Origin of the sequence: Jiangella anatolica (assembly GCF_003236295.1) — a bacterium.
GTDB classification, from domain to species: Bacteria; Actinomycetota; Actinomycetes; order Jiangellales; family Jiangellaceae; genus Jiangella; species Jiangella anatolica.
The window spans coordinates 1-40,374 of record NZ_POTW01000059.1; the positions used below are offsets into that span (position 1 = coordinate 1).

The 40,374-nt window shown below is 71.4% G+C and carries 42 protein-coding genes; 27 read left to right on the plus strand and 15 right to left on the minus strand.

Features of this window, described 5'->3' with window-relative positions; all coding sequences use genetic code 11:
* Positions 1 to 87: 87 nt before the first annotated feature.
* The gene (locus tag C1I92_RS21245; protein ID WP_111256655.1) at positions 88 to 1,074 is read right to left on the minus strand and encodes a TIGR03557 family F420-dependent LLM class oxidoreductase; all 987 of its coding nucleotides are present in this window, start codon (positions 1,072 to 1,074) and stop codon (positions 88 to 90) included.
* A gap of 91 nt (positions 1,075 to 1,165) precedes the next feature.
* Here C1I92_RS21245 and ilvA point away from each other — a divergent pair, with 91 nt between their 5' ends.
* The 5 genes from ilvA to C1I92_RS21270 all read left to right on the plus strand — a co-directional run bounded on the left by ilvA (position 1,166) and on the right by C1I92_RS21270 (position 5,670).
* Positions 1,166 to 2,380: a threonine ammonia-lyase gene (ilvA, locus tag C1I92_RS21250; protein WP_111256656.1), complete on the plus strand. Its 1,215-nt coding sequence runs from the start codon at positions 1,166 to 1,168 to the stop codon at positions 2,378 to 2,380.
* Between the two features lie 59 nt (positions 2,381 to 2,439).
* On the plus strand, positions 2,440 to 3,297 hold the full coding sequence (locus C1I92_RS21255; protein WP_111256657.1) for a hypothetical protein: 858 nt from the start codon (positions 2,440 to 2,442) through the stop codon (positions 3,295 to 3,297).
* Complete coding sequence (locus C1I92_RS21260; RefSeq protein WP_111256658.1) at positions 3,294 to 3,695, plus strand: DUF2089 domain-containing protein; 402 nt, start codon at positions 3,294 to 3,296, stop codon at positions 3,693 to 3,695. The genes C1I92_RS21255 and C1I92_RS21260 overlap by 4 nt, the downstream gene beginning before the upstream one ends.
* Before the next feature lie 137 nt (positions 3,696 to 3,832).
* The gene (locus C1I92_RS21265; RefSeq protein WP_111256659.1) at positions 3,833 to 4,822 is read left to right on the plus strand and encodes an ATP-binding cassette domain-containing protein; all 990 of its coding nucleotides are present in this window, start codon (positions 3,833 to 3,835) and stop codon (positions 4,820 to 4,822) included.
* Positions 4,819 to 5,670 carry an ABC transporter permease gene (locus C1I92_RS21270; RefSeq protein WP_233507142.1) on the plus strand — a complete coding sequence of 284 codons (852 nt, stop codon included), beginning with the start codon at positions 4,819 to 4,821 and terminating at the stop codon, positions 5,668 to 5,670. The genes C1I92_RS21265 and C1I92_RS21270 overlap by 4 nt, the downstream gene beginning before the upstream one ends.
* Before the next feature lie 75 nt (positions 5,671 to 5,745).
* Here the strand turns inward: C1I92_RS21270 and greA are convergent, their stop codons facing one another.
* Together greA and C1I92_RS21280 are read right to left on the minus strand one after the other, a co-directional pair.
* Complete coding sequence (gene greA / locus C1I92_RS21275) at positions 5,746 to 6,249, minus strand: transcription elongation factor GreA (RefSeq protein WP_111256660.1); 504 nt, start codon at positions 6,247 to 6,249, stop codon at positions 5,746 to 5,748.
* Between the two features lie 189 nt (positions 6,250 to 6,438).
* Positions 6,439 to 6,858, minus strand: a complete 420-nt coding sequence (locus C1I92_RS21280; RefSeq protein WP_111256661.1) for a DUF4307 domain-containing protein — start codon at positions 6,856 to 6,858, stop codon at positions 6,439 to 6,441.
* A 202-nt stretch (positions 6,859 to 7,060) separates the two neighbouring features.
* Here C1I92_RS21280 and mca point away from each other — a divergent pair, with 202 nt between their 5' ends.
* The 8 genes from mca to abmR all read left to right on the plus strand — a co-directional run bounded on the left by mca (position 7,061) and on the right by abmR (position 16,877).
* A complete protein-coding gene (mca, locus tag C1I92_RS21285; RefSeq protein WP_233507144.1) occupies positions 7,061 to 7,924 on the plus strand; it encodes a mycothiol conjugate amidase Mca in 864 nt (287 codons plus the stop codon).
* Between the two features lie 67 nt (positions 7,925 to 7,991).
* Entirely contained in the window at positions 7,992 to 8,216 is a 225-nt protein-coding gene (locus C1I92_RS21290; protein WP_111256663.1) for a hypothetical protein, read from the plus strand.
* Complete coding sequence (locus C1I92_RS21295; RefSeq protein ID WP_111256664.1) at positions 8,213 to 8,671, plus strand: helix-turn-helix transcriptional regulator; 459 nt, start codon at positions 8,213 to 8,215, stop codon at positions 8,669 to 8,671. Before C1I92_RS21290 ends, C1I92_RS21295 begins: the two co-directional genes overlap by 4 nt.
* Before the next feature lie 34 nt (positions 8,672 to 8,705).
* Positions 8,706 to 9,164, plus strand: a complete 459-nt coding sequence (locus C1I92_RS21300) for a VOC family protein (protein ID WP_111256665.1) — start codon at positions 8,706 to 8,708, stop codon at positions 9,162 to 9,164.
* Between the two features lie 101 nt (positions 9,165 to 9,265).
* Positions 9,266 to 10,369 carry a ScyD/ScyE family protein gene (locus C1I92_RS21305; RefSeq protein ID WP_111256666.1) on the plus strand — a complete coding sequence of 368 codons (1,104 nt, stop codon included), beginning with the start codon at positions 9,266 to 9,268 and terminating at the stop codon, positions 10,367 to 10,369.
* Between the two features lie 328 nt (positions 10,370 to 10,697).
* Entirely contained in the window at positions 10,698 to 14,192 is a 3,495-nt protein-coding gene (locus C1I92_RS21310; RefSeq protein ID WP_146605224.1) for an MSCRAMM family protein, read from the plus strand.
* Between the two features lie 47 nt (positions 14,193 to 14,239).
* On the plus strand, positions 14,240 to 16,291 hold the full coding sequence (locus tag C1I92_RS21315) for a thioredoxin domain-containing protein (protein ID WP_111256668.1): 2,052 nt from the start codon (positions 14,240 to 14,242) through the stop codon (positions 16,289 to 16,291).
* 67 nt (positions 16,292 to 16,358) lie between these two features.
* Positions 16,359 to 16,877, plus strand: a complete 519-nt coding sequence (gene abmR, locus C1I92_RS21320; protein WP_111256669.1) for an ATP-binding transcription factor AbmR — start codon at positions 16,359 to 16,361, stop codon at positions 16,875 to 16,877.
* A gap of 10 nt (positions 16,878 to 16,887) precedes the next feature.
* On the opposite strand, the gene trhA is transcribed toward abmR, so the two are convergent.
* A complete protein-coding gene (gene trhA / locus C1I92_RS21325) occupies positions 16,888 to 17,574 on the minus strand; it encodes a PAQR family membrane homeostasis protein TrhA (RefSeq protein WP_111256689.1) in 687 nt (228 codons plus the stop codon).
* Between the two features lie 108 nt (positions 17,575 to 17,682).
* On the opposite strand from trhA, the gene C1I92_RS21330 reads away from it, so the two are divergent.
* A complete protein-coding gene (locus tag C1I92_RS21330) occupies positions 17,683 to 18,444 on the plus strand; it encodes an isoprenyl transferase (protein WP_111256690.1) in 762 nt (253 codons plus the stop codon).
* 1 nt (position 18,445) lies between these two features.
* On the opposite strand, the gene C1I92_RS21335 is transcribed toward C1I92_RS21330, so the two are convergent.
* A complete protein-coding gene (locus tag C1I92_RS21335) occupies positions 18,446 to 18,781 on the minus strand; it encodes a winged helix-turn-helix transcriptional regulator (protein WP_111256670.1) in 336 nt (111 codons plus the stop codon).
* 96 nt (positions 18,782 to 18,877) lie between these two features.
* Here C1I92_RS21335 and C1I92_RS21340 point away from each other — a divergent pair, with 96 nt between their 5' ends.
* On the plus strand, positions 18,878 to 19,759 hold the full coding sequence (locus tag C1I92_RS21340; protein WP_111256691.1) for an NAD(P)-dependent oxidoreductase: 882 nt from the start codon (positions 18,878 to 18,880) through the stop codon (positions 19,757 to 19,759).
* 12 nt (positions 19,760 to 19,771) lie between these two features.
* On the opposite strand, the gene C1I92_RS21345 is transcribed toward C1I92_RS21340, so the two are convergent.
* Genes C1I92_RS21345 through C1I92_RS21355 form a run of 3 tightly spaced genes read right to left on the minus strand, consistent with a single transcriptional unit; the run spans position 19,772 to position 21,773 of the window.
* On the minus strand, positions 19,772 to 20,368 hold the full coding sequence (locus C1I92_RS21345; RefSeq protein WP_111256671.1) for a TIGR03086 family metal-binding protein: 597 nt from the start codon (positions 20,366 to 20,368) through the stop codon (positions 19,772 to 19,774).
* On the minus strand, positions 20,365 to 21,387 hold the full coding sequence (locus C1I92_RS21350; protein WP_111256672.1) for a sigma-70 family RNA polymerase sigma factor: 1,023 nt from the start codon (positions 21,385 to 21,387) through the stop codon (positions 20,365 to 20,367). The genes C1I92_RS21345 and C1I92_RS21350 overlap by 4 nt, the downstream gene beginning before the upstream one ends.
* A complete protein-coding gene (locus C1I92_RS21355) occupies positions 21,384 to 21,773 on the minus strand; it encodes a VOC family protein (protein WP_111256673.1) in 390 nt (129 codons plus the stop codon). The genes C1I92_RS21350 and C1I92_RS21355 overlap by 4 nt, the downstream gene beginning before the upstream one ends.
* A 98-nt stretch (positions 21,774 to 21,871) precedes the next feature.
* Here C1I92_RS21355 and C1I92_RS21360 point away from each other — a divergent pair, with 98 nt between their 5' ends.
* A complete protein-coding gene (locus C1I92_RS21360) occupies positions 21,872 to 22,687 on the plus strand; it encodes an NAD(P)H-binding protein (RefSeq protein ID WP_111256692.1) in 816 nt (271 codons plus the stop codon).
* 36 nt (positions 22,688 to 22,723) lie between these two features.
* Here C1I92_RS21360 and C1I92_RS21365 read toward each other — a convergent pair whose 3' ends face one another.
* From C1I92_RS21365 to C1I92_RS21380, 4 genes are read right to left on the minus strand one after another with little or no spacing between them, the layout of a single operon-like run.
* Positions 22,724 to 23,644, minus strand: coding sequence for an ABC transporter permease (locus C1I92_RS21365; protein WP_111256674.1), 921 nt, complete (start codon positions 23,642 to 23,644; stop codon positions 22,724 to 22,726).
* Positions 23,637 to 24,563, minus strand: coding sequence for an ABC transporter permease (locus C1I92_RS21370; protein WP_111256675.1), 927 nt, complete (start codon positions 24,561 to 24,563; stop codon positions 23,637 to 23,639). Before C1I92_RS21370 ends, C1I92_RS21365 begins: the two co-directional genes overlap by 8 nt.
* 9 nt (positions 24,564 to 24,572) lie before the next feature.
* On the minus strand, positions 24,573 to 25,943 hold the full coding sequence (locus tag C1I92_RS21375; protein WP_199521451.1) for a M14 family zinc carboxypeptidase: 1,371 nt from the start codon (positions 25,941 to 25,943) through the stop codon (positions 24,573 to 24,575).
* A gap of 42 nt (positions 25,944 to 25,985) precedes the next feature.
* Positions 25,986 to 27,599 (minus strand): peptide ABC transporter substrate-binding protein, encoded by a 1,614-nt coding sequence (locus C1I92_RS21380; RefSeq protein WP_111256676.1) that lies wholly within the window; start codon positions 27,597 to 27,599, stop codon positions 25,986 to 25,988.
* A 186-nt stretch (positions 27,600 to 27,785) separates the two neighbouring features.
* Between C1I92_RS21380 and C1I92_RS21385 the strand changes: the two genes are divergently transcribed.
* From C1I92_RS21385 to C1I92_RS33950, 3 genes are all read left to right on the plus strand, one after another.
* Entirely contained in the window at positions 27,786 to 28,277 is a 492-nt protein-coding gene (locus C1I92_RS21385) for a GbsR/MarR family transcriptional regulator (protein WP_111256677.1), read from the plus strand.
* 235 nt (positions 28,278 to 28,512) lie between these two features.
* Positions 28,513 to 29,853 (plus strand): RNA 5'-3' helicase PhoH2, encoded by a 1,341-nt coding sequence (gene phoH2 / locus C1I92_RS21390; RefSeq protein WP_111256678.1) that lies wholly within the window; start codon positions 28,513 to 28,515, stop codon positions 29,851 to 29,853.
* A gap of 259 nt (positions 29,854 to 30,112) precedes the next feature.
* On the plus strand, positions 30,113 to 30,790 hold the full coding sequence (locus tag C1I92_RS33950; protein WP_158564223.1) for an aggregation-promoting factor C-terminal-like domain-containing protein: 678 nt from the start codon (positions 30,113 to 30,115) through the stop codon (positions 30,788 to 30,790).
* A gap of 61 nt (positions 30,791 to 30,851) precedes the next feature.
* Here C1I92_RS33950 and C1I92_RS21405 read toward each other — a convergent pair whose 3' ends face one another.
* Positions 30,852 to 32,252, minus strand: coding sequence for a class II fumarate hydratase (locus C1I92_RS21405; protein ID WP_111256681.1), 1,401 nt, complete (start codon positions 32,250 to 32,252; stop codon positions 30,852 to 30,854).
* Positions 32,253 to 32,479: 227 nt separating this feature from the next.
* Between C1I92_RS21405 and C1I92_RS21410 the strand changes: the two genes are divergently transcribed.
* On the plus strand, positions 32,480 to 33,274 hold the full coding sequence (locus tag C1I92_RS21410; RefSeq protein WP_111256682.1) for a ferritin family protein: 795 nt from the start codon (positions 32,480 to 32,482) through the stop codon (positions 33,272 to 33,274).
* Here the strand turns inward: C1I92_RS21410 and C1I92_RS21415 are convergent, their stop codons facing one another.
* A complete protein-coding gene (locus C1I92_RS21415; protein WP_158564224.1) occupies positions 33,275 to 33,955 on the minus strand; it encodes a spermidine synthase in 681 nt (226 codons plus the stop codon). It lies immediately after the preceding gene.
* Between the two features lie 115 nt (positions 33,956 to 34,070).
* Here C1I92_RS21415 and C1I92_RS21420 point away from each other — a divergent pair, with 115 nt between their 5' ends.
* The 7 genes from C1I92_RS21420 to C1I92_RS33960 all read left to right on the plus strand — a co-directional run bounded on the left by C1I92_RS21420 (position 34,071) and on the right by C1I92_RS33960 (position 40,058).
* The gene (locus C1I92_RS21420) at positions 34,071 to 35,357 is read left to right on the plus strand and encodes an extracellular solute-binding protein (protein ID WP_111256683.1); all 1,287 of its coding nucleotides are present in this window, start codon (positions 34,071 to 34,073) and stop codon (positions 35,355 to 35,357) included.
* Entirely contained in the window at positions 35,354 to 36,292 is a 939-nt protein-coding gene (locus C1I92_RS21425; protein ID WP_111256684.1) for a carbohydrate ABC transporter permease, read from the plus strand. The genes C1I92_RS21420 and C1I92_RS21425 overlap by 4 nt, the downstream gene beginning before the upstream one ends.
* Entirely contained in the window at positions 36,292 to 37,140 is an 849-nt protein-coding gene (locus C1I92_RS21430; RefSeq protein ID WP_111256685.1) for a carbohydrate ABC transporter permease, read from the plus strand. The genes C1I92_RS21425 and C1I92_RS21430 overlap by 1 nt, the downstream gene beginning before the upstream one ends.
* A gap of 27 nt (positions 37,141 to 37,167) precedes the next feature.
* The gene (locus tag C1I92_RS21435; protein ID WP_111256686.1) at positions 37,168 to 38,430 is read left to right on the plus strand and encodes an ABC transporter ATP-binding protein; all 1,263 of its coding nucleotides are present in this window, start codon (positions 37,168 to 37,170) and stop codon (positions 38,428 to 38,430) included.
* A 73-nt stretch (positions 38,431 to 38,503) separates the two neighbouring features.
* A complete protein-coding gene (locus C1I92_RS21440; protein ID WP_199521452.1) occupies positions 38,504 to 39,133 on the plus strand; it encodes a DUF1707 SHOCT-like domain-containing protein in 630 nt (209 codons plus the stop codon).
* The gene (locus C1I92_RS33955; protein ID WP_111256687.1) at positions 39,130 to 39,849 is read left to right on the plus strand and encodes a DUF1707 SHOCT-like domain-containing protein; all 720 of its coding nucleotides are present in this window, start codon (positions 39,130 to 39,132) and stop codon (positions 39,847 to 39,849) included. The genes C1I92_RS21440 and C1I92_RS33955 overlap by 4 nt, the downstream gene beginning before the upstream one ends.
* A gap of 41 nt (positions 39,850 to 39,890) precedes the next feature.
* Positions 39,891 to 40,058 carry a hypothetical protein gene (locus C1I92_RS33960; protein WP_158564225.1) on the plus strand — a complete coding sequence of 56 codons (168 nt, stop codon included), beginning with the start codon at positions 39,891 to 39,893 and terminating at the stop codon, positions 40,056 to 40,058.
* A gap of 9 nt (positions 40,059 to 40,067) precedes the next feature.
* On the opposite strand, the gene C1I92_RS21450 is transcribed toward C1I92_RS33960, so the two are convergent.
* The coding region (locus tag C1I92_RS21450; protein ID WP_146605225.1) for an HNH endonuclease signature motif containing protein at positions 40,068 to 40,374 on the minus strand (307 nt) is incomplete at its 5' end.

Consider the following 40,374-nt stretch of genomic DNA (forward strand, 5'->3'; position numbering starts at 1 on the left):
AGCCGCAGGCTCCGCCCGCGCCGCCGCCCCCGCCGGCGCCGTGACCGGGCTCCCCGATCGCCGGGGAACCCGATCATCGAGCGGCGGTCAGGACGCGGCGGCCTCGCGCAGCGCCGGGAGCACGTCGGCGCCGATGCGGCGGATGGTGTCGGCGGGGTCGGCGCTGGCCACCTGGATGGCGACGTAGTCGGCGCCGACGTCGGTCACCAGCGGCCGGTAGGCCTCGGTGAGCTCGTCGAGGTCACGGACGATGGTGTACTTGCTCAGGATCTCCTGGCGGTCCATGGCGTCGGCGCGCTCGCGCAGCACCATGGGGTCGGCGACCTCGAGCCGGCCGGGCGCGCGCAGGCCGCGCATGGAGACCAGCGCCTCCCAGGCCTCGTCGTCGCTGCCGGCCAGCACGACCCAGCGGGTCGCCATCACCGTGGTGGCCGCGCCGCGGGCGGCGGCCGCCTCCCGGTACGGGGTGATGATCTTCTCGACGGTCTCGGCCGGGTCCTTCACGCTGGTGATGAGCCCCTCGCAGGTCTCACCGGCGAACGTCGCGGACTTCGGGCCGCCGGCGGCCATCCACACCGGCGCCCGCCCGATCGGCGGGCTGTACAGCTTCGCCGTGCGGGCGGTGTAGTACTCCCCGTCGACGTCGAGCTTCTCACCGGCCAGCAGTCCGTGCATGATCGTCAGCGCCTCACGCATGCGGGCGATCCGCTCGGCGTAGCCAGGGAACTCATACCCCAGCGGCGCCTCGTTGATCGCCTCACCGGTGCCCACGCCCAGGATGAACCGGCCGCCGGACAGCCGGTCGATCGTCGCGGCGGCCTGCGCGATCAGCGCCGGGTGATAGCGGAACAGCGGCGCGGTGACGCTGGTGGCCAGCTCGACCCGGGACGTGGCCTGCGCGACCGCGCCGAACCAGGACCACACGAAGCTGGCCGCCGAGACGTCGTCGACCCACGGGTGGAAATGGTCCGCACCGGTGACGACGTCGAAACCCACCTGTTCGGCGAGGACGGCGTGCTCCAGCAGGACCTCGGGCTGGTAGGACTCATGGCTGCACAACCAGGCTAGTTTCACGGCCTCACTCTATATCTTGTATCCGGGCACGGGTAGGTGCGCGTACAGGTCGTGAGGCGATCATAGGCAGCCGGGTGACAGGATCGTCCTCATGAGTACTGTCTCCATGGCGGACGTGGAAGCCGCGCGCGAGCTGCTGCGCGACGTCGTGCGGCCCACTCCGCTCGAGGACTCCCGCTGGCTCGCGGGCCGGGTCGGCGGCCGGGTCCATCTGAAGTGTGAGAACCTGCAGCGCGCCGGGTCGTTCAAGATCCGCGGCGCCTATGTGCGCATCGCCCGGCTGGCCGAACAGGAGCGGGCTCGCGGCGTGGTGGCGGCCAGCGCCGGCAACCACGCCCAGGGCGTCGCGCTCGCGGCCAGCATGCTGCACACGAAGGCGACGGTGTTCATGCCCGAGGGTGCGGCCATCGTCAAGGAGAAGGCCACCCGGGCCTACGGCGCCGACGTGCGCTTCGCCGGCACCAGCATCGACGACGCACTGCTCGCGGCGCGCGCGTTCGCGGCCGAGACCGGCGCCGTGCTCATCCACCCGTTCGACCATCCCGACATCGTGGCCGGGCAGGCCACCGTCGGCATGGAGATCCTGGAGCAGTGCCCCGACGTGCGCACGATCGTCGTCGGCACCGGCGGCGGCGGGCTGACGGCGGGCATCTCGCTGGCCGTGCACCACCTCAAGCCCGGCGTGCGGGTCGTCGGCGTGCAGGCCGAGGGCGCCGCGGCGTACCCGACCTCGCTGGCTGCGGGCCGGCCGGTCGCGCTGGAGCGGATGGCGACGATGGCCGACGGCATCGCGGTCGGCTGTCCCGGCGACGTGCCGTTCGGGATGATCCAGGCGTACGTCGACTCCGTCGTCACCGTGTCCGAGGAGTCGCTGTCGCGCGCGCTGGTGCTGCTCCTGGAGCGGGCCAAGCTCGTGGTCGAGCCGGCGGGTGGGGCCGCCGTCGCCGCGCTGCTCGACGACCCCGGCGCCTACGAGCCGCCGGTGGTCGCGGTCCTGTCCGGCGGCAACATCGACCCGCTGCTGCTGCTGCGCGTCATCCGGCACGGCATGGCCGCCGCCGGACGTTACCTGTCGCTGCGGGTCCGGGTACCGGACGCCCCTGGTGGGCTGGCCCGGCTGCTGTCCGAGCTGGCCGCCGTCGACGCCAACGTGCTCGACGTCGTGCACGAGCGCACCGGATCGACGCTGTCGATCGAGGAGGTCGAGATCGCGCTGCAGCTGGAGACCCGCGGACCGGAGCACTGCGAGCGGGTGCTGGCCAAACTGCGCGAATCCGGCTACGCGGTTGCCATTTCGGGAGACTGACCTACCAATCTGTTAAGCCTTCTTGACGTTTTTATAGTTCTGTCGCCATGATGGGGCGCATGAACACCCTCAGCGTGCGCGAGATCCTCGAGCAGGTGGCCGACGGGCGGCTCGATCCGACCCGGGCGGCGGTCCTGCTCGACCAGATCGAGGACGAGGCGGCCGGGGCGCCCGCCGACGCGCCCGCCGAGGAACCCGCCGCCGAGCCGGCCGACGCGACGGAGGCATCCGGGGCCGGCGCCGGCTCGGTCGCGCCGCAGCAGGTCACCCGGGTCCAGGTGCGGGCCACGTCGCGCCGGGTGATCGTCGTCGGCGACCCCAGTGTCGCCACCGTCGCGGTGAACGGCCAGCACAGCGTGCGGCGCGACGGCGCCACCCTGCACGTCACCGGCGAGTCCGAGCTGGTCCCGTCCGACGGCGCGTTCGTGTTCCTGGCCGGCGGCCGCTGGCGCGACATCGCCAGCCGGCTGCAGAACGCCGGCCAGCTGCTCGACCTGCACGTCCGCGTCAACCCCGAACTGGCCGTCGGCGCCGAGGTCATCGCCGGCTCGCTGCAGGTGGACCGCTTGCCGACGCTGGACCACCTGCGCGTGACGGCCGGGTCGCTGCGGGTGAACGGCCTGCGCAGCGCCGTCGACCTGCTGGTCCAGGCCGGCTCCGCGCAGATCGAGAGCCTGCAGGTGGCCGGCCACTCGCGCATGCGCTGCGAGTCCGGCTCGCTGCAGCTGACGCTGCTCGACGGGTCCGACGTCCGGGTCCGTCACGACGTCCAGCTGGGCCGGTTCCGCACGATTCCCGAGCGCACCGGCCGCGACCGCGACCGCGACGTCGTCCTCGGCACGGGCGCCGCGGAGATCCAGGCCGAGGTCGTCATGGGCGACATCACCGTCCGCCTGCCGGCGGGGGCGCGGCGATGATCGGCGGCTTCGCGCAGTCCGGGCACCTGCACCAGCCGCCCTCGGACTGCCCGGTCTGCGGGGTGAAGCTGCACGTCACCCGGCTCGGCTGCGAGTCGTGCGGCACCGAGCTGTCGGGCCGGTTCGCGTCCTGCCCGTACTGCTCGCTCACCGCGCAGGACCAGAAAATCCTTGGCACCTTCCTGGTCTCGCGAGGCAACATGAGGGAACTGGCGCGGGAACTGGGCGTGAGCTATCCCACGGCCCGCCAGCGCTTCGCCGAGCTGTTGGAGCGGCTCGGCCTCGAGGCGCCGCCCGAGACCAGCGGGCGCACCGCCACCGTCGACCGTGAGGAGATCCTGCGCCGGCTCGCCGCCGGAGAGCTCGACCTGGACGAGGCGACCGCGCTGCTCGGCTGACCGCTTGATAATAAAAGCAACGACTTATATAAGTAATCACTGGCACTGGTAGCCGCCGGTCGGTGTGCGTCGAGCGCGCCGACCTTGTCGGGGGCACCTGCCACGATGCCTCCACGCCAACAGGAGAGGACACCACCGTGAACGCCATCACCGCCGAGGGTCTGGTCAAGACCTTCGGCTCCGGGGAGAAGGCCGTGAAGGCCGTCGGGGGCGTCGACCTCGTCGTGCCCGAGGGCACCGTGGTCGGTCTGCTCGGGCCGAACGGCGCCGGCAAGACCACCACGGTTCGCATGCTCACCACACTGCTCGCGCCCGACGCCGGGCGCGCCGTCGTCGCCGGTCACGACGTCGCCCGGGAACCACAGGCGGTGCGGTCCAAGATCGGCCTGTCCGGCCAGTACGCCGCGGTCGACGAGAACCTCACCGGCCGCGAGAACCTCTGGCTGTTCGGCCGGCTCTACCAGCTGTCCAGCAAGGAGGCGTCCAAGCGCGCCGCCGAGCTGCTCGACCAGTTCAACCTCGCCGACGCCGCCGACCGCACGCTGAAGACCTACTCCGGCGGCATGCGGCGCCGGCTCGACCTCGCCGGCAGCCTGATCGTCCACCCGCAGGTGCTGTTCCTCGACGAGCCCACCACCGGCCTCGACCCGGGCAGCCGGCTCGACCTCTGGGACGTCATCCGCGAGCGGGTGGCCGAGGGCGCGACGATCCTGCTGACCACGCAGTACCTGGAGGAGGCCGACGCGCTGGCCGACAACATCGTGGTCATCGACCATGGCGTGATCATCGCCCAGGGCACCGCCGACCAGCTCAAGGCGCAGATCGGCGGCGAGCGCATCGAGGTCATCGTGCACGACGCCGGGTCGCTGGACCGGGCGGAACAGGTGCTCAACCTCGGCAGCGGCGGCCAGTGCGTGCGCGACGACCACGTCCGCAAGCTCACCGTGCCCACCCACACCGGCTCCAAGGGCCTCATCCAGGTCATCCGCGACCTCGACGAGGCGCAGGTGGCCATCGACGACATCGCACTGCGCCGGCCCACCCTCGACGACGTGTTCGTCAAGCTCACCGGCCGGCACGCCGAAGGGGCGACCCAGGCCGAGACGACCCAGGAGAAGGCATCGTGACCACCGAGGCCGCACCGCTCACCACCGCGCCCAACCGGGTCGGGTTCAGCCAGGCGTTCAGCGACGCCATGACGATCACCTGGCGCAACATCCGGTCCGGCTGGCGGGTCCCGGACAACCAGATCTACATGTTCATCCAGCCGATCATGTTCGTGCTGCTGTTCGCCTACGTGTTCGGCGGCGCGATCCCGGTGCCGGGCATGGAGGACGACCCCGACGCGTTCCGCAAGTACGTCATGGCCGGCATCTTCGCCCAGACCATGGCGTTCGCGGTCGCGCCGGCCAGCGTAGGGCTGGCCGACGACATCCAGAAGGGCCTGATCGACCGGTTCCGGTCGCTGCCGATGGCCCGCTCCGCGGTCATCTCCGGCCGGGTCGTCGCCGACCTGACCAACCAGGCGATCGTGCTGGCCATCATGATCGTCTGCGGCCTGCTGGTCGGCTGGCGCATCGAGGACGGCGTGCTGCGCTTCCTCGGCGGCGTCGGCCTGCTGCTGCTGTTCGCGTTCGCGATGCTGTGGGTCGGCGCGCTCATCGGCCTGTCCGTCGGCAGCCCGCAGGTGGCCGCGTCGGCGGGACTGATCTGGCTGTTCCCGGTGACGTTCCTGTCCAACGCGTTCATCCCGACCACGACGCTGCCCGGCTGGCTGCAGCCGGTGGCCGACTGGAACCCGCTCAGCGCGTTCGTGGCCGCGACCCGCGACCTGTTCGGCAACCCGAACGTCTTCGCGACCGACGGGTTCCCGGCCCAGCACCCGGTGCTGCTGTCGCTGATCTGGGTGGTCGTCATCACAGGCATCTTCGCGCCGCTGGCGGTGCGCAAGTACAAGAAGACGGCGAGCAAGTAGGCGCCGTCGACACAACGACGCCGCCCGCCCGGTCCAGCGACCGGGCGGGCGGCGTGGTGCGTTCGCGACCGTGCGTCAGGAACCGTACGGCTTGGCGCTCACGACCTCGACGGTGATGGTGCTGCCGTTGGGCGCCTGGTAGGACGCCTTGTCGCCGACCTTCTTGCCGCTGATCGCGGCGCCGAGCGGCGACTTCAGCGAGTACACGTCGATGTCGACAGAGTCGTCGAGGGAGGCCAGCTCGCGAGAGCCGAGCAGGAACCGCTCGGTGTCGTCGTCGCCCTGGAACTTGACCTCGATGATCATGCCCGGCTCGACCACGCCGTCGTCCGGCGGGTCGCCGACCTGCGCGCGCTGGAGCAGCTGCTGCAGCTGGTGGATGCGGGCCTCCTGCTTGCCCTGCTCGTCCTTGGCCGCATGGTAACCGCCGTTCTCGGAGAGGTCGCCCTCGGAGCGGGCCTCCTCGATCTGCCGCGCGATCTCGAGCCGGGCCGGCCCCATCAGGTGCTCCAGCTCCTGCTTGAGGCGGTCGTACGCCTCCTGGGTGAGCCAAGCAACGTTGTCGCTGGTAGCGGTCACGGCAACTGCTCCTCGGGTGTCTATCGGTCGCGTCGCACGCCGCGTGGGTGTGCTTCGCCGCCGGGCGGTTCGCCCGGTCCAAGTGCTGACGGGGAAAGAACAAGAATACAAGCAATGCGCCGGGTCGACGATTGTCGCAGGTCAGCGACGTGATCGACGGATCAGGCCCACGGAACCCGGCCCCCGGGACTATTCGGAGGCGGGCTCGCAGCCGCGCAGCTCCGGGACGATGCCGTCGCCCTCCAGCGGGATGTCGGCGGGGACGATCAGGTGCTCGTCCGGACCGGCCGGCACCTCCAGGTCCAGCTGGCCGACGATGATGCGCCGCAGGTCGACGGCGACCAGGTCACACGTCACCGCCAGGTCGGCGTCGCGGCGGATCTCGACCCGGGCGGTGATGACGCCGTCGCGCGGCTCGTCCCAGGAGTGCAGCTCGGCGTCGACGTTGGGGCCGCTGAGCGAGCCCGCGATCATCCAGCCGACGACGCCGACGACCAGCACCATGGCGGCGATCACCGCGATCACGACGCCGCGACGACCGGGCTCGACCGGCCGGCGACCGTACCGCTCGGCGAGCAGGTCGCGCTGTGCGGTGTCGTGGTCGCTCATACCGGCGGTCCCCAGGGGCTCAGAAGAGACTGTGTTGTCCGTTGTCGTTCATGCGGGCCGTCCCAGGGGCTGCAGACGTTGTCAGTGCTGTGCGGCACCATTATCTCCGGAGGCGGCAACCACGGGCGCGCCGCCCCGCCCGGACGGGCCGCGGGAGCGCCGTCCGGGGCGAACAGTTTCCGTACGACCGATGGGATTTCCGGTGTCCGAGCCGCTGCGGCTGATGCACGTTCATGCTCATCCCGACGACGAGTCCAGCAAAGGGGCGGCGTCGACGGCCCGGTACGTCGCGGAAGGCGTCGAGGTCCTCGTCGTCACCTGTACCGGCGGCGAGCGCGGGTCGATCCTCAACCCGAAGATGGACCGTCCCGAGGTGCTGGCCAACATCTCCGAGATCCGCCGTAAGGAGATGGACACCGCACGCGAGATCCTCGGCATCGAGCAGGAGTGGCTGGGTTTCGTCGACTCCGGGCTGCCCGAGGGCGAGCCGCTGCCGCCGCTGCCGGAGGGCTGCTTCGGCCTGATGTCGGTGGAGGAGGCGGCCGGGCCGCTGGTCGAGATCATCCGCCGGTTCCGTCCGCACGTCGTCACCACCTACGACGAGAACGGCGGCTACCCGCACCCGGACCACATCATGTGCCACAAGATCAGCGTCGCCGCGTTCGAGGCGGCCGCCGACCCGGCCCGCTACCCTGGCGCCGGCGAGCCGTGGCAGCCGTCGAAGCTCTACTACCACCACTCGTTCAGCCGCATGCGCATGCTGGCGCTGCACGAGGCGATGGAGCAGCGCGGCCTCACCTCGCCCTACACGGAGTGGCTGGCCGAGTGGGACGGCGACAAGAGCTGGGACGACCGCATCACCACCCGCGTGGAGTGCGCCGAGTACTTCCCGGTCCGCGACCGCGCGCTGCTGGCGCACGCCACCCAGATCGACCCCGACGGCATGTGGTTCGCGGTGCCGGTCGGAGTCCAGCAGGAGGTCTGGCCGACCGAGGACTACGAGCTCGTGACGTCGCACGTGCGCACCGACCGCCCCGAGGACGACCTGTTCGCGGGCCTGCGGTGAGCGCTCCCGCCGTCCGCGGTGCGACAATGGGACGACGGGGGAGGACACGAGGAGAAGCTGGGTTCTGATGGGCATCCTGCAGGCGGTGGCCTTCGCCGCGGCGGAGTCGGAGAGCGACGACTCCGGGATCGGCCCCGGTCTGTACGGCTTCCTGGTGCTGATCTTCCTGATCGTCGCGCTGGTCGTGCTGTACCGGAGCATGCGCAAGCAGATCCGCAAGGTCGACTTCGACCCCGACGGCGTCAGCGACGACGAGCGGATGCGCGGCCACCGGGAGCCGCCGGACCGATGACGCGCCGGCCGCCGGGATCGGCCGCGGTCGAGACGCTGGTGGCGGTGCGCCGGGCCCGCGACTTCATCGACCGGTGCTACGCCGAGCCGCTGGACCTGGCCGACATCGCCGACGCCGCCGGCTACTCCCGGTACCACCTGGTCCGCGCGTTCAAGTCCGCCTACGGCGAGACGCCGGGCCGCTACCTGCAGCGTCGCCGGGTCGAGCGGGCGCAGGAGCTGCTGCGCGTCGCGGACCTCAACGTCACCGAGATCTGCCACCTGGTCGGCTTCACCAGCCTGGGCTCGTTCAGTCGGCTCTTCTCCGAGCTGGTGGGTGTGTCGCCGTCGCGGTTCCAGCGCGACGCGCTCGCGTCCGGGCCGCGGCTGATCCCCGGCTGCTACGTGCTCATGTGGGGCCGGCCGCGGCCCAAGACCGCAATCCTGGAGAAGCCCGCGCCCGCGCCCGCCTCCTAACGTCGAGAGCACCGACAGAAGGAAGGAACCGACCATGATCACCAAGCTGGGTGTCGCGACCGCGTACGTGAGCGACTACGACCAGGCCCTGGACTTCTTCATCGGCAAGCTCGGCTTCGAGCTGCGCACCGACGTGACGATGGAGAACGGCTTCCGCTGGCTGACGGTGGGTCCGCCGGCCAGCCCGGAGTTCCAGCTGAACCTCACCGTGCCCGGGCCGCCGATGCACGACGAGCAGACCGCGGCCGCGCTGCGCGAGTTGATGGCGAAGGGCGCGTTGAGCGCCGGCGCGTGGAACACCGACGACTGCCGGGCCACCTACGAGCAGTACAAGGCTCGCGGCGTCGAGTTCATTCAGGAACCGGCCGATCGCCCGTACGGCGTCGAGGCGGTGTTCCGCGACGATTTCGGCAACTGGTACAGCCTCAACGAGCTCAATGACAAGGCGCTGGACCAGCAGGCGATGGCGGAGGCGTTCGAGCCCGGCCGCTGATCCTTCGTGGTAGCACCCCTTGACCCACTCGTCACCGCACGGTTTATTCCTGGGTGGGCCCGCGTCGGGGGACGCGGGCAACGGGGAACTGGGGGATTCTCATGGTGCGTTCGTCGCGTGCACGTGCAGCAGCGGTCCTGGCCACGGGGGCACTGGCCGTCTCGGCGCTCGCCGCGGCGCCCACCGCCGCGTCCGGGCCGCCGGGTCCGTCCGGGCCGGTGCCGGTCGCGCAGTTCGACGGTCCGCGCGGCGTGGACGTCGACCGGGCCGGCCGCATCGTCGTCGGCGCGTCCGACGGCTCGATCAGCGTCGTCACCGACCGCGGCCCGCATCCGAGGGTCCGGGTCATCGGCTCGGTGCCGCCCGGGTTCGCGCCGGCGGTGGCCGCCGGCCGGCCGGGCACGGTGTATGCGCTGACCGGCGGCGGCGCGCCGGGCACCGGTGCGGCGACGCTCTACGTGCTGCGCAACGGAAAGCCCGCGAAGCCGGTCGCCGACATCGCCGCCTACCAGCAGGGCGATCACGACCCGTACAACCAGGAGGGCGACCCGGCCGAGTCGAACCCGTACGGCGTCGCCGCGCTGAAGGACGGCAGCGTCCTGGTGGCCGACGCCGCCGGCAACGACCTGATCCGGGTGTACCCGGACGGCGACATCGTCACGGTCGCACGGTTGAAGCCGCGCACCGTCGAGGTGCCCGAGGGGCTGCCGCCGGAGTTCAACGGGGAGCCGTTGCCGCCGGCCGGCACGCCGATCACGGCGGAGGCCGTGGCGACCTCGGTGACGGTCGGCTCGGACGGCTACTGGTACGTCGGCGAGCTGCGCGGCTTCCCGGCGACGCCCGGCACGTCGCAGATCTGGCGGATCAAGCCCGGCAGCCAGGACGCCGTCTGCGACCCGGAGCAGCCGAACCAGGGCGACTGCCGGCGCTTCGCCGACGGCCTGACCTCGATCGTCGACCTCGGTGCGGGCGGCAACGGCAGCGTCTACGCCGTCGAGCTGGTGAAGCAGAGCTGGCTGCAGTGGGAGCTGGGCCTGGCCGACCCGCCGGTGGGCAGCCTGTTCCGGGTGCGGCCGGGCGGGGCACGCACGGAGGTGGCGCCCGGTCAGCTGATCCTGCCCGGCGGTGTCGCCGCGGGCCGGAACGGCCGGCTTTATGTGACCGGGCCGATATTCGGGCCGGGTGCGCTCTCGCGGATCGCATGACGATTGTGTGAATTTCCGTCACGCTTACCGTCACATACATCCGCGCCAAACAATATTTCCGTTCGCGTTGACAGCCCTACGGGTGCAGGTGCATGCTCTGCTGCGTTAGCCGAGTTCACCATCCTGCTACGTGATCTCGGCGGGTCTACTTCCATAGCGCGGAGAAGAGATTTTCCAAGGCCGGGGGGCACTCGCCCTTCGGTGTCGGACTCGTGGCATTTGTCGCGCGGTTCGGCGCCGAAGGGCGATTGACCTTTTCCCGTAGTCCCCGGACACTCAGAGCGCCGGGCATTGTCATTTACCTTGGGGGCGGACATCGATGTCCGGTATGCGACGACCTTTCCTGCGTAGTGCCGCGGTGCTGATGCTGGTCGCCGGTTCGATGACGGCGGCGGGCACGGGCGCACTGGCGAACGAGAGCGGCAACGAGCTCGTCGGTGGCTTCGAGATCGACGGCAACTTCTACGAGGGCTTCGACAACACCACGACGGCCACCGGCCCGGACGGCGACCCGATCGACTGGGGCAGCGACGACATCTACCCCGCCGACGTCGACGTCGTCGAGGACATCATCGGTGGCGAGGACCCGTCGATCTACGACCAGGGCAGCAAGGAGAACGACCCCGACTCGTGGGACGACGCGTCGTCCGCCGGTGCTCCGAGCAAGGGCGACCTGGGGAACGTGTACGTCCATGACCGCACGTTCGAGGGCGACCAGTACGTGTTCGTCGGGTTCGAGCGCTCCACCGACCGCGGCACGACAGCCTGGGCGCTGGAGCTGAACCAGCTGCCCAACGTGCTCAACGCCAACGGGACGCCGGTGCCCGACCGCACCGATGGCGACCTGCGCATCACGCTGGTCAACCACGGCGACGGCACCTTCGAGGTGCGCGACGTCGAGCGGTGGGCCGACGGCGCCTGGGAGTCCACCGGCACCGAGGACGACGTGGTCGCGGCGGTCAACGACTCCACGATCAACCTGCCCGGCGGCCGGACACGCGCGGCCGAGCAGTTCGTCGAGTTCGGCTTCAACCTCTCCGACCTGCTCGACGACGAGGACTGCACGTTCACCGGCTTCGAGACGCTCAACCTGCGCTCGCGTGCGGCCATCTCGGAGAGCTCCGAGCTGAAGGACTACGCCACCGGCGCGATCGACATCCCGGCGCGCTGCGGCGAGATCACCATCGAGAAGCGCGACCCCGACGGTGAGCTGCTCGGTGGCGCCACGTTCACGATCGAGCCGAACCCGATCCCCGGCGCGGCCGACCCGGCCAGCCTCACGATCACCGACAACGACGCGAACGACGCCGACCCGGCCGACGGCGTCATCACCATCGACCCGGCCGAGCCCGGCGACTACACGATCACAGAGGCCACGCCGCCGCCGGGCTACATCCAGGACGGCGAGCCGCAGGACGTCACGCTGGAGGACTTCGGCAGCGTCACGGTCACGTTCGTCAATGGCCTGGGCTCGCTCGCGTGGAGCAAGCTCGACGCCGAGTCCGGCGACGCGGTCTGCTGCGCGACGTTCACCGTCGAGGGCACCGCCGGCGCCGCCGTGGGCGTGTCGCTCACCGTCGTCGACAACCGCGAGAACGACGCGGACCCGGCCGACGGCGCGATCCTGGTCGAGGGGCTGCTGACCGGCACGTACACCGTCACCGAGACGGTGCCGCCGACCGGCTACGACCTGCCCGCCGACCCGGTCCGCGACGGCCTCGTCATCGACTCCGACACCCCGGACCTCGTCATCGAGGACGCGTTCGAGGACCCGCGCCTGCTCTCGGAGCTGACCGTGCTCAAGCTCGACGCCGACACGCAGGAGCCGCTGGCCGGGGCCACGTTCGAGCTGTACCTCGACGACGGCGACGGCGACCAGGAGGCTCCCGACGGCGACACGCTGATCGGCGACTGCACCACCGGCGACGACGGCACCTGCACGATCGGCGACCTCGGCTGGGGCACGTACTACTGGTACGAGGCGGCCGCGCCGACCGGCTACGAGCTGCCCGCCGACCGGTTCAGCGGCATGACCACGATCGACCGCGACAACGCCGGCAGCGAGCTGCCCGTGTCGACACTGACCGACCGGCAGGTGCGGTCGTCCATCGCGATCGTCAAGACCGACGCGACCACCGAGGACGCGCTGGCCGGCGCCACCTTCGTGGTCCGCCGCGACGACGGCGACGGCGTCTTCGAGGACAGCGACCCGATCGTGGACCCGCCGGGCGAGGTCGTCACCGACGCGACCGGCACGGTCACCGTCGGCGGCCTGCTCTTCGGTGACTACTGGGTCGAGGAGACCGGCGCGCCGACCGGCTACGAGCTGCCCGACCCGGCGTTCCAGGGACCGTTCACGATCGGCCCGGACAACGCCGGCGACACCGTCACCGTGACGTTCGAGGACCCGCAGCTGCTCACCGACCTGTCGGTGCTCAAGCTCGACGGCGGGTCCGACACCGCCGCGCCGCTGGCCGGCGCCACGTTCGAGCTCTACCTGGACGATCCCGCCGACGGCGTCATGGACGCGCCGGACGGCGACACCCTCGTCGGCGACTGCACCACCGGCGCCGACGGCACCTGCACGGTCACCGGGCTCGGCTTCGGCTCGTACTACTGGCTCGAGACCGCGGCGCCGCCCGGATACGACCTGCCCGACGACCCGTACAGCGCGTTCGTCAACGTCACCGCCGAGAACGCCGGCACCGAGCTGGAGCCGCTGACGTTCTTCAACCCGCGCAAGCCGGGTGAGCTCGCGGTGCTCAAGCTCGATGACAGCGACGACGCTCCGCTGGCCGGCGCGCAGTTCGAGCTGCATGAGGACGACGCCGACGGCCCGATCGTGGGCTCCTGCACGACCGGCGACGACGGCACCTGCTCCGTCGGCGACCTCGACTTCGGCACCTACGTCTGGGTCGAGATCGCCGCGCCGCAGGGCTACGACCTGCCGGCCGACCCCGTCAGCGACCCGATCGTCGTCAACGAGTCCACCGTGGGCCAGGAGCCGACGCCGTTCGAGTTCCGCGACCCGCGGCTGCTGTCGGAGCTGTCGGTGCTGAAGGTCGACGCGTTCGACGGGACGCCGCTGGCCGGCGCCGAGTTCGAGCTGCACGAGGACGACGCGTCCGGCGATGTGGTCGGATCCTGCACCACGGGCGACGACGGCACCTGCTCCGTCGGCGACCTCGACTTCGGCACCTACGTCTGGGTCGAGATCACGGCGCCGCAGGGCTACGACCTGCCGGCCGACCCCGTCAGCGACCCGATCGTCATCGACGCCTCCAACGCCGGCGGCGACATCACGCAGGTCGTCATGCACGACCCGCGGCTGCTGTCGGAGCTGAGCGTGCACAAGGTCGCCGAGGACACCGGCGAGTCGCTGCCCGGCGCCGTCTTCGACCTGGTGCTCGCCGACGGCGACATCGTGGTCGGGACCTGCACCACCGGCGACGACGGCACGTGCACCATCGAGAACCTCGACTTCGGCGACTACTACTGGGTCGAGATCGCCGCGCCCGAGGGGTACCTGCTGCCCGACGACGTGACCAGCGACATCGTGTCGATCACGGCCGAGAACGCCGGCACCGTGATCGCCGCGGTGACGTTCGTCGACCCGCCGGTCGAGGAGCCGCCGACTCCGACTCCGACGCCCACACCGACGACCCCGGCGCCCAGCCCGACCCCGTCGCCGTCGCCTCCCCCGGACGAGCCGGACCTGCCCGACACCGGCGTCGGCGGCCCGGTGGGCCTGGCCGTGCTGGTCGCGACCGTCGGTCTCGCCGTCGGCGCCGCGCTGCGGTGGCGGTACCGCCGCGGCTTCTGAGCCCGTAGGCCCGGGGGCTGTAGCGCCCCCGGGCCTAGGGTTGATCCATGCCGAACCGCCTGCGCGACGCCCGCAGTCCGTACCTGCTCCAGCACGCGGACAACCCGGTCGACTGGCAGGAGTGGGGCGACGAGGCGTTCGCCGAAGCGCACCGGCGCGACGTGCCGGTACTGCTGAGCGTCGGCTACGCGGCCTGTCATTGGTGCCACGTCATGGCGCACGAGTCGTTCGAGGACGAGGAGATCGCGGCCTACCTCAACGCGCACTTCGTCGCGGTCAAGGTCGACCGCGAGGAGCGGCCCGACGTCGACGCCGTCTACATGGAGTCGGTGCAGGCGCTCACCGGGCAGGGCGGCTGGCCGATGACGGCGTTCCTCACGCCGGACGGGAAGCCGTTCTACGCGGGCACCTACTTCCCGCCGCAGCCGCGGCACGGGCTGCCGTCGTTCGGGCAGCTGCTGCGGGCCGTCGACGAGGCTTGGACGCAGCGACGCGGCGACGTGACCGAGTCGGCGGACCGGATCGGGGCGGCGCTGCAGGGCGCTTCCGGCATGGGCGCCGGTGCGGGCGCGCCCGGAGCGGACCGGCTGACGGCCGCGGCCGGTCGCCTGGCCGCGGAGTTCGACCCCGAGGCGGGCGGGTTCGGCGGCGCGCCCAAGTTCCCGCCGTCGATGGTGCTGGAGTTCCTGCTGCGCCACCACGCCCGCACCGGCGACGAGCGGGCACTGGAGATGGTCGTGACGACCTGCGACCGGATGGCCCGCGGCGGCCTCTATGACCAGCTCGGCGGCGGGTTCGCGCGGTACAGCGTCGACGCGGAATGGGTGGTGCCGCACTTCGAGAAGATGCTGTACGACAACGCGCTGCTGCTGCGCGTCTACGCGCACCTGTGGCGGGCGACGGGGTCCGCGCTCGCCGAGCGGGTGGTGCGCGAGACCGCCGGGTTCCTGCTGCGTGAGCTGCGCACCGCCGAGGGCGGCTTCGCCAGCTCGCTCGACGCCGACTCCGCGCCGGTCGTGGGCGCCGCGCCGGTCGAGGGAGCGTTCTACGTGTGGACGCCGGCCCAGCTGCGCGAGGTCCTCGGGGCCGACGACGGCCAGTGGGCGGCGGCGCTCCTCGGCGTCACCGACGACGGCACGTTCGAGCACGGCGCGTCGACGCTGCGGCTGCTCGGCGATCCCGACGCCGCCCGCTGGGAGCGCGTCCGCCGGCAGCTGTTCGATGCCCGGCTGCCGCGGCCGGCCCCGGGCCGCGACGACAAGGTGGTCGCCGCGTGGAACGGGCTGGCGATCGCGGCGCTGGCCGAGGCCGGCGCGCTGTTCGACGAGCCGTCCTGGGTGTCGGCCGCCGTCGACTGCGCCGACCTGCTGGTCCGCCTGCATCTGGACGAGCACGGCCGGCTGCGGCGGGTGTCGCGGGACGGCGTGGTGGGCGCGCCCGCCGGGGTGCTGGAGGACTACGCCGACGTCGCCGAGGGCTTTCTCACGCTGGTCGCGGTCACCGGCGACCCGGTCTGGCTGTCGTTCGCCGAGCAGTTGCTCGACGTCGTGCTGGCCCGGTTCGCCGACCCGGCCGGCGGCTTCTTCGACACTGGCTCCGACGTCACCGACGTGCGTCTGGCCGGTCTGCGCCGCCCGCAGGACCCGACCGACAACGCCACACCGTCCGGCTGGTCGGCGGCCGCCGGCGCCCTGCTCGGGTTCGCCGCGTACACCGGGTCCGAGCGGCACCGCTCGGCGGCCGGCGAGGCGCTGAGCATCTACGACGCGCTCGCCGCCCGGGCGCCGCGGTTCGCCGGCTGGGGCCTGGCGGTCGCCGAGGCGTGGCTGGCCGGCCCGGTCGAGGTCGCCGTGGCCGGCGCCGCGGACGACCCGCGGACGGCGGCGCTGCACGGTGTGGCGCTGCGGTCCGGCTCGCCCGGCGCCGTCGTCGTCGCCGGCGACCCCGCCGACCCGGCGTCGGCCGCCGTGCCGCTGCTGCGCGACCGCGTGCTGGTGGCCGGAGCGCCCGCCGCCTACGTCTGCCGCGGCTTCGTCTGCGCCCTCCCGACGACGGACCCCGATCAGTTGGCGGCCCAGCTCGCCGCTCCGCCCGCCTGAACCGCCACGCGTCCGCTCGGAGCGGACAGGTCTGGGCGTTGCGGCGTAATCATGTAATCATCGTTGCATGAGTGACACCGACACTGTCGAGCGGATCCGCGGCTGGCTCACCGGCCGGCTGCCGGACGACTGGTTCGAGGGCCCGGTCGAGGTGACCGTCGACCGCGAGGAGATCACCGTCGTCGGTCGGATCCCCGCCCCGCCCACCGAGGACGTCTCCGACGTCGAGCGCGACGCGGCGCTGTCCGGCCGCATCGGCGCGTTCCGTGAGAGCACCCGCGAGCGGCGCATCGAGATCGCCCGCGAGTTGGAGCACCGCAGCGGCCGCAAGGTCGCCTGGGGCGTCGACTGCGGCGACCGGCGCGAGCTGTTCACCCGCCTCGCGGCACCCGTCATGACCCGGCTGCGCCAGCCGGAGCGGCGGGTCCTCGACACGCTGGTCGACGCCGGGGTGGCGCGGTCGCGCTCGGAGGCGCTGGCGTGGTGCGTGAAGCTGGTCGCGACGAACGCGGACGAGTGGCTGGCCGACCTGCGTCAGGCCCTCACCCACGTCGAGGAGGTCAGGGCCGCCGGACCCACCCCGTGACGCCCGCGGGTCAGCTGGCGGCGACCGTGCCGACGCTGAACGCGGCCAGCCAGATGCCGACGTGGTGGCTGACGAAGCCGGCGAGTGTGAACGCGTGGAACACCTCGTGGAAGCCGAACCAGCGCGGCGACGGATTGGGCCGTTTCGTCGCATAGGCGACGGCGCCGAGCGTGTACATGAGGCCGCCGACGATGATCAGCGTGGCCACCGCCGCGCCGCCGTGGGTGGCGAACTCGGGCAGCCAGAACACCGCCGCCCAGCCCAGCGCCACATAGATGGGCACGTAGAGCCAGCGGGGTGCGCCGGCCCAGAACACCCGGAACAGCACGCCGAGCAGCGCGCCCGCCCACACGAGCCAGAGCAGCACGGTCGCGTCGCTCTCGGGCAGCACCAGCAGGGTGAACGGCGTGTACGTGCCGGCGATGATCAGGAAGATGTTCGCGTGGTCGAAGCGCCGCAGCACGGCGTGCGCACGCGGCGACCACCGGCCGCGGTGGTAGACGGCGCTGACGCCGAACAGCAGCGCGGCGGTGAAGGTGTAGATGGCGGCGCTCACCCGGACCTGCGTGGTCGGCGCCACGATGATCAGCACCGTGCCCGCGAGCACCGCCACCGGGAACGTCCCGGCGTGCAGCCAGCCACGCAGCCGGGGCTTGACCGCCGCGACCGCGTCGCGCACCTGCTCGTCGAACGTCATGAACCCCACCGTACCTGTGAATTCACCGCAGATCCGGTCCGGGAGAGTACTCTCGGGCGGGGAAAACGACGTCCGGCCAACGGCCACGAGCTGGAGGTGCATCGGTCGATGGGTCTGGCCGACCTGCCCTACCGTGTCTACGAGAAGCGCCTGCGGCGCCGCCTCGACCGCGGCCGGCTGCCCCAGCACGTGGCCGTGCTCATGGACGGCAACCGGCGGTGGGCGCGGGCGCTCAGCGCGCCGACGTCCAGCGGGCACCAGGCGGGTGCGGAGAAGGCGCGCGAGTTCCTCGGCTGGTGCGACGAGCTCGACGTCGGCGTCGTCACGCTGTGGATGCTGTCGACGGACAACCTCAACCGGCCCGAGGACGAACTGGTCCCGCTGCTCGGCATCATCGAGAGCCTGATCCAGGACATCGCCGCCAGCGGCCGCTGGCGGGTGTACCCGATGGGCGCGCTCGACCTGCTGCCGCCGCGCACCGCCACCGTCATCAAGGAGGCGGCCGACCGCACCCGCGAGATCGACGGCATGCACGTCAACGTCGCGGTCGGCTACGGCGGCCGGCGCGAGATCGCCGACGCCGTCCGAGCGCTGCTGCACGAGCACGCCGCGAAAGGCGCCTCGCTGGAGGAGGTGGCCGAGGTGGTCACCGTCGAGGGGATCGCCGCACACCTCTACACGAAGGGCCAGCCCGACCCCGACCTCGTGATCCGGGCCAGCGGCGAGCAGCGGCTGTCCGGCTTCATGCTGTGGCAGAGCGCGAACTCGGAGTTCTACTTCTGCGAGGCGCTCTGGCCCGACTTCCGCCGGGTCGACTTCCTTCGCGCGCTGCGCTCCTACAGCGAGCGCGAACGCCGCTACGGCCGCTGAGCTAACTCGTCCGCTCGCGCGCCCAGGCGGCCAGCGGCTCGAGCGCGTCGTTGAGGCGCATGCCGTCCTCGGTCAGCGAGTACTCGACGCGAGGCGGGACCTCGTCGTAGGAGACGCGACGCACGACGCCGTCGGCCTCCAGCTCGCGCAGGTGGGAGGCGAGCACCTTCTCGGTGATCCCCGGAAGCAGCCGGCGCAGTTCGCCGAAGCGGCGCCGGGGGCGCTCGTGGAGGGCCCAGAGGATGAGGACCTTCCACTTGCCGCCGATCACCTCCATCGCGGTGTCGATCCCGCAGACGTGTGCGTCCGGTGCGCCCGGCCGGTTCAGCGTCGTCATGCCCCACCCCTCCGACGTGCTCGCTCACCCCAGGGTAACCACCCACTCCGAAGTGCGTACTTGATCATCTCCGGGTCTGTGACCAGCCTGGTCGGCATGGCATCGAACACTGTCGAGAAGACCTCCGTCACGCTGCTGGGCCTCGGCGCGATGGGCTCCGCACTGGCCCGCACCTGGCTCGCCGCCGGCCACGCGGTCACCGTCTGGAACCGCACCCCGGCCCGTTCCGCGGCGCTCGCCGCCGAGGGCGCCGAGGTGGCGGACAGCGCCGCCGCCGCGGTCGCGGCGAACTCCCTGGTCGTCGTCTGCCTGCTGGACGACGCCTCCGTCGACGAGGCGCTGGCCGGCGCCGACCTGGCTGGGCGAGACCTGGTCAACCTGACCACCAGCACCCCTGCTCAGGCGCGGGCTCGCGCCCAGTCCGCGCGCGAGCTCGGCGCCCGCTACCTGGACGGTGGGATCATGGCCGTCCCGCCGATGATCGGTGTCCCGGAGGCCGGCGGCTTCATCTTCTACAGCGGCGCGCGGGAGCTGTTCGAGCGGCACCGCGAGACGCTGGGCGTCCCGGCCGGCGCCACCTATGTCGGCGACGACGCGGGCTTCGCGGCCCTGCACGACGTGGCCCTCCTCAGCGCCATGTACGGCATGTTCGCCGGGATCGCGCACGCCTTCGCCCTCATCCGCAAGGAGGACATCGACCCGGCGTCGCTCGCCCCGCTGCTCACCGGCTGGCTCGTCGCGATGGCCCCGTCGGCGCACCAGACCGCGGACCAGCTCAGGAGCGGCGACTACACGAAGGGCGTCGTCTCCAACCTCGCCATGCAGGTGGCCGGCACGCCGACCTTCCTGAGCACCGCCGAGCAGCAGGGCGTCAGCCCGGAGCTGCTCAGCCCCTACTTCAAGCTGATGCGCCGCCGGCTGGCCGAGGGCAGCGCGGAGGAGGACCTGACGGGCGTGATCGACCTGCTGCTGCGCTGAGCGACCGGTGCTTCACCACAGGCCGTGCGCCGCCGTCGCCGTGGCGTCGCGGCCGAGGAAGGCCAGCAGCCGCACACCCGGATCGTCGCCCTCGCGGCCGCCCAGCGGCGGGGCGAACCGGGCCGGGCGGTCGGCCTCGTCGACCAGCACGCTCGACACGCCCAGCAGGCGCAGCGCGAACGACGGCGGCAGCGGCCGGTCCGCGCCGCAGGCCCGGGCCACGTCCCAGCCGTGCACGGCGATCTCCAGCGCGCCGGTCGCGGCGACCGCGCGGGCGCTCAGCCACCGGTCCCCGACGGCGACGACGTCCGGCCCGGCGCCGGCCGCGCATCGTCCGGCCAGCAGCGACGCCCGCCGGCGCACGGCGCCGATGGGGTCCGCCGGCGCGTCGGCGTCGCCGGCGAACGGCGCGCTCACCCGGCCGGCCCCCGTCGCCTCCAGCAGCGCCAGCAGCGAGTCGTTCAGGTGCCGCAGCAACGCCAGCAGGTCCCAGCCGGCGCACGGCGTGGGCCGGGCGAGCAGGGCCGGGCGCACCAGCGCCAGACTGCCGGCCAGATAGCCGAGCGCCCGGTCGAGCAGCTCGGCCCCGTCGGCCGGCGGACCGGTCACGGCAACACGTCCGGCAGCCCGAACGGCCCGAACAGGCCGACGTCGAAGAACTGCGCGACGTGCGTGATGCCGGCCGTGCCCATCGACACGACCTGGACCGCGAACGGGCGGTAGACGCCGTCGAGATCGCGCAGGTACTGGGCCAGCGCCGGCTGCCCGTTGGCGGACGTGCGGACGATGCGAATGTCGCCGGCGGCCTTCATGGGGCACTGGACGAGGATCAGCTCGGCGATGTCGGCCGGCCCGACGAACCAGGCGGCGAACGGCGGCATCTCCCAGACGGCGTCCGCGGTCATCAGCCGCACCAGCGCGTCGACGTCGTAGGCCTCGAACGCGGTGACGTACTGCTTGAGCAGCTCCTCGTGCTCCGGCGAGAGCGGCTCGACGGCGTCGTCCTCGGCCGGCGCGACCTTGTCCAGCTGGGCGTGCGCCCGCTGCAGCGCGCTGTTCACCGCCGCCGTCGACGTGTCCAGCAGGTCGGCGACCTCTGCGGCCTTCCACCTGAGCACGTCGCGCAGCAGCAGGACGGCGCGCTGCCGCGGCGGCAGGTGCTGCAGCGCCGCGACCAGCGCCAGCCGGATGCTGTCGCGCGAGGTGACGACGGTGGCCGGGTCGACGCCGGCCCCGTCGCCGACCAGGACGTCGGGCAGCGGCTCCAGCCACGGCACCTCGGACCGCTCGATCAGGTCGCCGGAGGGCTCGGCGCTCGGGCCGCCGAGGCCGGTCGGCATCGGTCGCCGGGCGCGGCTCTCCAGCGCGGTGAGGCAGGCGTTGGTCGCGATGCGGTAGAGCCAGGTGCGCAGCGACGAACGGTCCTCGAACCGGTCGTAGGCCTTCCAGGCTCGCAGGTAGGTCTCCTGCACCAGGTCCTCGGCGTCGTGGACCGAGCCGAGCATGCGGTAGCAGTGCGCCAGCAGCTCGCGCCGGTAGGGCTGGGCCAGTTGCTGGAAGTCGCCCGTCGTCATCTGCCGACGATACTGCCGGGTGTCGGCGATCGACGGAAGTGCCGTCGCCGTCATCGTCGCTGCGCCGCCAGCTCTGCCCGGTGCTCCGCGCTGATCTGGATGAGCTGGACGTAGTTGCCGTCGGGGTCGATCGCGGTGGCGAACAGGCTGCCGTCGCGATCCTCCAGCGGGGCCAGCCAGCGCACGCCCATCTCGTCCAGCCGGTCGGCCGCGGCGCGGGCGTCGTCGACGTCGAAGTTGAGGATCACGCGGCCGGGCTCGGGGTTGGCCGGGCCGACGTCGTCGCGCCGGTCGATCATCAGGTGGAAGTCGCCGTAGCGCAGGATCCGGTAGTCGCCGACCCGGGCGTCGTCGGCCGGGGTGAGCGCCGCGGCGTACCAGGCGCCCAGCCGCTCCGGGTCGGTGCTGGACAGCAGGATGCTGGCGAGGGTGGCGGTCATGGGAGATCTCCTCTCGTGGCGGACGTAGAGGTAGACCACCGAGCGGGCGGAAAGTCATCGCGCTGACGTTGTCGGCGCCGGCTGGTTGACTGGTGATCATGACCGAACACGCGATCCTGGTCCTCGGCAGCACCGGCACGGTCGGCCGGCGCCTCGTGGCCCGGCTGGCCGACCTGGGCGCGCCGGTGCGGGCGGCGTCGCGGCGCGGCGACGTGCGCTTCGACTGGTCCGAGCCGCCCACGTGGGCGCCCGCGCTCGACGGCTCCGACCGGCTGTTCGTCCTGGCGCCCGACGGCGTGCCGGTCGACCCCGCGTTCGTGGCGCAGGCGGTCGAGTCCGGAGTGCGGCGCATCGTGCTGCTGTCCAGCCGCGGCATCGAGGCGATGGACGACCGGCGGCTGCTCGACGCCGAGGCGGTCGTCCGCGGGTCCGGCGCCGAGTGGACCATCGTGCGCGCGGACTGGTTCGACCAGAACTTCGACGAGGGCTTCTTCCGGCCCGCGATCCTGGCCGGCGAGCTGGCCATGCCGCTGGGCGAGCACCGGCAAGCCTTCGTCGACGCCGGCGACATCGCCGCGGTGGCGGCCGCGGCGCTCACGTCCGATGGCCACGGTGGCCGGCGCTACGACGTCACCGGGCCGCGGCCGCTCACGTTCGGAGAGGCGGCCGAGATCATCGGCCGGGTGTCCGGCCGGACCGTCCGCTACCGGGGCTCGGCCGAGGAGTACATCGCCCAGCAGGAGGCGCTCGGCGAGCCGCGCGAGGCCGCCGAGGGCGCCGTCGCCGTGTTCGCCGCGCTGCGAGCCGCGGGGGAGGAGGGTCCGACGGACGACGTGCTGCGGGTGACGGGTCAGCCGCCGCTGCCGTTCGAGACCTATGCCGCCGGCGCCGCCGCGGCCGGCGCCTGGGACTGACCGCGGCTGCGCGAGACCCGGGCGTGCGTGCCCGGCTCAGCGCAGCCGCGGGTCCAGGGCGTCGCGGATCAGGTCGCCGAGCACGATGAAGCTGAGCACCGTCAGGCTGAGGAACAGCGACGGGAAGATCAGCAGGTGCGGTGCGGCGGCGAAGTCCGTCGACGCGTTCGAGAGCTGCAGGCCCCACGAGATCGCGGGCGCCTGCAGGCCGACGCCGAGGAAGGTGAGGGTCGACTCGACGACGATGACGGTGCCGATGTCGAGCGTGACCATCACCATGATCGGCGTGATCGCGTTGGGCAGCACGTGCCGGCGCAGCAGCCACAGCCTGCTGCCGCCGAGGCCGACCGACGCGCGCACGTAGTCCATGTCGCGGACCTGGATGACGCTGGATCGCATGACCCGCGTCATCGACGGCCAGCGGAACATCGCGAGGACCAGCGCGACGACGAGGATGCTGCGCGCCTCGAACGCCGTCAGCACGACCAGCGCGCCGAGCAGGAACGGGAACCCGAAGAACACGTCGGCGAACCGCGACACGACCGCGTCGACGACCCGGCCGAAGAAGCCGGCCAGGCTGCCCAGGACCAGCGCGAGCACCAGCGTCAGCACCGTCACGAGCACGCCGACGCTGATCGAGGCCCGGGCGCCGTAGACGACGTTGGCGTAGACGTCGCAGCCCTGCTTGTCGAAGCCGAACGGGTGACCGGGCGCCGGGCCCTCGGTGCTGCGGGACAGGTCGCAGACCCGCGGGTCGCCGTTGCCGAACCAGCCGGCGAACAGCTGCGGGAAGATCGCCATCAGCAGCAGCACGATCACGAGCAACGACCCGACGACGAACAGCGGTCGGCGGCGCAGCTCGCGCCAGGCGTCGCCGACCAGCGTCGACGACTTCCCGGCGGACTCCTCGACGGGAGCGGCCGGCTCCGTGGTGATGGTGGCGGTGGGGTCACTCATGGCGGATCCTCGGGTCGAGCACGCCGTAGAGCAGGTCCACGACGAGGTTGGCCAGGAGGAAGATCACGACGAGGACGGTGGCGACGCCGACGACGACCGGCCCCTGCTGCGCCGCGATGGACGAGAACAGCAGCTGGCCGACACCTGGCAGGTTGAACACGCCCTCGATGATCACGGTGCCGCCCAGCAGGTAGCCCAGGTCGATGCCGAGGAACGTCACCGCCGGGATCAGCGAGTTGCGCAGCACGTGCCGGTACACGACCCGGCGCGGGCTCAGCCCCTTCGCCGTGGCCGTCTTGACGTAGTCGGCGCGCAGGTTCTCCAGCATGCTGGCGCGCACCAGCCGGGCCACCGACGCCAGCCCGAACACCGCCAGGATGATCGACGGCAGCAGGTAGCTCACCGGCCAGCCCTCGTCGATGCCGGACACTGGGACGATCCCCAGCCGCACCCCGAACACGATCTGCGCGGTGTACGCGAGCACGAACACCGGGATCGAGATCACGCCGACGGTGAAGAACAGCACCGTGTGGTCCAGCCAGGTGCCCTTGCGCAGCGCCGTCAGCACGCCCAGGCCGACGCCCAGCACCACCTGGATCACCCACGCCGTCAGCGCCAGCCGGATCGTCACCGGCCACCGCTGCGCCATGAGATCGGCGACCGGCCGGCCGTTGAAGTCGGTGCCGAGGTCGCCGGTGAACAGGTTGCCGAGGTACTTGAGGTACTGCAGCAGCACCGGGTCGTCCAGGTTGAACTGCGCCCGCATCGCGTTGATGACGCTGTCCGGCAGCTGCCGGTCGCCGCCCAGGGCCCGGATCGGGTCGCCCGGCAGCGCGTAGACCGCCAGGTAGATGAGCAACGTGACGCCGAAGAAGACCAGCACCAGCTGCAGCAGGCGCCCGACGACGTACTTGCCCATGCCGTGACCTCAGCCGCGTCCGGCCGCGTGCGCGGCGGTGACGAGGATGGCGGCGTACTGCACAGCCGCCAGCTTGCCGTACGGGATGGCCTGCGCGGGCGTCACCTGGGCGGCCTCGGCGGCCCAGCCGTCGTACAGCGCGGACATCGCCGCATGCTGCTCGCGGATCGTGGGCGTGCCGTTGCCGACGGCCAGCTCGCCGTCCAGCGCCCGCAGCAGCGTCCCGCCCCAGCGCAGCCGGAACATGTGCACCGCGTCCAGGCACCCGAACTGCTCGGACACCGTCGCCGGGCGCTGCGCGTCCGGCTGCGCGGCCCGGTGCTCGGACTGGCGCGCCATCTTGTCCAACAGCGGCACGAACGCCTCGGAGGAACGGACGAACGGCGAGCGGACGGAGAAGCTCGGCCGGGCCGCCGCGAGGATCCGGTCCAGCCGCGTGTGGACGTCGCGCAGCCCGGCGGCCTGCTCGCCCAGCACGTCGGCATACGTGCGGCTGAGCAGGGTGTCGTCGTCGGCGTCCGGGTGGGTCCAGTACGGCATCTCGGTGACCAGCGTCAACGTGCCGTACTTGGCCGCGTACGCCGCGCTGGAGTCGCCGGACTGCCGGTAGGTCGGGTCCAGCCCGGCCGCCTCGGTGAAGTCGTACTGGTCCTGGCTGCGGATCATCCCGAAGATCGCCGGCGCGTACCGCTCGACGTACGGCGCCTCCGGCTCGCCGGTGTCCAGCGGCAGGCCGACGTCGGCCGCGATCCGGTGCAGCAGCGGGTAGAGCTGCGGCTCCGGCCGGGACAGGTAGTAGTAGACGCCGCCGTACTCGCCGTTGTGCAGCGAGCACATGAACGCCGGCCTGGTGTCGTCGATCAGCCGCATCAGCGCAACCGTCTCCGGCATCATCCGGTCGAAGTAGGCCCGCTTGTAGGCGAACGGGAACGTCCACTCGACCTGCTCGTCCGGCGCCGGACGGTAGAACTTGCGGCCGTACTCGGTCCGGGTCAGCGGGCCGCGGAACCAGCCCTCGTTGAGCCGCATGCCGTCAGGGTCGATGCACGGCACGACGTGCCAGGTGTAGCCCATCCGGTCCAGCAGGTCGCGGTCGGTGGTCAGCCGCTCCATCAGGTGCAGCGCGGTGATGTTGCCGATCGGCTCGTTCGGGTGCACGCCGCCGAAGACGACGGCGTGCCGGTCCGCGGAGCCGATCGTGATCGCCTCGATCGGCTCACCGAGCCGCGACGTGCCCACCCGGCGGATCCGGGTCACGTCCGGGTGGGCCGCGTGCGTGCGCTCCAGCGCGGCCGCCAGCTCGTCGACCGTCGGGAACGCGTCGGCCTCCGGCTGGACCCGTAGTGCCTCGTCGACCAGGTGGGACGTCGGGATCGTCACTCTCTGCCCTTCTCTGCGTGCTGCTCTGTCACGGTGCCGCCGTTAGTTGACGACGACCTCGGTGAGCTCGATCTGGTCGAACCCGATGATCACGTTGGACACGTTGGCGCTGTGCGCGTAGACGTACTTGGCGTAGAACAGCGGGACGATCGGGAAGTCCGCGAGGATCTGCTCCTCGGCCGCCTTGTACAGCTCGGTGGCCTCGTCCAGCGACGGCGCCGCGTCCGCCTGCGCGATCAGCGCGTCGACCTCGGGGTTCGCGTACGTGCCGGCGCCCGCGCGGCCGTCGCCGTTGGAGCTGAACACCGACCACAGCAGGCTCTGCATGCTCGGGTACAGCGAGCCCCAGCCGCCCCGGAACGGGCCGGTGGCCTGCTGGTTGTTGAGGGCGTCGATGAACTGGACGAAGCCCGGCTGGCTCTTCGTGACGACCTCCTCGATGCCGAGGTTCTGCCGGATCTGGTTGGCCAGCGCCTCGAACGTCTGGTCGTAGCCGACGCCGCCGGGGAACCAGATCTCCATCGGGCCCTCCCAGCCGCCGGCCTCGGCCAGCAGCTCCTTGGCCCGGTCGGGGTCGAACTCGCAGAACTCACCGCACAGGCCCTCGGTGCCGCCACCAGGGGCGGACGGGCCGTGCAGCGACGTCGCCGGCGTGTAGAGGCCGCCGAAGATCGCCTCGTTGACGGCTTCGCGGTCGATCGCCATCGAGACGGCCTGCCGCAGCCGCGGGTCCTGGAAGCGCGGGTCCCACAGCGGGAAGCCGAGCCAGTCCAGCCGGATCGCGTTGAACGCGATGAAGCTGTCCGGGAAGTCGGTCGCGACCTGCTTGTACTTCTCCTGCGGCACCGAGACGATGTCGACCGCGCCGCCGATCGCGTCGGTGTAGGCGGTCGTGGTGTCGCTGTAGATGCGGAACGTGATGCCGTCGGCCTTGGGCTGCGGGCCCTGGTAGTCCTCGTACCGGGTCACCGAGAGCTGCACGTCGTGCTCCCACGTGCCGTCCATCATGAACGGCCCGTTGCCGACCGGCGCCTCGTTGAACGCGTCGAAGTCCTCGAACGCGACCTCGGGCAGCGGGTAGAAGCCGGGCTGGCCCAGCTTGTACGGGAACTGGCTGTCGGCCGTCTTCAGCGTCACCCGCAGCGTGTTCTCGTCGACGACCTCGACGCCGGACAGCGTGTCGGTCGCCGGGGTGCCCTCGGCCGGGTTCAGCTCGTCCCAGCCGACGATGTTGGCCAGCTGGGCGTTGTTGCCCCACGCGTTGGGCCCGTAGGCGGTGGCGTTCCAGGCGTCGGCGTAGCTCTGCGCCGTCACCGGCGTGCCGTCGTGGAAGGTCCAGCCGGGCTTGAGCGCGATGGTCCAGACGATGTTGTCGTCGCTCTCGATCGACTCGGCGTGCAGCAGCTGCGGCTCGCTCTGGTCGCCGAACTTGACCAGGCCGGAGAAGAGCGCGTGCATCTCGTCGAACGCGCCCTGGGAGCGGCCGGGCAGGAGGAAGTCGGGTTCGTCGATGCCGACGGAGAAGATGCCGCCGCTGCTCTCGCCGCCGCCGTCCCCGCCGGTGCTGGAGTCGTCGTCGGAGCCGCCACCACAGGCGGTGACGGTGAGGAGAGCAGCACCGACAGCGAGTGCTGTGAGCCGTTGCCACGTGCGCATGGTCACCTCTCGGGGTGTGCCGCGGGCAGTCTCGGTGCCCGTTCGCTTGAAGTGTGGGTGAATCTAGTGACACTCTGAAGTTTCAAGCAAGGGGTTCGTTCGTCGAACTTTCAGAAGTTACTGAGACTTAACCGTACTGGCGGAGCCTGGCGGTCATGGCCCACCATGTGGGCCTGAGGAGGTGTCATGGCGGACGACCGGGCGAAGCTCGAGTTCTTCGTCGAGGAGCTCGGGGTGCTCTTCGAGGAGATGGGGGAGCGGCGGATGAACGGCCGCGTCCTCGGCTATCTCATGCTCAGCCCCGAACCTCACGTGTCCACGGCGGAGCTGATGCGGGAGCTGAACGCCAGCGCGGGCTCCATCTCGGCCGCGACACGGGCGCTCTCCTCGCCGGGCTTCATCCGCCGCGTCTCGGTGCCCGGCTCCCGCGGCCACTTCTACCGGGCCGACGAGGACGTGTGGGGCGCGTTCCTCGCCGCCGAGCACCGCTACCTCTACAAACGCCAGCGGTTGGCCGACGAGGTCATGGCCGCGCTGGAGGGCGCCGACGACATCGTCAGCCGCCGGATGGCGAACATGCGCGACTACTTCAACTGGCTCGAGGCCCGTCACCGCACGCTGGGCAACGAGTGGGAGGAGTACAAGCGCCAGCGCGACGCCGAGCGCGACGGCGGCTGACGGAACCGACCGTTCACGGGGCGTTCAGGCGTGTCCTATCGCCGGGGTCCTGCCGGACGGTAATCTTGGCAGTGGCGGACGGTGAGTAGCCGGCCGCTCGGGAGGCCCGTCCTACGTGCTGACACCATGGCGCGAACGGAGGGCCGGCACCCGGCCCGGTGGGCTCGGTCCCGGCACTCCGCGCGACACAGACGCCTGAACCGTCAGGGTGCACTCAGGCGTGAGGGAGACGGACGTGGCCGCTTCCAAGAATCAGACCCGTCGTCGCACCACCCGGCAGGAGCCGGCACGCCGCACCTACGTTCTCGATACGAGCGTGCTGCTGGCCGACCCCTACGCGATCCTCCGGTTCGCCGAGCACGAGGTCGTGCTGCCGATCGTGGTGATCACTGAACTCGAGGCCAAGCGCCACCACCCCGAACTGGGGTACTTCGCGCGAGCGGCATTGCGGCTGCTCGACGAGTTGCGGGTGGAGCATGGCCGTCTCGACGACCCCGTACCGGTCGGCGATGAGGACGGCACGGTCCGCGTGGAGCTCAACCACACCGATCCCGAGGTGCTGCCGGCCGGGTTCCGGCTGGGCGACAACGACTCCCGCATCCTCGCGGTGGCCCGCAACCTGGCCGCCGAGGGGAACGACGTGACGCTCGTGTCGAAGGACCTGCCGATGCGGGTCAAGGCGTCCTCGGTCGGCCTGCACGCCGAGGAGTACCGCGCCGAGACGGTCGTCGAGTCCGGGTGGACCGGCATGGCCGAGCTCGAGGTGGCCGGCACCGTGCTCGACGAGCTGTACGAGAACGGCTACGCCGACCTCGAGGACGCCCGTGAGCTGCCCTGCCACACCGGCCTGGTGCTGCACAGCGAGCGCGGCAGCGGCCTCGGCCGGATGACGGCGGACAAGCGGATCAAGCTCGTCCGCGGCGACCGCGAGGCGTTCGGCCTGCACGGCCGATCCGCCGAGCAGCGGATCGCGCTGGACCTGCTGCTCGACGACGAGATCGGCATCGTCTCGCTGGGCGGCCGGGCCGGCACCGGCAAGTCGGCGCTGGCGCTGTGTGCCGGACTCGAGGCGGTCATGGAGCGGCGGCTGCACAAGAAGGTCGTGGTGTTCCGGCCGCTGTACGCGGTCGGCGGTCAGGACCTCGGCTACCTGCCGGGCAGCGAGTCGGAGAAGATGAACCCCTGGGCGCAGGCGGTCTTCGACACACTCGGCGCGCTGACCACGCAGGACGTCATCGACGAGGTGGTCGCGCGGGGCATGCTCGAGGTGCTGCCGCTGACCCACATCCGCGGCCGGTCGCTGCACGACGCGTTCGTCATCGTCGACGAGGCGCAGTCGCTGGAGCGCAACGTGCTGCTGACCGTCCTGTCGCGCATCGGCAGCAACTCCCGCGTGGTCCTCACGCACGACGTCGGGCAGCGCGACAACCTCCGCGTCGGCCGGCACGACGGCGTCGTCGCGGTGGCCGAGAAGCTCAAGGGACACCCGCTGTTCGCGCACGTCACGCTGACCCGCTCGGAGCGCTCGCCGATCGCCGCGCTGGTCACCGAGATGCTGGAGCAGCTGCCCGGGTGAGCGAAGTCTCATTTCGTTGATTCGTCAGCTATGTCCGGGACTCCCGCGTCACCCCGCCGCCGCGCGTGGTGACGCGGGAGTCTTCGCTGGTCAGCCCGGTTAGCCGGGGTGAGCGGCGACGGCGTCCGCGTCGGGCGGCGCCGATCGGCGTCACGTAGCCGCAGGGCGTCACGATCGGTCGCGTGACACGCCGAGGAGTTGGCAACGATCACGATTCCATTGCAGGGTGGTGGAGCCCTACAGGAAGGTTCACCCACTCGTGCATCGAAGACGCAGCCGTCTGCGCCGCATCGCAGCCGGCCTCGGACTCCTCGCATCGATCACCGTTCTCGCCACCCTGCTGACAGGGTGGCTCGTCGACTCCGCCGGCTCCGGCGCCACCGCCACGGTGAGTGCCGACGCCGAACAGCTCACGCTGCCGGAGGTCGGCGCCAAGGCCCAGGAGCCGCAGCGGCCGTCGCTGGAGCAGGACCTCGCCGCCGCGGCCGAGGCGCAGGTGCAGGCCGAAGCCGAGGCCGCCCGCGCTCAGGCGGAGGCCGAGGCCAAGGCGAAGGCCGAGGCAGAGGCGGCGGCCGCCGCCGAGGCGGCCCGGCAGGCAGCGGCCGAGGAGGCCGCCCGGTCGCTGGAGCGGGCCATCGAGGACCCGCAGTCCGCCGCTCGCACGCTGATGGCCGACTACGGCTGGGGCGACGAGCAGTTCCAGTGCCTGGACAACCTGTGGACCCGCGAGTCCAACTGGAGCCACACGGCCGAGAACCCGTCCTCCGGCGCGTACGGCATCCCGCAGTCGCTGCCGGCGGACAAGATGTCCCGCTTCGGCGACGACTACCGCACCAACCCGGTCACCCAGATCGAGTGGGGCCTCTGGTACATCGAGGGTCGCTACGGCGACCCGTGCGGTGCCTGGGCGCACTCGGAATCCGTCGGCTGGTACTGATCCCCCCGGAACGCTCCCGTCACCGCTGCCGGTGACGGGAGCGTTTCGTCATCTCTGAGCCTCAGGCCGATGGCGGGCGCGTCATGCTCAGCACGTCGAGGGCCTGGTCCAGCTGGTCCTCGGTGAGCTTGCCGTCGGCGAGGTAGCCGCGCTCGACGACGACCTCGCGGATGGTCTTGCGCTCGGCCAGCGCCTGCTTGGCGACCTTCGCCGCCTCCTCGTAGCCGATGTAGCGGTTCAGCGGCGTGACGATGGACGGCGAGGACTCGGCGTACTCGCGGCAGCGCTCCTCGTTCGCCTCGATGCCGGCGACGCAGCGGTCGGCGAACAGGCGGGAGATGTTCGCCAGCAGCCGGATCGACTCCAGGACGTTACGTGCGATCACCGGCAGCATGACGTTGAGCTCGAAGTTGCCGGCCGCGCCGGCGAACGCCACGGTGGCGTCGTTGCCGACCACCTGCGCCGACACCATGCACAGCGCCTCGGGGATGACCGGGTTCACCTTGCCCGGCATGATCGACGAGCCCGGCTGCAGGTCCGGCAGCGCGATCTCGGCCAGCCCGGCGCGCGGGCCGGAGCCCATCCAGCGCACGTCGTTGGAGATCTTGTAGAGCGACACCGCGATCGTGCGCAGCTGGCCGGACAGCTCCACCAGGCCGTCGCGGGCGCCCTGCGCCTCGAAGTGGTTGCGCGCCTCGGTGAACGGCAGGCCGGAGTCGGCGGCGATGCGGCCGATGACGGCGGACGCGAACCCGGGCGGGGTGTTGATGCCGGTGCCGACGGCGGTGCCGCCGAGCGGGACCTCGGCGACGCGCGGCAGCACGGCCTCCAGCCGCTCGACGCCGTAGGAGACCTGGGCCGCGTAGCCGCCGAACTCCTGGCCGAGCGTGACGGGCGTCGCGTCCATCAGGTGCGTCCGGCCGCTCTTGACGACGGAGGCGAACTCGGCGGCCTTGCGCGACAGCTCGCCCTCGAGGTGGCGCAGCGCCGGGATGAGGTCCTGCACGACGGCGGCCGTGGCGGCGATGTGGATGGCCGTCGGGAACACGTCGTTGCTCGACTGCGACGCGTTGACGTGGTCGTTGGGATGCACCGGCGAGCCGAGCCGCTCGGTGGCCAGCGTCGCGATGACCTCGTTGGCGTTCATGTTGCTGGACGTGCCCGACCCGGTCTGGAACACGTCGATGGGGAAGTGGCCGTCGTGCCCGCCGGCCGCGACGTCGGCGGCGGCCTCCTGGACGGCCTTCGCGAGGTCGCCGTCGAGCACGCCCAACTCGGCGTTGACCTGCGCGGCCGCGCCCTTGATCGAGGCCAGCGCGCGGATCAGCGCGCCCTCGATCGGCGTCCCGGAGATCGGGAAGTTCTCCACGGCGCGCTGGGTCTGCGCGCGGTACTTCGCCGCCGCGGGAACCCGTACCTCGCCCATGGTGTCGTGTTCGATGCGGTACTCCTGGTCGCTCATGTACCCATCATGGTCGACCGCCGGAACCCCTGACCGGCCGACCCCTCTACGTCCGTGGGAGGCCCAGATATCCGGGTCGTCTCAGGGATAATCCGGGTGATCGAGGGCACATTGCCAGGCACTATGTGAGACAGGCATAATCGCACTATAAAGAATGAGCCTCCGTTTTACGAGGACCAAGGGAGGGACGGGGCGGGGACCCCTCCGGCACGTCGCCCCGGCACGACATGGCCTTCGACATCCGCGACTACACCCGAACGTCCCAGGCGGTGCAGTGGCAGGACCTGCCGCTGGACGACTTCCGGACCAATCCGCTTCCGCCCGACACGTTGCGCAGTCTCCGCTACATGTGTGACGTCGAGTACCACACCGTCTGCTACCTGCGCGACATGCTCGTGACGCCGTCGCACAAGGACCCGCAGGTCACCGCGTTCATGACGATGTGGAACATGGAGGAGTTCTGGCACGGCGAGGCACTCGCCGAGGTGCTGAACCTCCACGGCATGCAGATCGACTACGACCACCTCAAGGCGACCCGGCTACGCATGGGCTGGCGCGACAAGCTCGACCCGATCAAGCAGTCGGTGCTGGCCAACGTGATCGGCCAGGACTTCGTCGCCGTGCACATGATCTGGGGCGCGGCCAACGAGTGGTCGGCGATCACCGCGTACAACCGGCTGGCCGAGCTGGAGCAGCACCCCGTCCTCGCGGAGCTGCTCAAGCGCATCGCGAAGCAGGAGGCGCGGCACGTCGCGTTCTACGCCACCCAGGCCCGCGACCGGCTGGCCCGTAGCAGGAAGGCACAGAAGATCGCCCGGTTCGCGCTGCGCAAGTACTGGGGCCCGGTCGGCTCCGGCGTCATGGCCGAGTCCGAGGTCCGGCACGTGCTACGCCACCTGATGAGCGGCCCGGACGGACGGCGCGCGGCCCGCTCCATCGACGAGCACATCGGCCGGATGCCCGGCCTGGCCGGCCTGCGCATCGTCGAGGACGCCCTGGAGGCCCGCGGCATCCCCGCCTGATCAGCCGGCGCGGCTCGCGACGTAGACGTGGTAGTCGACGTCGCGCTGCTCGCGCCGGACCGTCCGCACCACCTGCTCCACCGGGCCGACGGCGTCGGCGAGCGCGTCGTCCAGCACCGGCGCCGGCGACGCCGACCACACGGCCAGCAGGCCGCCCGGCCGCAGCGCCCGGGCGGCCGCGCCGAGCAGCGGCGGCTCGTACACCTCGGCGTTCGCCTCGTGCACGAGGAAGTGCGGCCCGTTGTCGACGTCGAGCAGGATCGCGTCGTAGGTCGCGGGCGCGGACGCCGGCAGCACCGCCCGGACGTCGTCGACGACCATCCGCACCCGCGGGTCGCCGACGACGGCGTCCAGCCCGGGCACGACCCCGCGCCGCAGCACGTCGACCAGCGTCGGCTCGATCTCCACGACGTCCACCCGCCGCACCCGCCCATCCGCGAGCAGTGAGGCGACCGTGAACCCGAAGCCCAGCCCGGCCACGAGCACCGTCGCCGGGTCCGGATGCCGGTCCAGCGCCAGCTCGGCCAGCAGCCGCTCGGTCGACGTCTCCGCGGTGTCCATGAGGAACGTGCCGTTGACGATCAGCTCGTAGACCGGCCCGTCCGGCGTGACCCGGCGGCGCACGACCAGCTCGCCGTCGACACCGTCGTGACGAACCAGCGTCTGCGGGGTATCGATCACCAGAACACCGTATGTCCTCGACCGGCGGCACCGGATGTCGTAGGTTCGACTCACACCCTGACGCTCCGATGCCGTAGCGGTCACTGGAGCGCCAACCCTGCTCCAGGGAGGCGATGTGGTCAGAAGGACCGTCAGCGTCGCGGCCGCCGCCGTCCTCACGCTCGGCTTGGCCGCCTGTGGTAGTGACGACTCCACCCCGACCCTCACGTGGTACATCAACCCGGACAACGGCGGGCAGGTCGAGCTGGCCAGACGCTGTACCGAGGCCGCCGACGGCGCGTACCGGATCCGGACGTCGCTGCTGCCGCGCGAGGCGTCGGCGCAGCGCGAGCAGCTGGCCCGCCGGCTGGCGGCGAACGACTCGTCGATCGACATCATCAGCCTCGACCCGCCGTTCATCCCGGAGCTGGCCGAGGCCGGGTTCCTGGCCGAGATCCCCGATGACGTCGCACAGGACGTCACCGACAACGTGGTCCAGGGCGCCATCGACGGCGCCACCTGGAAGGACCAGCTGGTCGCCGTGCCGTTCTGGGCGAACACCCAGCTGCTCTGGTACCGCAGGTCCGTCGCCGAGGCGGCCGGGCTGGACCCCGAGAACGAGCCGGTGACCTGGCAGCAGATCATCGACGCGGCCCAGTCGCAGGACAAGTACCTCGGCGTCCAGGGCATCCGCGCCGAGGCGCTGACGGTGTGGATCAACGCGTTGGTCACGTCGGCCGGCGGCGAGATCATCGACAACCCGGAGGCGCCGGCCGACGAGGTCCAGCTGGGCCTGGAGACCGACGCCGGCCGGGCGGCCGCGCAGATCATCGAGGACATCGCCCGCGCCGGGCTCGGCGGCCCGGGCCTGGCCAACGAGGACGAGAACGCGTCGATGCTGCTGTTCCAGGGCGACCGCGGCTCGTTCATGGTCAACTGGCCGTTCGTCTGGGCGGCCACGCTGGCCGGCGTCGAGGCCGGCAACCTCGACCAGTCCCTCGTCGACGACATCGGCTGGGCGCAGTACCCAGCGGTCGCCGAGGGCGAGGAGTCCCGTCCGCCCTACGGCGGCATCAGCCTCGGCATCGGCGCGTTCAGCGAGCACACCGACCTCGCCATCGAGGCCGCGCAGTGCATCGTCACGCCCGACAACCAGGCGTACTACATGGTCACCAACGGCAACCCTGCGTCGAACACCGAGGCCTACGACGACCCGGAGGTCCAGGAGGCCTTCCCGATGGCCGACCTCATCCGCGAGTCGCTGGAGGCGGCGGCGCCGCGGCCGCAGACCCCGTACTACAACGAGGTCTCCACCGGCCTGCAGAACACCTGGCATCCGCCGAGCTCGGTCACACCCGACTCCTCGCCCGAGGACGCCACGACGCTGATCACCGAGGTGTTGAAGGGGGAGAGGCTGCTATGAGCGCCACCGACGCCGCGAACGGCGGCAAGGCCCTGATCAGCGACCGCGCGCGGGCCGAGCGGCGACTCGGCTGGTGGCTGGCCGGCCCCGCCTTCGTGGTGATGCTGCTGGTCACCGCGTACCCCATCGCGCAGGCGTTCTACGAGTCGCTGTTCAAGTTCCGCCTCACCGATCCCGACGCCCGCGAGTTCACCTGGCTGAACAACTACGTGGTGGTGCTGACCGACGGCGTGTGGTGGCGGGCGGTCGGCGTGACCGTGCTGATCACCGTCATCACCGTCGCCGTCGAGGCGGTGCTGGGCTTCGCGCTGGCGCTGGTCATGCACCGTGCGCTGACGACGCTGCGGCCGATCCTGCGCACGGCGATCCTCATCCCGTACGCGATCATCACCGTCGTCTCGGCGTTCGCGTGGTTCTACGCGTTCAGCATCGACTCCGGGTTCGTCAACTCCTGGTTCAGCTGGCTGCCCGGCATCAGCGAGAACACCAACTGGTTCGGCGAGTTCGGCACGTCGGTGTTCGTGATCATCGCGTCGGAGATCTGGAAGACGACGCCGTTCATCTCGCTGCTGCTCCTGGCCGGCCTCGCGCAGGTGCCGGAGGACCTGCAGGAGGCGGCCAAGGTCGACGGCGCCACCTGGTGGCAGCGGCTGTACAAGGTGACGATCCCGAACATGAAGGCCGCCATCATGGTGGCGCTGCTGTTCCGGACCCTCGACGCGTTCCGCATCTTCGACAACGTCTTCATCATGACCCAGGGCGCGAACAACACCGAGGTCGTCTCGTTCCTGGCGTACAGACAGACGATCAGCCGGCTCGAGATCGGCCTGGGATCGGCGGTGTCGGTGCTGCTGTTCCTCTGCGTCGTGCTGATCAGCATCCTGTTCATCAAGTTGTTCAAGGTCGATTTGGCCAGCGCGAGGGGTGAGCGGTGATGGACGAACAGCAGCTCTCGCGCGGCACCAAGGCGTGGTGGTGGGTCGCCGGCGTCGTCGTCATCGTCTACGCGCTGTTCCCGGTCGCGTGGATCGTGTCGCTGTCGTTCAAGACGCCGAGCGACCTCGCGAACCTGCAGTTCCTGCCGACGAACTGGGTCTGGGACAACTACGACAACATCCTCGCCGGCGACGCCCAGGACCTCTTCCTGTCGGCGCTGCGCAACTCCATCGGCATCTCGCTGATCGCCACGTTCATCTCGGTGGTGCTGGCGACGTTCTGTGCGTACGCGATCGCCCGGCTGGACTTCCCGGGCAAGCGGCTGATCCTGACCACGGCGCTCGCGGTGGCGATCTTCCCGGTCATCTCGATCGTCACGCCGCTGTTCAACCTGTGGCGCAACATCGGCCTGTACGACACGTGGCCGGGCCTGATCATCCCGTACCTGTCGCTGACGCTGCCGATCTCGATCTGGACGCTGTCGGCGTTCTTCCGTCAGATCCCCTGGGAGCTGGAGCAGGCCGCGCAGGTCGACGGCGCCACCACCTGGCAGGCGTTCCGCAAGGTGATCGTGCCGCTGGCCACCCCCGGCGTGTTCACCACGGCGATCATCTCGTTCTTCATCGCGTGGAACGACTTCGTCTACGGCATCTCGCTGACCTCGACCGAGGCGGCCAGGCCGGTCCCCGCGGCGCTGGCGTTCTTCACCGGCGCGTCGCAGTTCGAGGAGCCGACGGGTGCGATCGCGGCGGCCGCCGTCGTCGTCACCATCCCCGTCGTCATCCTCGTCCTGCTGTTCCAACGCCGGATCGTGTCCGGCCTGACCCAGGGCGCCGTCAAGGGCTGACCTGGACCGACGGGAAGGAAGATCCCCATGGCTGCCATCACGCTGAAGGACATCAACAAGCGCTACGGCGACGGCTTCCACGCGGTGAAGGACGTGAGCCTGGACATCGCCGACGGCGAGTTCGTCATCCTGGTCGGGCCGTCGGGCTGCGGGAAGTCGACGCTGCTGCGGATGATCGTCGGGCTGGAGGACATCACCAGCGGCGAGCTGCGCATCGGCGACGAGCGGGTCAACGAGAAGGCGCCGCGCGACCGCAACCTGTCGATGGTGTTCCAGAACTACGCGCTCTACCCGCACCTCACCGTCTACGAGAACATCGCCTTCCCGCTGCGGCTGGCCAAGACGCCGGACAAGGAGGTCGACGAGCGGGTGCGGCGCGCGTCTGACCTGCTGGAGCTGGACGAGCACCTGGACCGCAAGCCGGCCAACCTCTCCGGCGGCCAGCGCCAGCGCGTCGCGATGGGCCGGGCGATCGTCCGCGAGGCGCAGGCGTTCCTCTTCGACGAGCCGCTGTCGAACCTCGACGCGAAGCTGCGCGGCCAGATGCGCACCGAGATCTCCCGGCTGCAGAAGCGGCTGGGCATCACCACGGTGTACGTCACGCACGACCAGGTCGAGGCGATGACGCTCGGCGACCGGGTCGTCGTGCTGCGCCGCGGCGTCGTCCAGCAGGTGGACAGCCCGCGCGAGCTGTACGAGAACCCCGTCAACCTGTTCGTGGCCGGGTTCATCGGGTCGCCGCCGATGAACTTCATCTCCGCGACCGTCGTCGGCGACCAGCTGCACACGCCGTTCGGCGAGTGGACGCTGCCGGCGTCGCGGTCGGCCGACCTCAGCGGCCGCGAGGTCGTGCTGCTCGGCGCCCGGCCGGAGGCGTTCGAGGACGCGTCCGTCGTCTCCGACACGGTCCGCGACCACGGCGTGACGTTCGACGCGACCATCGACGTCATCGAGTGGCTGGGCAACGAGCAGTACGCCTACGTCCCGTACGAGGCGCCCGAGGACATCCGCGCGCGGCTGGCCGAGCTGGAGCGCGAGCTGGACAGCGAGGCGCTGCGCACGCAGCTGGTCGTCGCGCTGGACGCCAGCAGCCGGGTCCCGGAGGGCCGGCCGGCGAAGCTCTGGCTGGACCTGCGCCGCGTGCACGTCTTCGACCCGGAGTCCGGTGACAACCTCACGGTCAAGGCGATGAGCGCGCGCGGTGAGCGGGTGGTCGACGCCGGGGCGGCGACCGCTGCCCCGGCGGGCGAGGCCGCCGCCGAGACAGGGGAGACCCCGACGGTGCCCTGATCCTTCTTCCGGGGTAGATCTCCGGGATTTCTCCTCCGCTCGGACGGCCGGGTGATTGCTAAGGTCGTCAGTTGTGGACGAGACACGCGACCAGCGGGCGATGCGGGCGTCCGACGCCGACCGTGAGCAGGTCGCGGACGTCCTGCGGCAGGCGGCCTCCGAGGGCCGGCTGAGCCTGACCGAGCTGGAGGACCGGATCGAGGCGCTCTACGCCGCCAAGACCTACGCCGACCTCGAGCCGGTGGTCGGCGACCTCCCCGGCGACCTGCCGCTGCCGCCGTCGGCCGCCCTCGTGCGCCGTTCCGCTTCCGCGCCGGCACCCTCTTCTTCCCGCGTGGGTGGGGTGCCCTCCTCGCGCAGCGCGAAGGTCGTCTTCAGTGGCATCCAGCGCCGCGGCGACTGGGTCGTCCCGCAGTACTACCGCATCAAGGCCGTCTTCGGCGGCGCCGACCTCGACCTGCGCGAGGCGACGCTCGAGGCGGCTGAGGTCGAGATCGACATCAAGGCGGTCTTCGGCGGCGTGAACATCCTCGTCCCGCCGGACCTGCGGGTCCAGGTCGACGGCGACGGTGTGTTCGGCGCGTTCAACGACGACACCACGCGCGGCCCGCAGCCGGGTTCCGGCGCGCCGGTCGTGCGGATCACCGGCAAGGCCGTCTTCGGCGGCGTCAACGTCCAGCGCAAGGCGGCAGGCGAACGATGAGCGAGGTCCCCGACCAGCCCAAACCGGCCGCCGGCGCCGACTTCCCGGACGTGCGCAGCGCCGCCGACCTGCGCTGCTCCGACGTCGACCGGGATCGGGTCGCCGAGGCGCTGCGCCAGGCCGCCGGCGACGGACGGCTCACGCTCACCGAGCTGGAGGAGCGGCTCGAGGCGACGTTCAAGGCGCGCACGTACGGCGAGCTGCAGCCGATCACCCGCGACCTGCCCCAGGGCCCGTACCCGCTGCCCGGCGGCAACCCGGCGGCGAACTGGCAGCAGGGGCGGCCGGCCCCCGCCCGGGCCGCGTCGGCCGCGCGGCCGCCGCTGCCGCCGTCGGCCGGGCCGGTCCGCTCCGGTGAGCGGATCACCAGCGTGCTCAGCAACGAGAAGCGTCAGGGCCGCTGGGAGGTGCCGGCCCGCATCGACGTCACGTCGATCCTCGGCGAGGTCGTGCTCGACTTCACCGAGGCCGTCGTGCGCACCCCCGAGGTGGAGATCCAGACGGCGATCGTGCTGGGCAGCCTCACCATGATCGTGCCCGAGGGCATCGACGTCCGGCTCGACGAGGGCACGAACATCCTCGGCGAGCGGAAGATGAAGCTGCGCGAGCCGGTGACGCCGGGCGCGCCGGTCTACCGGGTGCGCGGGTTCGTGCTGCTGGGCGAGGTCACGGTCCGGCCGCCGCGCGACAAGCGCCGTTCAATTCTCGGCCACTGACCAGCATCGGGGGGTTCACCGCCGTGAGCGATCATGCTTCGATGAGTCCCGTGGTGCTGGTCGCCGTCCGCCACGACGACCCCGCCCCGTCCGATGACGGCGACTTCGGCTGGGGTCCGTCGGGCGTCGTCTGGGCCGGCTTCGGCTGGCTGGTCCTCGTGGTCATCGGCGCCCTCCTGCTCCGCCGCCGCGCCTCCCGCCGCCGCTGACCTGCGGGATCAGAAGGGCACCGGTTCGGGGATCCGGGTGCGGATCGGGCCGATGGCCTCGGGCTCGACGGGGTAGCGGTGGCCGGCTGGAGTGATCCACCAGGTGGTGCCGTGCAGGTCGGTCGCGGTGGCGAATCGGTGCCAGGTCTTGGCCCGGTGGTGGCCGGTATGCAGGGCCCAGGTGTTGTCCGGGTCGGTGGTGCCGCCGCGTTCGTACGGAATGCGGTGGTCGATCTCAGCCAGGATGGCCGGCCGGTGGCAGGTCGGGAACCGGCACGTCCGGTCGCGGACGACGACGTGGGCGGCGAGGTGGGCG

What these genes read in the sequence shown, in the direction of transcription:
- C1I92_RS21370 (WP_111256675.1), bottom strand. Translation starts at nt 24,563, where the DNA reads ATGGGCAAGTACGTCGTCGGGCGCCTGCTGCAGCTGGTGCTGGTCTTC.
- C1I92_RS21260 (WP_111256658.1), top strand. Translation starts at nt 3,294, where the DNA reads ATGATCGGCGGCTTCGCGCAGTCCGGGCACCTGCACCAGCCGCCCTCG.
- C1I92_RS21315 (WP_111256668.1), top strand. Translation starts at nt 14,240, where the DNA reads ATGCCGAACCGCCTGCGCGACGCCCGCAGTCCGTACCTGCTCCAGCAC.
- C1I92_RS21365 (WP_111256674.1), bottom strand. Translation starts at nt 23,644, where the DNA reads ATGAGTGACCCCACCGCCACCATCACCACGGAGCCGGCCGCTCCCGTC.
- abmR (WP_111256669.1), top strand. Translation starts at nt 16,359, where the DNA reads ATGAGTGACACCGACACTGTCGAGCGGATCCGCGGCTGGCTCACCGGC.
- C1I92_RS21290 (WP_111256663.1), top strand. Translation starts at nt 7,992, where the DNA reads ATGGGCATCCTGCAGGCGGTGGCCTTCGCCGCGGCGGAGTCGGAGAGC.
- C1I92_RS21410 (WP_111256682.1), top strand. Translation starts at nt 32,480, where the DNA reads ATGGCCTTCGACATCCGCGACTACACCCGAACGTCCCAGGCGGTGCAG.
- C1I92_RS21255 (WP_111256657.1), top strand. Translation starts at nt 2,440, where the DNA reads ATGAACACCCTCAGCGTGCGCGAGATCCTCGAGCAGGTGGCCGACGGG.
- C1I92_RS21335 (WP_111256670.1), bottom strand. Translation starts at nt 18,781, where the DNA reads ATGACGACGCTGAACCGGCCGGGCGCACCGGACGCACACGTCTGCGGG.
- C1I92_RS21380 (WP_111256676.1), bottom strand. Translation starts at nt 27,599, where the DNA reads ATGCGCACGTGGCAACGGCTCACAGCACTCGCTGTCGGTGCTGCTCTC.
- C1I92_RS21340 (WP_111256691.1), top strand. Translation starts at nt 18,878, where the DNA reads ATGGCATCGAACACTGTCGAGAAGACCTCCGTCACGCTGCTGGGCCTC.
- C1I92_RS21385 (WP_111256677.1), top strand. Translation starts at nt 27,786, where the DNA reads ATGGCGGACGACCGGGCGAAGCTCGAGTTCTTCGTCGAGGAGCTCGGG.
- C1I92_RS21430 (WP_111256685.1), top strand. Translation starts at nt 36,292, where the DNA reads ATGGACGAACAGCAGCTCTCGCGCGGCACCAAGGCGTGGTGGTGGGTC.
- C1I92_RS21350 (WP_111256672.1), bottom strand. Translation starts at nt 21,387, where the DNA reads ATGACGGCGACGGCACTTCCGTCGATCGCCGACACCCGGCAGTATCGT.
- C1I92_RS33960 (WP_158564225.1), top strand. Translation starts at nt 39,891, where the DNA reads ATGAGTCCCGTGGTGCTGGTCGCCGTCCGCCACGACGACCCCGCCCCG.
- C1I92_RS21300 (WP_111256665.1), top strand. Translation starts at nt 8,706, where the DNA reads ATGATCACCAAGCTGGGTGTCGCGACCGCGTACGTGAGCGACTACGAC.
- C1I92_RS33955 (WP_111256687.1), top strand. Translation starts at nt 39,130, where the DNA reads ATGAGCGAGGTCCCCGACCAGCCCAAACCGGCCGCCGGCGCCGACTTC.
- C1I92_RS21425 (WP_111256684.1), top strand. Translation starts at nt 35,354, where the DNA reads ATGAGCGCCACCGACGCCGCGAACGGCGGCAAGGCCCTGATCAGCGAC.
- C1I92_RS21355 (WP_111256673.1), bottom strand. Translation starts at nt 21,773, where the DNA reads ATGACCGCCACCCTCGCCAGCATCCTGCTGTCCAGCACCGACCCGGAG.
- C1I92_RS21435 (WP_111256686.1), top strand. Translation starts at nt 37,168, where the DNA reads ATGGCTGCCATCACGCTGAAGGACATCAACAAGCGCTACGGCGACGGC.
- ilvA (WP_111256656.1), top strand. Translation starts at nt 1,166, where the DNA reads ATGAGTACTGTCTCCATGGCGGACGTGGAAGCCGCGCGCGAGCTGCTG.
- C1I92_RS21295 (WP_111256664.1), top strand. Translation starts at nt 8,213, where the DNA reads ATGACGCGCCGGCCGCCGGGATCGGCCGCGGTCGAGACGCTGGTGGCG.
- C1I92_RS21305 (WP_111256666.1), top strand. Translation starts at nt 9,266, where the DNA reads ATGGTGCGTTCGTCGCGTGCACGTGCAGCAGCGGTCCTGGCCACGGGG.
- trhA (WP_111256689.1), bottom strand. Translation starts at nt 17,574, where the DNA reads ATGACGTTCGACGAGCAGGTGCGCGACGCGGTCGCGGCGGTCAAGCCC.
- C1I92_RS21405 (WP_111256681.1), bottom strand. Translation starts at nt 32,252, where the DNA reads ATGAGCGACCAGGAGTACCGCATCGAACACGACACCATGGGCGAGGTA.
- C1I92_RS21360 (WP_111256692.1), top strand. Translation starts at nt 21,872, where the DNA reads ATGACCGAACACGCGATCCTGGTCCTCGGCAGCACCGGCACGGTCGGC.
- C1I92_RS21330 (WP_111256690.1), top strand. Translation starts at nt 17,683, where the DNA reads ATGGGTCTGGCCGACCTGCCCTACCGTGTCTACGAGAAGCGCCTGCGG.
- C1I92_RS21280 (WP_111256661.1), bottom strand. Translation starts at nt 6,858, where the DNA reads ATGAGCGACCACGACACCGCACAGCGCGACCTGCTCGCCGAGCGGTAC.
- C1I92_RS21310 (WP_146605224.1), top strand. Translation starts at nt 10,698, where the DNA reads ATGCGACGACCTTTCCTGCGTAGTGCCGCGGTGCTGATGCTGGTCGCC.